Genomic DNA, 57,671 nt, shown 5'->3' with positions numbered 1-57,671 from the left:
TTATGTTGGTAGGCGCGGGTGTGTCTTCGGTTGTGCCTCTTGTATACAGCAGCGCGGGAAAATCGAAGGTACTATCTCCCGGAATGGCGCTGGCAGCGGTTTCCACGATCGGTTACCTGGGGTTCGTGTTTGGACCTCCTTTGATCGGGTTTGTAGCGCAGGCTTCCAGCCTGGCGGTGTCGTTTTCCATCATTGCGGTGATGGGGGCGGCGATTGCGGTGATGTCGCTGAAGATTAAATTGTGATCAGCCGTGATACCAGTTTGTGAGTGTGCCCGAGCAGTTGCTCAATTTGGTCTACTTGATCCATTTTTTGTTCTAACCTTATCTGAAGATAAAAGTGATTGGCGACAGCATCTTCATAATCACTATTGAGAAAAATGGTTGACTCAAAAAGTGGTAGCAACAGGAAATCCAGCTCTGGCAATATTTTCGGAAGGATATCTTTTGGCCGCGCCACGAAAATAAACGCATTATCCAGTGCAGTATCGCCAGCCAGTGCCCGATGCGGATGCAAGGCGAAGATGGCGGATGTAAGTAATGTCTTTCTTTGTATTTTTAGATAATGTTGTTGATTCGGTAGTCCTATCCGGAGGATGGTGTGATGATTTATCTCTTTGCCAATTGAAAAGTCATTTGCCGCGCGGCGGTTCCAGTTACGTGTGTTGTTCCAGCCAAACTCCACCTGAGCGGGTATTCCATCAAAGATAAGTCCGAATGAAAAGAGATAGTTGGGCTGGTCCTGATCTCCTTCAAGGTAAGTGCCTCTGCCATGGCCATATCTTTCCAATATAATATCCCATGCATGTGGATATGGTTCCATGTCGATAAAAAGATATTTTCTACAAATGAAATGAAAAAATTATATAAAACAGTAGTGATAAGAGGCTTAACAAAAATTCTTTCCAAAAAAATCAAATTTAATTCGCTTAATAAAATTCTATTCACGTAACTTTGCACGATTTTTTTGTTCCCTTCGTTGGCAGAGAAATCAATTTGGTTTTTCATTTTCAATAGATTACACAAATGCCAAAAGACTCATCTATCAAATCTGTTCTCATCATTGGTTCTGGTCCCATTATTATTGGTCAGGCTTGCGAATTTGATTATTCCGGCTCCCAGGCAGCACGTTCGCTGCGGGAAGAAGGTATCAAAGTGATATTGATTAATTCCAACCCGGCCACCATCATGACAGACCCCATGATGGCCGATAAGGTTTACCTGCTGCCACTGACCGTGGAAAGCATTGAGCAGATTCTGGAAGAAAACCAGATAGATGCCGTATTACCCACCATGGGCGGACAAACTGCGCTCAACCTTTGTAAAGAAGTGGACGAACTGGGAATATGGGAAAAGTATAATGTGCGCCTGATCGGTGTAGACATCAAAGCGATCGACAAAGCAGAAGACCGTGAACAGTTCCGTCAGTGGATGATCCAGCTGGGCGTACCTGTAGCGCCGGCCAGAACAGCCAACTCTTTCCTCGAAGGTAAAGAGTTTGCACAGGAGATCGGATTTCCATTGGTGATCCGCCCTTCCTTCACGCTGGGTGGTACCGGCGGTGGTTTCGTTCACAGCAAAGAGGAGCTGGACGAGGCCCTGGACCGCGGTTTGAAGGCATCTCCCATCCACGAAGTACTGGTAGAAAAAGCAGTACTCGGATGGAAAGAATATGAGCTGGAACTGCTGCGCGACCAAAACAATAACGTAGTGATCATCTGTACCGTGGAAAACCTTGATCCGATGGGTATCCACACTGGCGACTCCATCACCGTGGCGCCTGCGATGACCCTGAGCGATACCGCTTTCCAGGATATGCGCAACAAAGCCATGATGATGATGCGCGACCTCGGCAACTTCGCCGGAGGCTGTAACGTACAGTTCTCACTCAATCCTGAAACAGAAGAACTGATCGCCATCGAGATCAACCCGCGCGTGAGCCGCTCTTCTGCACTGGCATCCAAAGCAACGGGTTATCCCATCGCGAAGATCGCCGCTAAACTGGCCATCGGCTACACACTGGATGAACTGGAAAACCAGATCACCAAAACCACTTCCGCATTCTTTGAACCAGCACTGGATTACGTGATCGTGAAAATGCCGCGCTGGAACTTCGATAAATTTAAAGGCGCCGATGATACGCTCGGTCTGCAAATGAAATCAGTAGGCGAGGTAATGGCTATCGGCCGCACCTTCCCTGAAGCCCTGCAGAAGGCCTGCCAGAGCCTTGAGAACGATGCCCTCGGTCTTGGCTACTATGGCAAATCCATGCTGAAAAGCGAACAGCTGCTGGAAAAACTGAAACGCCCCACCTGGGATCGTATCTTCCGCATCAAAGACGCACTGATGGAAGGCGTGTCTGTAAAGCACCTGCATCAGCTGACCTATATCGACCGCTGGTTCCTGCACCAGATCAACGATATCGTGACCCTCGAAAAACAACTGATGGAGCACGACCTGGAAAGCGTTCCGGCAGATATGCTGAAAGATGCCAAACATATGGGCTTCTCCGATAAACAACTGGCGATCCTGTTTGGCAACTGCGAAGAAGAAGAAGTATACGAAAAACGTAAAGCTAACGGCATCGTTCGTACTTACAAGATGGTAGATACGTGCAGCGCCGAGTTTGAAGCGAAAACGCCATACTTCTATTCTACTTTCGATACCGAGAACGAAAGCAAAGTAACCGACAAGAAAAAAATTATCGTACTCGGTTCCGGTCCTAACAGGATTGGCCAGGGTATTGAGTTTGACTACTGCTGCACACATGGTTTGCAAGCGATCCAGGATTGTGGTTATGAAGCGATCATGGTGAACTGTAACCCTGAAACAGTATCTACCGACTTCGACATGGCAGATAAACTGTACTTCGAACCGGTATTCTGGGAACACCTCTGGGAGATCATCGAACTGGAAAAACCAGAAGGCGTGATCGTTCAGCTGGGAGGCCAAACAGCACTGAAACTGGCGAAGCGACTGGAAGAGAAAGGTGTCAGGATCATCGGTACTTCTTTCGATAACATGGACATTGCGGAAGACCGTGGCCGTTTCTCCGATATGCTGAAAGATCTCGGCATCCCTTATCCGAAATATGGCACCGCTTATAATACAGACGAAGCGATCGATGTAGCGAAAGAAGTGGGATATCCTGTACTGGTGCGTCCTTCCTACGTGTTGGGCGGTCAGCGCATGCGTATCGTGATCAACGAAGAAGAGCTGGAGCAATCAGTACTCAGCTTGCTGAAACACTTGCCAGGCAACAAGATATTGATCGACCATTTCCTCGACCGTTGCCAGGAAGCAGAGATCGATGGTATCTTCGACGGTACCGACTTCCATGTGATGGGCGTGATGGAACACATCGAGCCAGCAGGTATCCACAGTGGCGACAGCCATGCACTGCTGCCGGCTTTCAACCTTACGCCGATTGAGGTGACCACGATGGAATACTATGCGGAAAAGATCGCACGCGCACTGAACATCCGCGGCTTGATCAACATTCAGTTCGCGATCAAAGATGGCAATGTTTATGTGATCGAAGCCAACCCACGAGCTTCCCGTACTACGCCATTCATCGCAAAAGCTTACCAGGTGCCGTATCTGAACATCGCTACCAAAGTGATGATCGGTGCAAACAAACTGAAAGATTTCAAGATCGAGAAAAAACTCACCGGCTTCGCGATCAAAGAACCTGTGTTCTCGTTCAATAAATTCCCGGGTGTAAATAAAGAACTCGGACCTGAAATGAAATCTACCGGTGAGGCGATCCGCTTCATCAAAGACCTGCGCGATCCTTACTTCAGACAGCTCTACAAAGAAAAGAGCATGTACCTGAGCAAGTAATAAACTTAAAAGTAAAAAAGGGTGTGCTGCTGATGCAGCACACCCTTTTCTTTTTATCTATAAGAGAAAATAAATCGTTTAAAAAAACAGAGCCTGATGAAAATCAGGCTCCTTCTTTTCCCTCAAAATAACCATTAAAGACACGACTATTGAATCTTGATACGACACAAATAGCGTGACCGGTAATGCATTTTACAAATAATATTATATTTAAAGAAGATGTTAACTAATCAATAACAGATGTGTTAATTATTAATATTTAACAAGATTGATTTACACGTATTTGTATAAATGATAATACTTGTTGTCACGCCTTGTTTTCAGGCTTTCTCGAAAAGTTTTCAAGTCCTCATATATTCATATTAGCGCTATTAAATATAACAATCATTAACATGTTATAAACAATTACCTTCTTTCGAACTGCTAATTTTAGCCTGTAAAAGTTACACCCAAATGTATTTTGAAACATCCTTGTTTGTGAACACAGGCTGGCAGCGCATGCCTTTTCTTCGCCTGATAATCCCGCTGTTGGCGGGCATTGCCACCCAATACCAATTTTCTTTTTCTGCATGGAGTATAGGGATATTCCTGTTGGTATTAATACTCTTCTATGCGATATACAACCGATTGCCGCCGTCTGTCAGGTATGCCTGGAACTGGCTACAGACCTCGTTTTTACTGCTGATAGTATTTTTCGTAGGGGCGTTACTGTTATATCATGCAGACGGGCGTCATCAGTTCCACTACTATCAGCAGCACTATCACACAGGCAGTAAATTATTGCTGCGGATCACCGCAGCGCCGGAGGAAAAACCGCGCTCCTGGCGGTTTACAGCTACTGTGATGGCAGTGGCAGACAGCGCGCAGCTAACGCCTGCCAGCGGCGATCTGCTGTTGTATCTCCGTAAGGATTCATTACCGCCTTTGCAATACGGCGATATGATTATGGTGCAGCAGCCGCCCGAAGAGATCAGGAACAGCGGCAACCCCGGCGCCTTCGATTACCGCCTGTATTGCGCCTTGCAGGGCATTTACGGGCAATTGCAATTGCGCAGAACAGATTATCAATTGCTGTCACAGCGGCGCAGCCAATCGCTCGAGGCCTGCTTGATCCGCATGCGCAGCTGGTGCCTGCAACAGCTGCGGCACTATATTGGCAGCGGCCCGGAAGCCGGTATGGCAGCCGCTTTGCTTATCGGCTACCGGCAGGACCTCGACCGGGATATCGTGCAAGACTATACGAATACGGGCATTGTACATATCATCGCCATCTCGGGCATGCACCTGGCGCTATTATACGGCAGCTTGCTGTGGCTCCTGAAATGGTGGCCAGCAAAGCGTTTCGTCAATATAATCAAAGCCGTGCTGGTATTACTGGCGCTGTGGGGCTTTGCCCTGCTTACCGGCGCATCGGCATCTGTACTGCGTTCGGCGGTGATGTTTACCGGCATTACCATCGGCAGCCTGGTGCTGGAAAGGTATAGCAGCGCCTATAACACTTTGGCGGCTTCGGCCTTCCTCTTGCTTTGTTATAATCCCTGCTTCGCGATGGACGTGGGTTTCCAGCTTTCGTACCTGGCGGTGCTGAGCATCATGTTGTTCTATCAACCTATTCGTTTGTTAGTGAAGATGAAGAACAGATGGGCAGATCTTTTATGGGAGATGTTGTCGCTGTCGATCGCTGCGCAGATATTGACCACCCCGGTCAGCCTTTTTTATTTTCATCAGTTCCCGAATTACTTTCTGGTGGCGAATCTCGTGGCAGTGCCATTATCTACCGTGATTATCTATGGAGAGATATTATTACTGGCCGTCGCGTTTCTTTCGCCGTTGGCCACCTGGGTGGGAGTAGGGCTGCGGTGGCTGATCTGGTTCATGAATGCCTGTGTAAAATGGCTGGGGGCCTTGCCTGGTGCGTTAACCCCCAATATCCATTGTAGTGCTTTGCAGATGACGGGCCTCTACCTGCTGATCGCTGGTATGGCTTTATGGCTGCTGGCGAAATGGAAGCCAGGCGCTTGGCTGGCGGGGATCGGTCTTCTGCTTTGTTGCGGGCTGCACGCGCAATGGCAGCTGGATGCGGCTTCCCAGCGCCGCCTGGTCATTTATAACGTGGCCGGCTATACGTTAATAGATGGGGTACAAGGGAGAAGTGTACAGTTAATTGGAGATGATTCCATCAGCACAGGAGCAGCGCAAACATTGCAGGCGGCGCGTTCATCATGGGGAGCTAGTCCCGGCAAAGTGGCGCTGCTGGCGCAACATGGCCACTATCTCAGTTTCTGCGGGAAACGGTTGGTGATCATCGATACGGCCCTGCCTTCATCTCCCCCACAAAAAAAATTCTGCACGGATTATATTTTATTGACACATAATCCACACGTGGATATCAGCCGCCTTGGCGATTTCTTTACCTTTCACACCATTATTTTAGGCGCTGCGAACACGACTGGAAGGATTAAGAAGTGGAAAAATGATTGTTACGCGTTAACTTTGCGCTGCTTTTCGGTTCCAGACCAGGGAGCCTATGTTATTAATTTCTAATGTTTTCCATTCATGCAAAAGCAAATTAAATCAGCTCTGATCTCCGTTTTCTATAAAGATAACCTGGAGAACATCGTTAAAAAATTAGGTGAACAAGGAGTGACCATCTACTCTACAGGTGGTACTCAGAAATTTATTGAAGAGCAGGGCGTAAAATGTGTGGCAGTTGAAGACCTGACCGCTTATCCTTCCATTCTGGGCGGACGCGTTAAAACCCTCCACCCTAAAGTGTTTGGAGGTATCCTGGCACGCCGCGAAAATCCGCAGGACCTGGAGCAGCTGAAACAATATGAGATACCCGAGATCGACCTGGTGATCGTAGACCTCTACCCGTTTGAAGAAACGGTGAAGAGCACAACAGACCAACAGGCGATCATCGAAAAGATAGATATCGGCGGCGTATCCCTGATCCGCGCTGCTGGCAAGAACTTCAAGGATGTAGTGATCGTAGCATCCAAAGACCAGTATGCCGACCTGGAGCAGGTATTGATCAATAACAATGGCGCCACTTCCCTGGAAGAACGCAGAAACTTTGCTGCAAAAGCATTTGAAGTATGTGCCCATTATGATGTGGCCATCTCCCAATATTTCCTGAACAACGAGCCTGGTGCTTATTTCCAGGTGTCTGTTCCACAGGGCCAGGTAAACCGCTATGGCGAAAACCCGCACCAGCGTGGCGTTTTTTATGGTAAGCTCGATGAGGTGTTCAACAAGCTCCATGGAAAAGAGCTGTCGTTCAATAACCTTGTGGATGTAGACGCTGCCTGCCAGCTGATCCAGGAGTTTACTGATACTACCTTTGCTGTGATCAAGCATACAAATGTTTGTGGTATTGCTACCCGCCCCACGCTGAAAGAAGCCTGGGATGCAGCATTGGCAGGAGATAAAGAAAGCGCTTTCGGCGGCGTGCTCGTTTGCAACAAAACAATCGACAAAACCACTGCAGAGGCCATCAACGAAATTTTCTTTGAAATCCTCATTGCGCCCGGCTTTGACGCGGAAGCGCTCACCGTGCTTCAGGCGAAAAAGAACCGTATCCTGCTTGAACAGAAACAACCGGTGAAGAGCAAATACATGTTCAAAAATGTACTCAACGGCGTGTTACTGCAAGACAGCGATAACGGCAACTATAAAGAATGGACCGATGCAGGCGCCCGCCCGGCCAATGCTGCGGAGAGAGCCGACCTGGAATTTGCCAACATCGTTTGCAAGCACCTGAAATCAAACGCTATCGCCCTCGTGAAAGACAAGCAGCTGGTGGGTAAAGGCTGTGGCCAGACTTCCCGTATCGATGCACTGCGTCATGCGATTGAGAAAGCCGGTCAGTTCAACTTTGACCTGAAAGGCGCTGTAATGGCATCTGATGCGTTCTTCCCCTTCAATGATTGCGTGAGCATTGCCCATGAAGCCGGCATTACTGCGGTGATCCAGCCCGGCGGCTCTGTACGTGACAATGACTCCATCGAGTTCTGCAAGCAGCATGATATGGTGATGGTGATGACCGGTATGAGGCATTTCAGACACTAAGCGTACTTTTTTTGAATGATACAGGAGGCATCGGTTTGGGCCGGTGCCTTCTTTTTGTTTGCGCTCTGCCCAAAAAATAATACTTTGCCAACAAATAAGTTTTTTATTTAAGACATAAAGCAGCCCGTTGTTTATCCGTCAAAATATTATGCAGGACGCCACAGATGCCGATTTGATCGGGGAGTACAAATCCTCGGGCAGACTGGAATTGCTGGCTGCCCTATACCAGCGTTATATGAGCCTGGTATATGGTGTGTGCCTCAAGTATTTTGATGAGGATGCCAGCAAAGACGCGGTGATGCAGATATTCGAAGAGCTGATCGTAAAAGTGAAGCAGCACGAAGTACAGCATTTCAAAAGCTGGCTGCACGTTTTAGCCCGCAACCATTGCCTGATGAAGCTGCGGGCCATGAAGAACAAGGAATCCAGGCAGGTATCTATCGACGATCATCCTGTTATGGAAAACGGCGAAACAGGGCATCATGAGAACGGAGTAACGCTGGAAGAGAACCTGCAAGCCATGGAAAAATGCCTGGAAACCTTGCCAGAAGAGCAAAAGCGGAGTGTAGACCTTTTCTATTTAAAAGAGAAAAGCTATCGCGAGGTCAGCGTTATTACCGGCTATGATATGAACAAGGTGAAAAGCTATATCCAGAACGGAAAGCGGAACCTTAAAATTTGTATGGAGCAACAGCAACAACATGCCTGACAAGCAACCACATAAGCAAACGGAGGTAAGCGCCGAGCTGATACGCCAGTACCTGGCGGGAGAGCTCGACGATAAAGCCATGCACGCCCTGGAACGCCAGGCGCTGGATGATCCGTTCCTGGCGGAAGCGCTTGAAGGTTATGAAATGCATGCGCCTGATCAATCCGCGCACCTCGACGATCTGCAAGCGCGGCTCGCTGCGCGTGTAGCGCCAGAGAAGGGTAAGGTGCGCTCCATCTATTACCGCGTGGCTGCGGCGGCAGCCATTCTTTTGCTGCTGTTCACCGGTGGCTGGTTCCTGGTACATCAAAAGGCTACACCGCCCGAAGTGGCGCAAGCGCCGGCAACACCTGCACCTACGCCCGCTCCTGCAGCAGCAGATACCCAGGCAACTTTTAAAGAAAACACAACTCCTCAAGCTGATATAAACAGCGAGCATGCAGCGCCTGCGCTGGCATTATCGCAGAAGAAACCGAGCATGAAGCCCAAGCCTGCGCCAGGCAAGCCTGTTGCCGATTTGCCCGCTCCTGCTCCGTTGCCCGATGCCGCACCGGCCTTGGCGGCCGCACCTGTATCAGCAAAGAAAGCAGGGAATGATAATAAACAATTTACTTACGAGGCCGAAAAGGCGAGGGCCGGTAATGCATTGGATACTTATTCCCCGGGAATAGCTATCAACAACGACTCACCAAAAATATTCATCCGTGGCGCCCGCGCTTTTAATAACGATGACCTGAAATCCAAGATTATTCTCCGCGGCCGCGTTGTCGACGGGCAATCCGGCGAGCCTTTGTCAGGCGTAGCAGTGACAGGGCTGCACAGCAATAGAGGCACAATTACAGATGCAAAGGGGTATTTTTCATTACCGAAAGATAGTACACGATTTAAAGAGCTGATGCTGAGCTATATTGGCTACGATAGCCGGAAACTGCGCCTGGACAGCGTTCAGCAAGGAATGGATATTGCGATGGCGCCTAATAACAAGGGCTTATCGGAAGTTGTGGTGACAGCGTTTTCGGGTAAAGTGGCGGGTGTGGAGGCTGAGCCAATGCCTTACAGCGCTCCGGAGCCGAAAGATGGTTACGTGGCATTTTACCAATACCTGAATGCGCATACCCTTACTGATAGTATTTCCGGTATCGTTCGTATATCCTTTACCGTTACCCGCTCTGGTGCGCTTACCGATTTCAAGGTGTTGCGCGGGTTGAGCGAGACAGCCGATGCTTTGGCTATCCGCCTGCTCAACGAAGGGCCTGCGTGGAAACCAGCATCAGATGGGAAGCCCGCCACAGTGAAAGTGAGAATGAAATTCAGGATACAGAAAAAGTAGGACTTACTTGTTCCGCTCTTTCCACTGCTGATTAAAGGATTTAGCAGCAAATACCGGCAGGTCGCGGTTATCGCCCCAGCCCTTGGCGAAGAACTTGCGCAACAGGAAGTTCTTCATCTTTCCACTGGCCATATTCATCATCTTCCTGCTCATGCATCCCTGTTTCCATACAAACCAGGCGAACTTCTCTCCACCAGATGTATAATTCTCTTCTACTGCTTTCTGTCTGTTATGCAGCAATAGTTCATGCAGGTTGATGCGCACGGGGCACACCTCTGTGCAGTTACCGCAGAGAGAGGACGCGAAACTGAGATGCATATACGAATCCATGCCTTTGAGGTGAGGCGTGATCACAGCGCCGATAGGGCCGCTATAGGTGGTGGCATAAGTATGGCCGCCGATGTTCTTGTAAACGGGGCATGCGTTGAGGCAGGAGCCACAGCGGATGCAGTAAAGGCTTTCGCGGGCGGTGGTATCCTGGAGGATATTGGTTCGGCCGTTGTCCATCAGGATCACATACATTTCATCGGGGCCGTCTGCTTCGCCTTCCTGGCGCGGGCCGCTGAAGATGGAGTTGTAGGAAGTCACCTGCTGGCCTGTGCCGTAAGTGGCCAGCAGCGGCCAGAACAGCGCGAGGTCTGTAATAGAAGGCAGTACTTTTTCGATACCAACCAGTACGATATGCGTTTTGGGAAATGCAGTGCTGAGGCGGGCATTACCTTCGTTTTCGCTTACGGCAATGGAGCCGGTATCTGCGATGATGAAGTTGGCGCCGGTGATGCCGATTTCTGCATCGAGATATTTCTGGCGTAATTTCTCACGTGCCACCAGCGTAAGCTGTTCAGGCGTGAGCCCGGGATCGGTGCCGAGTTTCTCGGCAAAGAGGCGGGCTACATCTTCCTTGCTCTTGTGCATGGCGGGTGTAACGATGTGGTAAGGCGGCTCTCCATCGAGCTGCTGGATGTATTCGCCGAGGTCCGTTTCCACGCATTCGATGCCATTTTCACCGAGAAAGTCGTTGAGGTGCACCTCTTCTGTGGCCATGGACTTGCTTTTTACAATACTCTTGCATTGTTTGGCCTTGCAGATGGCCAGTATCTCCTGTTGCACCTGTTCCGCAGTTTCGGCCCATATCACTTTAGCGCCACGTTTGGTGATGTTCAACTCAAACTCTTCCAGGTGTTTGTCGAGATGCTCAATGGCTCTCCATTTGATATTCTTGGCCCTTTCGCGCGCGCCCGGCAGGTCTGTAAACTGTTGTTTACCGTTCTTTACAGCGGTATTGTATTTACCGATATTGAAATTGATAGTTTGCCGGTGACCGAGATCGGCTGCTTTTTTTTCACTTTCTTCCAGAAAGGTGGATGCTGTTTGATGCATAAGCAAGTCCAATAAGATGCTTAATAAAGATAGTTATATAGAAAGGAATAACAGCGTCGAGATTCCTTATTTGTATTGTTTTCTTGCGATCTTATCCAGCACATCATAAAATTCCGTGCCGTATTTTCTGATGAGCGCCTCTCTCAGGAAGCGGTACACGGGCACTTGCAGGGCCTTACCGTTCTTGCAGGCGGGTTTGCAGATATCCCAGCGATCATAGTTCACCGCCTCAAATGATTCATATTTTTTGATCCGGATGGGGTAGAGATGACAGGAGATGGGCTTCTTGAAGTCTACCACGCCATCGTTGTAAGCCTTTTCAATGCCGCAGCTCACCGTGCCATGCTCATCGATGGTGGCGTAAGCGCAGATGCCTTTGTTCACGATGGGAGTAACATAGCCGTATTCAGGATCGGTAGTATTGGTGCCGGTTTGCTCAATCTCCTGAATGCCTTCTTCCCGCAGATAAGATTTTATTTTGGGATAGATTTTTTTCAGCAGCTTCACTTCCGCTTTATCGAGCGGGGCGCCACAGTCGCCAGCTACACAGCAGGCGCCTTTGCAGGCCGACAGATTGCATACGAACTGCTCTTCAATTACTTCGTCACTGATGTATTTGTCGTCGATGATGATCATTGGGTAAGTGTGATCTGAATTCAGACCACAAAGTTACGGGAAATCCTGAGGATTTTATCGCCAGTGCAGGGTTTCCACCATATGCCACATGTCCTGTTCGAGGAATTGGTGCACGGGAGCGAGGGAATCGGCATTGGGCCTTACATCGAAGTAGAGCGCGCCGCGGAGGAAATGATGTACGGAGTCGGTGGCGAAGAATTGTTTGGCAGAAGCTGCGTTGCCGCCCACTTCGTAGAAAGTGCCATTCACATTATTAGGTGTGTGGATCACGTTTTCATCGATATATTCCGCCTTGTAGGTGTGTTTGTAAGTCATCTTGAAAGCGTCGTTCACCAGCTTCTGAAAGGTGTTCTCTCCGCCGATGATCTTGTAGCTCATATATATTTTACCATTGAGAGAGGGGAAGTCGATGTTGATCCAGTAAGGATTTTCGGGCTTTTCGCCGAAGAAGGAGGTATCTTTTACTACCGTGGCGTACTCTGGATATTCGAAAGTATAAGGGTAACCGGGCATATCAAAGGTGCGGTACTTTCTTTCCGGGAACTTTATTTTAAAGTATCCGCGGGGTTTCGGCGTATATCCGTTATCACAGGCGGTGAGCGATAGTATCAGCAGGGAAAAAAAGGCGAGGGCCTTTCCTTTTAAATTTGGCATTGTACGTTTTGCATTTAGCATCGTGGCTCAGGCTTGTTCAGCAGCGTCGGGCCGGATGGTTACCTGTACTTTCTGGATGCGCATTTTATTCACTTCCAGTACAGTAAAATCATAGTTACTGTAATTAATAACGCTGTTTTCTTCAGGAAATTTTCCTGCCAGTTCAAGTATGAGGCCGCCGAGGGAGTCGCTTTCACCTTTTACCTGATCGAAGGTTTCCGGAGGGATGTTCATGATCCTGCAAACGTCGTTCAGCATGGTTTTGCCTTCGAATACGTAGGTGAAGTTGTCGACCTTGGAGTAGTTGAATTCTTCTTCATCAAATTCATCTTTGATATCACCGATCACTTCTTCCATGATATCTTCCAGGGTCACGATGCCGGAGGTACCGCCAAATTCATCTACCACTACAGCAAAGTGCATTCTCCGGCTCTGAAATTCGGAGAGCAGGTCTTCGATGAGTTTATGCCCGTGTACAAAGAAAGGCTGGCGCATGATCTCGTGCCAGTCGAAGGTATCACCTTTATCGAGATGCGGCACGAGGTCTTTGGTATGGATTACGCCTACGATATTATCGAGGTTGCCTTTGTATACGGGGAGGCGTGAGTAGTGCAGGTCGGCTACACGTTTGATCACGTCAGAGAAGGTATTTTCATATTCGATACCGTTCACGTCGAGGCGGCCGCGCATGATCTGTTTTACGGTGATGTTACCGAATTTGAGAATGCCTTTGAGGATATTTTTTTCTTCCTGTGAGGCGGTGGGATCTACGCTCATTTCGATCGCTTCATCGATCTCCTGGTAGTTGACCGGGCCGCTGCCGCGGTGGAATAATTTGGCTTCGATGCTGGAGCTCATGCCTACAAAGAAATCGCTGACAGGTTCCAGGGTGGCGTGCACGAGGCTTACGAACCATGCGAAGTAGGTAGCGAAACGGATATTGTTTTGTGCGGCCCAAACGCGGGGGAGTATTTGCCCGAAGAAGAGCAGCACCAGGCTGATAACGGCGATACGTACTACCAAAGATATCACGGGAAGTTTTTGGAGGTCTTCCATCTGGGTGATGAGGTAGTTGGTGATCATAATGAATGCGATCATCAGCAGGATACCGGCGATCTGGAGGGATGCGAGCAGCGACCTGGGTTTTTCCAGGAGTTTGGTGATGAGTTTACCGGAAGCGTTTTGCCGGGTTTTCAACACATTCAGGTCCTTGTAGTTCAGTGAAAAGAAGGCCACTTCAGCGCCTGACACAATGAATGTCAGTAGCAGCAGCACAAAAATGACCAGCAGGAACACCACTACGTTAGGTGTTGCGATCGGTGCGCCGGTTTGTAAAAGGAAGGATATGTTGCTTGCCGAAAAGATATCCAAGATGTTCAACTTTATGTAATAGATCAAAAATACGGGAAAGAAATTCATTCAACATGAAAATGACCCTTATTTTCTTGCACGCAAATATAAGTAATGTCCCATTATGGGATTACGTACATGGAAAACTTAATATTTTTATTAAAACTTAAAAGGGCAGATCATCTGCCGGCTCATTCAATGAAGGGGGGATTTCCAGATTGTTGGGGAAATTTTCTCCAGAGGTAGAACCAGCGCTGCTGTGATGAGGTATGGGGTGATCAGCGGTATTGAGGTCCATGCGTTTGTCGAGCATCACCAGGTTGTCGCCTACAACTTCGGTCGCAAATTTCTTGTTACCTTCTTTGTCTTCCCAACTGCGGGTGCGCAGGCGTCCTTCGATGTAAACAAGGCTGCCTTTGTGCAGGTACTTTTGCGCCAGTTCTGCCAATCCTCTCCAGAGTACAACGGTGTGCCATTCTGTTTGCGAGATCAATTTCCCGGCCCGGTCCTTGAACGTTTCGGTGGTTGCCAGCGAGAATTTAGCAACGGCAATATTTCCTTCCAAAAACTGTACATCCGGATCTCTGCCTAAATTGCCTATCAGGATTACTTTATTAACACCTCTCATAGTTGTAGGTTTTTTTAGTCTATTGATAAAAAGTTCTTCTTTTAATAAATAAACAACCTTCTTAAAGTTAATATTTTTTTCCAATCGAAAGGAAAAATTTCTTGCTGGCAAAATGAACCCCGGGGTTGGCTATAAAAGCAGTCCTGCCTTGCTTTCGAGGTAGGTGGTAATGGTTTTCGGGAAGGCATAGTTGTTAAGGTCGCTGAATGGAACGGCCGTGTAGGCGGGCGATTCCAGCGGTTTTTGCAAGGCTATCGTAATGAATTGGCTGTGAATGGTTTGATGGGTAAGCTGTTGTTTGAAGAGGGGAGATACCCTTTCGATGGCCGGTTTATTTTTTCCGAAGAGCTGAAGAAACCCGGGATCTGTTTGCAGGGCTGTGATATCAGTAGCGGCGGGCGTTTCCAGCAGGATGAATTCATGCAGGTTTTGCCAGATATCATTGCCGGTTCTTTTACGGATGTACACCTGGTCTTTGAAAGTGGCCAGTATATAAGTGAAGTAGCGTTTTTTGATTTGTAGTTTCTTGGTTTTAACCGGCAGCAGGGAAATGAGCTGCTGGTGATAGGCGGCACATTTTTTCTGTAGCGGACATTCTTCGCAAAGCGGCTGTTGTGGCTTGCATACAACGGCGCCAAAGTCCATGATGCTTTGGTTATAAGCTGTGGAATGTGCTGGTGGCAACAGGTCCTGGGCGAGTGTGGCAAATTGTTTTTTGCCTTCGGTACTGTCGATCGGTGTGTCGATGCCGAAGAAGCGCGACAGCACACGGAAAACGTTGCCATCCAATACGGCGTGGGGGAGATCGAAAGCGAAGGAGGCGATGGCGGCGGCGGTGTAGGGGCCAATACCTTTAAGGCTTTTGATCTGTTCGTACTGATCCGGGAATTTCCCTTTATAAGTGGTAGCTATTTCGCGGGCGGCTGCCAGCATGTTTTTGCAGCGGGCGTAGTAGCCGAGGCCCTGCCAGAGGCGGAATACTTCTTCATCGGGTGCGGCGGCGAGCTGGCTCACGGTAGGGTAGTGTTGAATAAATCGTTCATAATACGGCCAGCCTTGTTCCACGCGGGTTTGCTGGAGAATGATCTCCGACAGCCAGATGCGGTAGGGATCTTTTTCACCTTTCCATGGCATGGACCGGGTATTAAGGTCTTTGTTCCATTCCAGTAATTTTTCGGTAAAAAAAAGTCGGGAAGCACGCATTTATATATTATTTTAATAAAATTATTTAGTAAATTGATATGGCAAAAGCTGTCCTTTAAAACCCTGCAAGGTACGCCAGATACCCATTTCCGGGGATGCAAATAAATATAATAATCTGCAATACAGGTATAAGGAAAATTAATAAAATTTATTTGCTTAAAATTCAGCAATTAGAAATTTTTAAATTAACTTTGAGAGTAAAGTAATCCTCTCGCTTTCATATGAGAAAAGCTGATTTAATTAACAACATTGCTGAAAAAACCGGCATCCCCAAAGTAGATGTGTTAGTAACACTGGAGGCTATGTTTAAAGAGGTGAAAGAAGCCTTGGCCAATGGTGAGCACATTTACATTCGTGGGTTTGGCAGTTTTATCACCAAGAAGAGAGCCGCCAAAATAGGGCGTAACATCAAGAAGAACGTGGCCGTGGAGATTCCCGAGCACTTTATTCCTGCTTTCAAGCCATCTAAAGAATTTGTTGCTGAGGTAAAGAAGCTCAAAAGTTCTTAATTTTGCAGCCTAATATTTTAGGCCGTGCAAAAATCACAAGTTCTCCTAGTTGGTGCTGCTGTAGCGTTATTGGTGGTATTATATGCCTTTGGCCGCACAGTGCCCCGGTCAGATAAGAAAGCTATGTCAACTGCCGCTCCCATGCAGGGAGGTCGGGAAGTGGCGCCTATTGCCTTTTCTGAACTACTGGAATCGGCTAAGAAAAAAATCTCCGCAGAACAGCTTTTACAGATCAATGCCATTGAAACCAATACAGTACGTGGCGACGTGAAAACCCAACAAATAGCCGCTTACAAAAAATTGTATACTACCTGGGACAGCCTCAACCAGCTGCCGGTAGCTGCTCATTATCTTGGTGAAGCAGCTAAGTTGGAAAATTCCGAAAAAAGCCTCACCTTTGCAGCCAATTTATTTTTGACCCACCTGCAACACGCGGAAGATCCGGGGATTGCGAAGTGGGAAGCACAACAGGCCATCGCCCTGTACGACCAGGCCATTGCCCTGAATCCGGAAAACGATACGATCAAAATATCGCAAGCCATGGTATATATGAACAGTGGCGAACCGATGACCGGCGTTGGAAAACTCAGGGAAGTGGTAGCCAAACACCCGGACAATATCGATGCCCAGGTAACATTGGCTAACCTGGCAATTACTTCCGGCCAGTACGACAAAGCCATTGAACGACTGGAAGAAGTAAGCAAGAAACATCCTGATAATGCCAAAGTCATTTTCGTACTGGCAGAAGCTTACAGGAGCAAGGGCGATAAAAAGAAAGCAGTGGAACTGTTCGAAAAAAGCAAACAGTTCATGGACGATCCGGAACTGAAGAAAGAGGTAGACAGTTATATTAAAAGTATTCAATAATATTTATTTTTTCAATCATCTAAAAACGTTTCAGCGTATGCCTTGCGGTAAGAAAAGAAAAAGACATAAAATTGCCACTCACAAGCGTAAAAAAAGACTGAGAAAGAACCGGCATAAAAAAGGTAAGAAATAATTTTACTCCAGTTTCCCGCCATTTATACTAACCAGGTACTAACCCGGTGCGGCGATCGGATAAAAATTTTCATATATCCTGCATGATTTTAGCATTAATTCTTAAATTGCTAGAGTCATGCAGGTTGTTTCCATAGATCCCGCTTAGAATTTTCGGATACTGCCTGCAGTGATCGCTGAACCCTTAAGCAACCCATCATCACGTACGTGAAGAATATGCTAACTTTATAGTGAGCTATAGTCTGGTATGCAGTAAGCTGTAATCAACAGCCGTGTGCATAGCATAAAGGTGAAGTTTTAAAGGTTAAAATTTTGGACGCTTGAATAAGGAACTTATTATAAATGCGGCTCCCACAGGGGTTGAAATTGCGTTACTGGAAGATAAAAAGTTAGTTGAACTACATCACGAAAGTGGCAATCCTAACTTTGCAGTAGGCGATCTATACCTGGGAAAAGTGAAAAAGCTGATCCCCGGCTTGAATGCTGCCTTTGTGGACGTAGGCTTCGAGAAAGATGCCTTTTTACATTACACGGATCTAAGCCCTTATATCCGCTCCATTCTTAAATTTACACAAACCGCCATCAGCGATAAAACCCCTGAAGGATTCGATTTTACTAAATTTAAAAATGAGCCGGAAATAGTAAAGACCGGTAAGATAACAGATGTATTGGGCGGCAAACCCAATATCCTCGTACAGATCCTGAAAGAACCCATTTCTTCGAAAGGCCCGCGCCTGAGCTGCGAAATCTCTCTTCCCGGAAGATTCATCGTGTTAACACCCTTTAATGATATTGTTGCTGTATCCAAAAAGATACACTCTTCCGAAGAAAGAAAACGCCTGCAAAAAATAGTAGAAGCGATCAAGCCGCCTAACTTCGGCGTGATCGTACGTACTGCTGCCGAAGGAAAGAAAACAGCCGAACTGCACGAAGACCTTACCACCCTCGTTGAAACCTGGAAGAATATCCAGGGTAATCTCCGCAGCGCGCAAGCCCCGCAGAAAATACTCAGCGAACAGGCTAAAACCACCAGCATCCTCCGCGACCTGCTGAACGAGAGCTTCAACCGCATCGTGATCAACGACAAAAACATCTTCACAGATACCAAAACCTATATTCAAAAGATCGCGCCTGAAAAACAAGGCATCGTTGATTACTACAATAACGGCTCACCGATCTTTGATAACTTTGGCATCACCCGCCAGGTAAAGGCTTCCTTCGGAAAGACCGTTAACCTCGATAGTGGCGTATACCTCATCATCGAGGCTACTGAAGCGCTTCACGTGATCGATGTGAACAGCGGCTACAAAAGCTCCAGCAATAACCAGGAACAGAACGCATTAGCCTCCAACCTGGAAGCCGCTGCTGAAATAGCCCGCCAACTACGCCTTCGCGACCTTGGTGGCATCATTATCATCGACTTCATCGATATGAAACTGCCTGAAAATAAAAAGACAGTTTTTGAAGCGATGGAGAAATTCATGGCCCAGGACCGCGCCAAGCACACCATCCTGCCGATCTCCAAATTCGGCCTGATGCAGATCACCCGCCAGCGCGTGAAACCTGAAGTGACCATTTCGGTAGCGGAAGACTGCCCCACCTGTAAAGGCACCGGCAAGATCGGCGCTTCCATGCTGATACTCGATGACATCGAAAAAAATCTTCAATATCTCATCAATCATCAACATAAAGGATTAACCATCCGCGTTCATCCAATCCTGTTTGCCTACCTCACAAAAGGATTTCTTACCTCCAAACAATGGAGATGGTACTTCCAATATAAGAAATGGATCAAGCTCCGCGCTGACTCCAACTACCACCTCACGGAATACCGCTTCTTTGACGCCAATGACGAAGAAATTAAATTATAAAACTGAAGGTTTGCGACGATCCGCAAACCTTCAGCTTTTATAGTCGTCGCGTGCCGGGGAAAAGGTGTCGATGATCTTGCAATCCGTCAGCGCACGGCCACCATGGCGCACATTGGAAGGTATCACCAGGGCATCGTGCTGGTGCATGACCACTTTTTCATCTCCTATCGTCATCTCGAAAGCACCCTCGGCAATGTAAGTGATCTGTTCATGCGGGTGCTCATGCAAAGGTGACTCCGCGCCGGCATTGATCTCCCAGAAAGCCATCGTGCTTTTGTCGCCATGTACAAAACGGCCATAAAATCCGGGCAGGGTATTTTTTACAGGAATATCTTTTAATGCAGCTTTGTTTAACATGATCATGGTTTGAATGTTATTAAATATACATCAATAGGAGAGGAAATTGTTAAGTTCATATATTTCATACATTTACACTGTTATTTTGTAATCCCGAAGCTGTCTTTGTCATGTTAATTTAATAATACATCCATAACGCGTATGACTACACGTTTTTACACCTCACTGTTATTTTTATCCTTATTGGTATTTGCTGCCTGCCAGCAACAGGGCGGCACCCGGAAAAGATTGAAAGTGCGGGATACCACCCACTACACCAAGCAGGAATATATCGAGAAACAGCTGGACAGCAACCTGGTGAACAGCTTCCTGCAATCGCATCCCGTATACGCACCCTATGCGGAATATGTGAAGAATTTTTATCGCGGCCGTGATTATCACTATGCCTGGGTAAATAAAGACAGCATCACCGAGCAGGCAGGCAACTTCATCAATATGATGAAAAATGATGCGGCCTATGGTATCAAAGACAGCGCCATGACCCCGGAGCTGAAAAAACTTACCGATACGCTTGTGCTGCGCGATTCCAGCTACCAGGGCAATCCCCGTGATCTTTCCACCATCGAAGTGATGCTTACCGCGCAATTCTTTGCCTATGGCAACAAAGTATGGGGCGGCCTTACCTCTGATTCAGCGAAAGACCTGGAATGGTTCATCCCTCGGAAGAAGCTGGATATGGGCAGCCTGCTGGATTCTATCGTGAAGAAAGGAAATAATATTGAAGGCGACGAGCCGGTAAATGCGCAATACAAAATGCTGCGGCAACAGCTGAAAACCCTTGCCAAGCTGGAATCTGCCCCATGGGACTCCATTACGATGACGCAGAAGAGTTTCAAAAGAGGCGATTCGTCTGACGTGATCCTGCGGGTGAAACAGCGTCTCATCGCGCTGGGTGACCTCGCAGCCAGCGACAGCGGTCATCGTTTTACAGTGCTAACGGATACGGCTGTACGTAATTTTGAAGCCCGCATGGGCCTCAAAGAAGACGGCCTGATCACACCGGCGGTATTAAAAGCGTTGAATGTGCCGATTCAGCAGCGGGTGCGTCAGGTGCTTGTGAATATGGAGCGTTTACGCTGGGTGCCGGTAGAACCGCCAGCAGACTATATCCTGGTGAACATACCCGCTTTTATGATGTATGTATATGAAAACAGTAAACTGGCCTGGAGTTGTAATGTGGTGGTAGGCAAGCCGGGCGCCAATACCGTCGTGTTCAGCAATGAACTGAAATATATTGTGTTCAGCCCTTACTGGAATGTGCCGCCGGGCATCCTCGCCAAAGAAGTGTTGCCAGGCCTCAAACGCAGTGGCGGCGGGTATCTGGCCAGGCAAAATATGGAGATAGTAGGCGCCAGCGGCAAGGTGATATCACCGGGCTCCATTGCCTGGGGCAAATATTCCGGCAGCAATTTCCCGTATATCGTGCGTCAGAAGCCGGGAGGCCGCAACTCGCTCGGGAAAGTGAAGTTCCTCTTCCCTAATGAGTATAATATCTATTTACATGATACCCCTGCACGTTATCTCTTTGGAGAAAACAAACGCTCTTTCAGTCATGGATGTATCCGCGTAGCGGAACCCAAGCATCTCGCACAATGGTTGCTGCGCAAGGATTCCAGCTGGACAGACCAGAAGATCGACGAGGCGATGAACGCCGGGAAAGAAAAATTTGTAACCCTGAAAACGAAGGTGCCGGTATTTATCGGTTATTTCACCGCTTTTGTGGATAGCAAAGGAAGGCTGAATTTCAGGGATGATGTATACGGCCACGATGCACGCCTGGCAGCGACCCTGTTCGGCAAGTAATTATTTTGCTATTTAGCTATTTGAATATTTGGTTATTTGATGTGAGAATGTAAGAATTTATGAATGTGAGGATGTGAGAATTTGAGGATTTGAGGGATACTTAAATCCGCCATAAATTCTCACATTCTCACATTCATAAATTCTCACATCTTAACTGCAATAACCGATATTTCCACGTTCACACCTTTAGGCAGTGCGGCCACCTGTACGGTTTCGCGGGCCGGATAGTTACCGGTGAAATAGCTGCCATACACTTCATTTACCTGCGGGAAAGTTTTCATATCTGTAATGAAGATAGTTGTTTTTACAACATCGCTGAAACCCATGCCGGCAGCGGTGAGCACGGCCTGAAGGTTTTTCATCACGAGCTGTGTTTCATCAACGATGCCGGTGGTTACCAGTTCGCCGGTAGCGGGATCCAAAGGTATCTGACCGGACACGAACAGGGTATTGCCAGCTTTTACAGCCTGGTTGTAAGGCCCGATAGGAGCGGGCGCATTATTGGTATTGATAATTTGCTTTTCCATGAGGGCGAAAGTAAACAAAATATATTTTTTTCGGGAAGACGTAAAGCAGCAAGAGATCGAAGCGGATTTTTGCAACAACGTCATTCTTTATTAGGTTTGCCGAAATTTAGCGCATGAATATCCTGGTTATAGCAGATGCACAGCGGTATGAAGAGCTGCAGCAGAAAGGACTCAACAAGCATGAGGTACAGTGGAAGACAAGCCTGGAAGAGGTATTGTCGGTGAAGGCTGCCGACCTGGTGATAGATATGTTATTCGATGACCGGCCGCATCATGCAGCGGTATATGCTAAGAATCCGGGAGTGCCGGTGATGGCCTGCATTGTGAAAACATCCTTGTCCGAAGTGATGAGCCAGTATGCCTTTGAGCAGGGCTTCAATATCATGGGCTGCAACTGGCTGCCGGGATTTATCCAGGCGCCTGTTACGGAAGTATCGGTGATGGATGAAGGGCAGCGGCAAACGCTGGACGACCTGATGTATGCCCTTGGCTGGGAATATGAGCTGGTGGCCGATGCTACGGGAATGGTAACGCCGCGGGTGATCTGTATGATCATCAATGAAGCGTACCTGACAGCGCAAGAGGGCACTGCCAGTCGTGCGGATATTGATATTTCCATGAAGCTGGGCACCAACTATCCTTACGGGCCTTTTGAATGGTGTGAACGGATAGGCGTGAAGAATGTGTACGAGGTACTGAAAGCCGTACACGACGCCACTGGCGACGACCGCTACGAGGTGGCGGCATTGTTACAAACAGAATACGAGGCAATCTGATATGGCACTTATACTCAATATTGATACCGCTACAGTTACAGGCTCTGTGAGCCTCGCGCGCGATGGAAAAGCATTGCAGACATTGGTGAGCGCAGAACAGAAAGACCATGCGGCCACTATTACTTTGTTTGTGCAGCAGTTGCTGCGGGAACAGGGCCTTAGTGCCGGTGAGCTGGATGCGGTGGCGGTGAGTGCCGGTCCGGGTTCTTATACCGGACTTCGTGTAGGCGTGGCCACGGCCAAAGGTCTGTGCTATGCCTGGAACAAGCCCCTGATAGCAGTGTCTACACTGAAGATGATGGCGCAGGGCTTACGGTGGCGCCTGAACGAAAAAGACGTATGGTACTGCCCTATGCTGGATGCACGGCGGCAAGAGGTGTTTACGGCGATGTACGACGACAGCCTGCATGAGGTGCTGGCGCCGCAGGCGATGGTCCTGGATGCGGCTTCTTTTGCCGGACAATTAGAGAAAAGAAAGATATATTTTTTTGGCGACGGCAGCGGGAAATGGGCGCAGCTATTGGGTTTGCACCCTCATGCCATGTTTGCCGACTATACGATGAGCGCGGCTGATATGGCCCCGCTTTCCGAACAATATTTTCATACAAATTCCTTCGCAGATCTGGCATATTTCAGCCCTTTTTACCTGAAACCCTTCTATTTTCCGAAAAAATCCTAACACGTCCGTTTGATCTGTCATAAAACTGTCAAATTATATCTTATTTACAAGCGTCCCCCGGTTATATATGAAAAAATAAGGTATAGAAATTTTTTTTATTGTGACAGATATTATATTTTTGTATAAATCGATAACCGCAATTGTTGTCTAACTGTTTGCGAGTACTGTCCGTTGATCCCTTTCATTTCATCATTTTTTAAAAACTATTATGCGATGGAAAAAACATTATTAACTACCTCTTCTAATACTCTTATTATTTCTAGAGGTAACAATGAAAAAGACCAGATCAAATTGGATTACATTGCCGTTAAAAAAGCAGCTATGGTATTGCGTGCGATTAACCACAAGCTGCGCCAGCAGATGATCAAGCTGCTGGAGGACCACAAGAAAATGACTGTGACGGAGATTTACGTGAAACTGCGTCTGGAACAATCGGTAGCGTCACAGCATCTTGCTATTCTGAGACGTGCCGGCATTGTAATTACAGAGAGAGATGGCAAGTTCATTCACTATACTATCAACAAACAGCGTATTGCTGAAGTAGCGAAGTTCGTGGAAGAACTGGTAGGTTAATTTTATTCACCATCCGTTTGTGTGACGGAAGAAAATTATATAAGAAAGTAGCCATACGGCTACTTTTTTATTTCCATATAGATTTTATCCATAGCGTTGAGCGGTGTATAATTAGTAAATTTGTAAAAATCAAAAACCATGTTCGTAAAGCAATTATACACCAACTGCTTGTCGGAAGCTGCCTACTTCATCGAGTCTGATGGTGTGGCCGCCGTAATAGATCCGCTGCGCGATATAGATGTATATCTTGAGCTGGCGAAAGAAAGGAACGCCACTATCCAATACATTTTCGAGACCCATTTTCATGCTGACTTTGTTTCCGGCCACCTCGACCTCGCCAAGGCCACCGGCGCTAAAATCGTATTTGGCCCGGATGCAGTCACTAACTTCGATGCATATGTAGCCCGGGATAATGAAGCATTCAAGATAGGCGCCCTTACCCTGAAAGTATTGCATACGCCCGGTCATACGCTGGAATCAGCCTGTTATCTGCTGGAAGATGAAAAGCAGGCGCCTTATGCCCTCTTCACCGGCGATACTTTATTTGTGGGAGATGTAGGCCGTCCGGACCTCTTCAGCGGTAATCTCACCAAAGAAGAACTGGCAGGAATGCTCTTCGATTCGCTCAATAACAAGATCAAAACATTACCGGACAGTGTGATCGTGTATCCGGCGCATGGCCCGGGATCCGCCTGTGGCAAGAATCTTGGCCCGAACACTTATAGTACCATTGGTGATGAGAAACGTAGTAACTATGCGTTGCTCGCTGATGATAAAGACCGCTTCATTGCTGAAGTAACGGATGGCCTGGCCACGCCGCCATCTTATTTCCCGATCAATGCGAAGATCAACAAAGAAGGTTATGATGCCCTGCAAGCCGTAATGGACAAAGCGATGCAGCCACTTGCCCCTGCGGAGTTCAAAGCGAAGGCGAAAGCTGGCGCGCTGATCCTGGATACCCGTCCGGCTACAGAATTTGGCGATGGCTTTGTGCCGGGTTCTATCAGCATCGGGCTGGAAGGCCGTTTCGCGGAATGGGCGGGCAGTCTGCTGCCTTTTGACCAGGATATCATACTGGTAACAACGCCGGGCAAAGAGGAAGAGACAGTAGTGAGAATGGCCCGCGTAGGTTTTCAGAATGTTACCGGCTACCTGCAAGGCGGCTATCCTGCATGGGAAGCGGCTGGCGAAGCCAAAGACATGATCATCACCATTGAGCCGGATGAGCTGGCGATGGATATCCCGCATGATGAAAACCTCGTCATCGTGGATGTGCGCAAGCCCGCCGAATACGCCAGCGGTCACATCAAAGACGCCATGAGCCTGCCTCTCGGCGATATGACAGATCCCGGCAAGATAGCTGATTTTGATGATCATCATAATCTCTATGTACACTGCCAGGGTGGTTATCGCAGTATCATCGCCTGCTCTATCATGAAACGTGAAGGCATCCATAACCTCCGCAACGTGGATGGTGGCTTTGCCCGTATGAAAGATGAAAAGGGCCTGGAAGTAGTACAGGAAAAAACAATACTGAACTAAAGGCTTCAAACCTAATACAGACAAGCCTTCCCGGGTAGGGAAGGCTTTTTTTATGCTCATATATTAATTGGATTAACAATAAGTTAAAGGAGAAAAAATTGTCTGTTCAAATGTTATTGCCTAACTTCTTGCACTAAAACCGTTCAAACCATGAAGATAAAATCCTTCGTAGCGGCCCTTTTAATGCTGATGGGCGTATTTCTATTTGCCTGCAAACCTTCGGACAGCAAGATCCAGCAGGCCGTAAATGAAAAACTGAGTGCCATTCCCGGCGTTACTGCTGAAGTGAAAAATGGCGTAGTGACCCTCTCCGGCGAAGTATCTGACGATGCTGCCAAAACTGCTGCAGAAGAAGCGCTGAAAACCGTATCCGGCGTGAAATCTGTTGACAACAAAGTAACAGTAAAAGCACCGGCGCCTGCAGCTGCACCTGTTGTCATCAACCCCGATGATGTACTGAAGAAAACACTGGACTCTGCCTACGGCAAAGCAGGATTCTCTACTGTAAAAGTATCCGTTGCCAATGGCGAAGTAACTCTGGAAGGAGAAGCTAAAAAGAGCGATCTGCGCAAGATCATTCAAACTGCACAGGAATCAAAACCCAAGAAAGTAAACAACAAACTTACATTGAAATAACCCTTTAAAATATTACTGTCATGAGCGTAACAGAAAAATACAAGGAACTGATTGACCAGGCAAATAGCGCTGGCGTGACCAATTTACAAGTGAGAGAGCAGGATAACGTGTTGTATATCGATGGCGAGACCACTGCTGATGTAAAAGACCAACTGTGGGCTACCTACGAAAAACTGGATCCCGAAATGCGCTCTGCTGATGTGGTGATGAATATCACTGCTTCCGATGCCAGCGGCGGCGAACAGGAGTATGAAGTTAAATCCGGTGATAGCCTGAGCAAGATTGCGAAAAACTATCCTGGCGTTTCCTGGAAAGATATCTTCGAAGCAAACAAAGACCAGATCAAAGATCCGAACCTGATCTATCCTGGCCAGAAGCTGAAGATTCCTTCCTGATCTGCGTCTAATGAATGTTCTGATCTTCTTTTTAAGAGCGCTGTTATTACGGCGCTCTTAATTTTTTACCCAATCTTCATATTTGTGTTTCCAGCGGCGGTGGCTCCATACCCATACTTCGGGTTGTTCGCGGATATTTTTCTCCAGGTATTTTACGAATGTTTCGGTGATCTCGCCGGCAGGCGCCTGTTGCGGATCTTCGAACATCAGCTTTAACTCCGCGTGATAATAGCCGCGTTTCACTTTCCTGATGTCTACAAATACAACGGGTATATTATTTCTTTTAGCAGCCATTTCAGGGCCTTTATAGAAGGGAGTCATTTTGTTGAGGAAAGGATACCACAGACAGCTGCGCGGGTTGCCGGGATTCTGGTCGGCTACCAGCGCAATGAGGTATTGCTTGTCTATCCAGGGTTTCATGCTGTTGGCCATATCGTTTGCGGCGATTAGGGTAGAGCCGAATTTCTCCCGGAAGTGGCGAAACAGCCGGTCGGCGGGCTTGCTGGAGAGCGGCATATACACTACCAGGAAAGGGTAGTTCACCCTTTGCATGCAATACAGGTTAGCCCATTCCCAGTTGAAGTTATGGCCCAGGTGCATCTGGCAGCTTTTGCCTTTTGCGTAGAGCTCGTGCAGTACGGTGATGTCCGCGTGGAAACGCTTGCCCAGCTGCTTTTCGCTGATGGTGAGCAGTTTGATGGTTTCCACCATCATATCGGTGAGGTTGCGGTAATATTTTTTTGCGATAGCCTTGATCTCTTCCGGCGATTTATCCGGGAATGCCTGTACCAGGTTGGCAAACACCACTTTTTTGCGATAGCCGAAAACATGGTACACCAGCACATAGCAGCAGTCGCTGAGAAAGTACAATAGCGGAAACGGCAGGAGAGAGATCCCGTAACATAAAGCAAGCAACAGATAATACATAATCTTCCGTTCGTTGAATTAGCAACACGCAAAGGTACTGCAAAGCCGCTATAATACGATGTTCTGTACCAGGGGGCTCTTTTCGGGGTAATCGGTATTGTAGTGGAGGCCACGGCTTTCTTTACGGAAGGTAGCGCCTTTTACGATGAGATACCCTACTGTGATAAGATTGCGCAGTTCGCAGAGTTGTGGCGACACCTCTGTGGTTTCGTAGAGGGCTTCGGTTTCCTCGTGGAGGATATCGAGGCGGCGCATGGCGCGTTCGAGGCGCACATTGGTTCTTACGATACCTACGTAGTCGCTCATGATCTGTTTCAGTTCTTTGAGGCTCTGCGTGATGAGGATCATTTCACGGGGGGCGGTGGTGCCGCGTGCATCCCAGTCGGGCACGTTCTCTTTGAAACTGATGGCATCGATCCGGCTGGTGGCATCCATGAAGCAGCGGTGTGCAAATACCATGGCTTCCAGCAATGAGTTGGAGGCGAGGCGGTTGGCGCCGTGCAGCCCGGTGCTGGCGCATTCGCCGCAGGCGTAGAGGTTACGGATAGAGGTGTGCCCCCATTCATCGGTTTTGATACCGCCGCAGCTGTAGTGAGCTGCCGGCGTAACGGGGATCATCTGTTCCTGTACATCTATCCCCGCTTTCTTACAGGTTTCGTAGATGTTCGGAAAATGGTGGATGAATTTCTCGATATCCATATGGCGGCAATCGAGGTATACGTACTCGGTACCGGTGATCTTCATTTCATTATCGATGGCGCGGGCAACAATATCGCGCGGCGCGAGCGACAGGCGCGGATCGTATTTGTGCATGAAGTCTTCGCCGTGGATGTTGCGGAGGATGCCGCCATCGCCACGTACGGCTTCGGTGATCAGGAAAGAAGGGTTTCTGCCCGGCTCGTAGAGCGCGGTGGGATGGAATTGTATGAACTCCATGTTCTCGATCTTGCCTTTGGCGCGGTACACCATGGCCACGCCATCGCCGGTGGCGATCACGGGATTGGTGGTACTGCGGTATACCTGTCCGTTGCCGCCGGTGGCCAGCAGCGTGACTTTGGAGAGTATCTTCTCTATCTTTTTAGTGGTGAGGTTCAGCACGTAGATGCCATAGCATTCGATATCCGGTGTAGACTTGGTAACCAGGTAGCCAAGGTGGTGCTGTGTGATGAGGTCTACCACAAAGCAATGGGTAACCAGCTCGATGTTAGGCCTTCTGTGGATGGCTTCCAGCAGCGCGCGTTCTATCTCTTTACCGGTAACATCTTTGTGATGGATCACGCGGAACACGGAGTGACCGCCTTCGCGGCCGAGGGAGAAATCGCCGCTGTCGGTTTTATCGAAATTAGCGCCCCATTCAATGATCTCGTTCACGCGCTCGGGGCCTTCTGTTACTACAATCTTCACTACTTCTTCATTGCAGAGGCCATCGCCTGCGATGAGCGTATCTTCTATATGTTTCTCGAAACTATCGTTCTCCAGGTCATTTACTACGGCCACACCACCTTGCGCGTATTTGGTATTGGTTTCATCCTCGCGGCTCTTGGTGATGATCGTGATCTTTTTATCAGGGCATTGTTGTGATACTTTCAGTGCGTACGTCAACCCGGCGATACCCGAACCGATGACAAGAAAATCTGTTTGTTGCATAGAGAACAAAAGTACGAATTAGCTGCGTAGCATTTTATTTTTCTACCGGTGTAAAAAACTTTACGGCGCCGTATACCAGTCCCAGCTGGGCCAGGCCATAGGTGAGCATTACCAGCAGTCCGTTTGCGGGCAGCGGGTGATAGAATTTACCGGTAGCGATCAGCGTATCGGAGAGCATGAACAACACCGCCCCGATGATGCAGTACCAGCCTTCGGGCTCCTGCCTGAAGTGGAAGGCATGCAATACGCTTTGTACCATCACGAAAATGGTAATGGCATATATTATCACCGGAATTTTCAGGCTGCCCAGCATGGGGAACATGAACACCAGGAAGGCCAGCAGATAGATGACGTTAAGGAATATCAGGGGATACCTGCAGAGCGGTGGATGGCTGCCACTGTAGCGTATCTTCAGGAAAAAGAAGATATACATCACATGCGCCAGCAGGAAGCTGCCCAATCCATAGAGAAAGCATGCAGGCGCTTCAAACATCAGCAATACATCTCCCCCTAAAGAAAACAGCAATGCCAGCAACAGGAATCTGCGAAAGACGATGGGCATGCTGCCTGCGCTGCTGATCACGTAGGCGGCCAGGATGATGGTTAAAAGTGGTTTGGTAGCGTAGCGGTAGCTATCCATGCGGAGCCCTACCAGCACGAGGTCTGCCAGGAGGGTAAAGGCGTAGATGGTCAGCCATCTGGATTTCAGCATAGCGGCGTATTGTATTTACAAGATACTAGATATTTAGCAGGATATAAAACGTAGTGCCGTTCCCGTTAGTGCCGGGGCTGACTACTTTCAGCTGGCCTCCGTGCATTTGTATGATCTGCTGGGAGAGGCTGAGGCCAATGCCGGAGCCTTTCTTTTTGGTAGTGAAGAAGGGGATGAAGATCTTGTTCATGGCGTCGGTGTCAATACCAGGGCCATTGTCGGTCACTTCGATGCATACCTGTTGGGTATTGTTGGGATACACCCTCAGCTCGATAGTTGGATCGGGCGTATGTTCCAGGGCATCCATTGCATTTTTGACGAGATTGATGAGTACCATTTGCAGTTGCGAAACATCTGCATGGATCTCCATTTGTTCGCCATCGATCTCGAGTTGGAAATGAATGCCCGCCTGTTTCATATCGGTCTGGAACAGGCTGCTGACGGAGCTTACCAGCGTTTTGATATTAACGGTGGTGAATTGCGGTTGTGGCAGCGTGGTGTAATCGCGGTAGGCGTTAACGAAGTTCATGATGCCCTTGCTGCGGCTTTCCACGGTTTGCAGCGCTTCGCGGAGGTCGGCGATGCCCTCGGGATGCGGCGAGCCGGGCGCGATGTCCAGTTCCACGATCTCCTGCATCGTACCAATCAATGATACGATGGGCGTTACCGAGTTCATGATCTCGTGGCGCAGTATCTTGGTGAGATTTTGCCAGGCTTCCAATTCCTTTTTCTGCAATTCGGAATGGATGTTCTGGATAGAGATGAGTTTGATGAGCCGTCCCTGCAAACGCACTGTGGTGGCGTGTATAGACAGCTGTTGCTCCTGCCGGGTGGCGTATAAGGATTTATTGCCGGAAGGCAGTTCGGTGAGCACTTCTGCCAGTCCGGGATGCACTGTTTTCAGTTCGGAAATATTGCGGAGGCGGTAGATGCCCATCAGGCGGAAGGCCGCGGGATTGATGAGCTCTATCTTTCCTTCTGTATCAAACGACAGCACGCCGATGCTGATATGCTGGATCAGCGTATCGATGTATTTAAGGTTAGCTTCTTTTTCAGCGCGTGTTTGCCGAAAGGCTTCGAGCACTTCATTGAACTGATGGTTCAACATGCTGAAACTCTTTCCCAGCTTATTATCTGCGCTGAACCTCACAGAGAAATCCTCATAGCGGATGGATTCGAGAAAGAGGGTGAGTTTACGATTGATGCGGTTGAGATAATAATAGATACCATACATCTGCAGGAGCACCAGCGGCAGGAGAAGGAAGGCGAGTGGGGGCCATCCGTTCAGATACAGCCAGGTGGTGATGCCGATCGTAAGTGTGAGCACGATCACCCGCAGGGTAATATTGATGCTGAACCTGTTCAATGTCAGATATTGTATTTTTCCAGGCGGCGGTAGAGGGCAGCCCTGCTCAATCCCAGTTCCTTGGCGGCTTCTGTGATGTTGCCATTACATTTTTTCATCGCCTGTGTGATGATGTTGCGTTCCATTTCTTCCAGGTTGTAGCCGGTGTCCATCTGTTGATCGGCGACGTTATTGCTTTTCACGAACACATCTTTGGGTTGCAGTGTTTTTCCTTGCGAGAGGATGACAGCGCGTTCCATGGCGTGTTGCAGCTCGCGCACGTTACCGGGCCATTCGTATTGTTGCAGTTGTTGTACGAGGGCGTCGCTCAGGCTGTTGACCGGGCGTTTATATTTTTCGCGATAGAGGTGGAGGAAATGTTCGGCCAGTGGTATGATATCTTCGGTGCGTTCGCGCAGTGGCGGCAGGTGTATTTCGATGGTGTTGATGCGATACAGCAGGTCCTGGCGGAACAGGTGTTGGGCGGCCATGTGCTGGATATTGCGGTTGGTGGCGCAAACGAGGCGTACATCGATCGGGATGTTTTTGTTGGAGCCTACTTTGGTTACGAACCTGTTTTGCAATACGGTGAGCAGTTTGGCCTGGAAGGGGATGGAGATATTGCCTATTTCGTCGAGGAAGATGGTGCCGCCATTGGCTTCTTCAAAGCGTCCGGTGCGGTCTTCGCGGGCATCGGTGAAGGCGCCTTTCACGTGGCCGAACAGTTCACTTTCAAAGAGGGTTTCGGCGATGGCGCCGAGGTCTACGCTCACGAAATTTTTGCCGGTGCGTTGCGACAGCCGGTGGATATGCCTTGCCAGCAAATCCTTGCCGGTACCGTTTTCGCCGAGGATGAGGATATTGGCGTCGGTGCCGGCCACTCTTTCGGCGGTATCGAATACGGCCTGCATGGCGGCGCTTTTGCCGATGATCATATTGTTATTGGCTACGGCAGTAGGCGAGAGGCCGGGCTTCTCCTGGCGTGCCACGTGTTTATTGAAAGCTCCCTGGATAGTGGCCAGCAGCTTGTCGTTTTCCCAGGGCTTCAGCACGAAGTCGGTGGCGCCGGCCTTGATGGCGCGTACAGCCATCTCCACATCGCCATAGGCGGTGAACAGCACTACGGAGGAATTGGGTTTGATATCGAGGATGCGGTCCAGCCATTCGAAACCTTCCTTGCCGCTGCTAAGGTCGCGGGTGAAGTTCATATCCAGCAATATCACATCATAATCGAAATTGGATACGAGGTAGGGGATCTTCTGCGGATTCTTTTCAAAGTCTACCTGTTCGAAATGACGTTTTAACAAGAGTCTTGCAGCGCGCAAAACATCTACATCATCATCAACAATTAAAATCTTTCCTGATTGGATTGTGGTCATAGTAGCATGAAATTAAAGCAAATTACGAATTACGAATTAAGAATTACGGATTTGTGCCGAGATAAAAGCGTGCCAGCCCTTGAAACGCTCAAAACGCTTCAATGGCCTGAACCCACGATTGTCCGATTATGGACACCGGTTGTCCGGCATAGGACGTTTTTTATGGCTTTAATCCTTGGAAATCATTGACAGTAAAGGATTTTGGGCTTTGGCATATGGATTGACTTTTCCCGGTCAGCAAACTTTCCGTAAAACACATGGACAGAAAAATAGAAAAGAAGTTTTGGTCTAAGAAACGCATCCTGATGATCAGTGGCGGCGGCCTTGTAGTGCTGCTGTTGTTGTATAACCTCATCTTCGCGGACCACCGCGCCACTTTGAATGTGGAGAAAGACAAGATCACGATCTCGCCCGTTACCAAAGGTACCTTTGATGTATATATCGCGGTCACCGCTGTGGTGATGCCACTGAAGACCATCCGCCTGGATGCGATCGAAGGCGGCTATGTAAGCCAGAAATACCTCGAAGGCGGCAGCATGGTAAAAGCCGGCGACTCTATCCTGAAGCTGGATAACCAGCGTATGATGATGGACTTCGTAAACCACGAAACCGAAATATACCGCTTGCAGAACGAGTTACAAAACACCCGCCTCAATATCCGTCAACAGGAATTCACGATGCAGCAAACCATCTACGACTATGATGCGAAGATCGCTACTGCACAAGACCTGTACGACCGTAACAAACAACTGGTGGATGAAAAGATCATCGCCCGCCAGGAATTTGTGAAGAACAAGAATGAGCTGGAAGGGTTGATCAAACAACGTGATATCCAGCTGCAATCACAGCGTTACCAGAAAGAGAACGCCATCCGCCAGATATCGCAGCTGGAGGGCACTTTGACGCGTACCCAGCGTAACCTCGCCCTGATGAAAGAAAATCTCAACAGCCTGATCGTGCGTGCCCCGGTATCCGGCCAGCTGTCGTCGATCGATGTAGAGGTAGGCTCCAGCATCACCGCCGGCCAGAACATTGGCCAGATCGATGACCTCAACGGATTTAAATTACGCGCAGATATCGATGAGCACTATGTTTCACAGGTATTCGCCGGCCTGAAGGCCAGCTTTGAGTTTGACGGCAAAACATATGATATGATCGTCACCAAAGTATATCCTGAAGTGAAGAACGGCCGTTTCCAGGCTGATCTCAACTTCGAAAAAGATACCCCCGAGGGTATCAGACGTGGACAATCTTCTCCTATCCGCCTTGTATTGGGTAAGTCGGCCCAAGCTATCCTTTTACCGCTCGGTGGCTTCTTTTCTGACACCGGCGGTAACTGGGTATACGTGGTGGACAAGAGCGGCAAACGCGCCGTGAAGCGGAATATATCACTGGGCCGGAAAAATCCGTTGTATTTTGAAGTGCTGGATGGCTTGCAACCCGGCGACCAGGTAATTACGTCTTCTTATGAAACATTCGGAAACAAAGATGTGTTAGCCTTTTAGTAATATTAATTTTTCAAAAACGCTTTAAACAATACTTATGATACGCACCGTTAACTTACAAAAGTTATTTACAACAGAAGAGGTGGAAACCACCGCCCTCAATGGTATCAATATGGAAGTGCAGGATGGGGAATTTGTAGCGATCATGGGCCCTTCCGGTTGTGGTAAATCGACCTTGCTGAACATCCTCGGCCTGCTGGACAATCCCAGCGATGGTGAGTATCATTTCTGGGGCAAAGAGGTAGCGCGTATGAGCGAACGCCAACGCGCCCAGCTCCGCAAAGGCTCCATAGGCTTTGTTTTCCAGAGCTTCAACCTGATCGACGAGCTCACCGTTTTTGAAAATGTGGAGCTGCCGCTCCTGTACCTGAAAGTGCCTTCCGCCGAGCGTAAGCAGAAAGTGGAAGAAGTACTGGAACGTATGAATATCATGCACCGCCGCAACCACTTTCCGCAGCAATTGTCTGGTGGTCAGCAACAAAGGGTGGCCATTGCCCGCGCAGTGGTAGCCAAACCTAACCTGATCCTCGCGGATGAGCCCACCGGTAACCTCGATTCCTCCAATGGTGAAGAAGTGATGAAACTGTTGCAGGAACTGAACAATGCTGGTACTACGCTCATCATGGTAACGCACTCGCCCTATGATGCAGGCTTTGCACACCGCATCATCAACCTGTTCGACGGTCGCGTGGTGACCGAGAACATCAAGGAGCAGTTTCACGTGTGAGATGAAAGAACGCCATTCTAAAATCACTCATTCCGTATATGCTATACCGTTATATACTCATTGCATTCAGGAACCTGCGCAGGCAGAAATTGTTTTCTTTTATCAACATTGCGGGCCTTGCGATGAGCCTGATGTTGTGCCTGATCGCGCTGATGTCGGTGAGGGAAACCTGGCAATACGATCAATTTCTGCCGGCTTCCGGCCGCAGCTGGCGCGTTACTTCGCGGGTGCAGCTGGCCGATGGCCGCAAATTTCATATGGCCAGCAGCCCCTTGCCACTGGCCGATAACCTGCGCACGGACTATCCGTTTGTAGAAAATGCGGTAGCTGTTTATAATGCTTTGTCGGGGAATGTGACCGTGAATAAAAAACGTTTGCATCTCAGCGGGGCCTTTACCGAACCTGCTTTCTTTACCATCTTCGGGTGGAAGCTCGCCGCCGGCGACCCGGCCACCGCCCTGAAAGCGCCCAACAGCATTGTGCTTACACAGGAAACGGCACAACGTTTCTTCGGTACTAATGATGCCCTGGGCCAGGTGATCCACTTTGAAAAGGAGGGCGACTTTACCGTTACGGGTGTACTCACGCCGCCGCCAGGGCCTACCCATCTTGACTTTGAGTCCTATGCCTCTCTGTCTTCCGTAAACGGTCTGGAACAATCGAAATTGTTGCCGGAGCGCTTACAAAACTGGGATGTTTTACAAGACGCCTATACGTATGTGGTGATGAAACCCGGTGAAACAGCCGCCGACCTGCAAGCCGCGCTGGATCGCACTGGCGAGCGTTATAAGGTAGCGGAAAAAATATCCCATACCAAAGTGGCTTTTGAGCCGCAACGCGCCAGCAGGATTGCCGGATCATCCGAAATGTATAATGATATCAGCAGGGCCGCACCGCTGGGCAAAGTGCTCACCGTGGTGTTTGTAGCGCTGGGTATCCTGCTCTGCGCCTGCTTTAACTATACTAACCTCTCTATTGTACGCTCCCTGCAAAGGGCCAAAGAAGTAGGCGTACACAAAGTGAATGGCGCCCGCCGCTGGCAGGTGTTCCTGCAATTCATCATTGAATCTGTCATCACTTGTTTGTTATCTCTTGCGCTCGCGATCATTATGTTATTGTTGCTGCGCGATCATGTTTCTTTCGGAAATGAATTTGTGCCTGATGTGCCGCTGGACTGGATCATGATCGGATGCTTCACGGCATTCAGCGTGCTCACGGGCATTGTGGCCGGAGCTATCCCGGCCTGGGCGCTGTCGTCATTCCAGCCGGTGAAAGTGCTGAAGAATATGGTGGATGTGAAACTGTATGGCGGCCTGGGTTTGCGCAAGGTGCTCATCGTGATACAATTCACCTTGTCCCTCACGGCGATCATCTTCTGGGTCACCGTTTACCGTCAGTTCACCTTCAAGGCTACGATGGATATGGGTTTCAATCGTAGCAGTATTTTGAATGTACCGTTGGATGGAGAAGATTTTCAGCGGGTGAAAGACCAGCTGTTGCAGGTACGGGGCGTAGAGATGATCGCTGCGAGCTCCGGCACGCTGGGCATGCCGCGCGATACCCGCTTTTGTGCTGTTAAAGCAGACGGGATACCTGAAAAGGTGCAGCTGGGCTATTTCGCCGGCGATGCAGATTTTATCAAATTGATGCACCTTACACTGGTGGCAGGTAGCGGCTTTCCGCCGGGTACCACCAACCATGAACAATATATCGTGATCAATGAAAAGGCTTTGCCCGCACTCGGCATCAAATCGCCGGAAGAGGCCATCGGAAAGCCGCTGTGGCTCTCTGATTCCGTACAGGTAAGCATTACCGGCGTCGTAAAAGATTTCAATTACCAACCAATAGAAGTAAGCATACAGCCGATGGCCATACGTTATGCGCCACAGGAATTTTCACAATTGCAGATCAGCGTGCAGCCGAAAGATATTGAGGCAACGCTGGCCAGCATCAAAAGCGCCTGGATGGCGATACATCCCGGTGAAACCTTCCACAGTGGCTGGATGGCAGAGCAGCTCGACAGCCGCGCGCGTGCCGCTTCCACTGTGGGCATGCTGGGGTTCCTGGCTTTCTTAACGGCCGCTATTGCAGGACTGGGGCTGCTGGGCATCGTATCCTATACCATGTTCACACGAAAAAAAGAGATCGGCATCAGGAAAGTGATGGGCGCCGATGTATCCAACCTCATTGTGCTGCTATCAAAAAATTATTTCTGGCTGATCGTGATTGCCAGCTGTATCGCGCTGCCGCTGGGCTATCTGGGCAGCGCCCTGTTCCTGCAGATGTTCGCCTACCGCGTAGGTTTTGGCGCCTTCACCCTCATGGGCTGCTTCGCTGTGCTCATGGGAATAGCTTTACTGATCATTATTTCACAGACCTGGAAGGCTGCTATCACCAATCCGGTGGACAGTCTGCGCAATGAATAAACATTATGCTGCTAAAAAACTATATCAAACTCGCATGGCGTAACCTGCTCAAGCGGAAACTGTACAGCGCCATCAATATTGGCGGACTGGCCGCAGGTCTTTGTATTTGCATGCTTATCATGCTGTATGTGCTGCATGAGCGGAGCTACGACCAATTCCATGCCGACAGCCGCCGCATCTATTCCCTTTTACAAAAGGTGAAAGTGAATAAGGACAGCATACAGATGAACAGTTTTAAATTCGGCGCAGGAGAGGAGATGAAGCAACAGAACGCTGCTGTAGCCGATTATCTCCGCATGGGGAATAGTATGGGGGGAGACAGATTAATACAATCTGTAGAGCATCCGGATGTGAAAGACCAGGAGAAGAATGTAGACCTGGTAGACGCCAATTTTTTCCGCTTCTTCTCTTTCCCTTTAGTGGCGGGAGATCCGGGCACTGCGTTGCAAAGACCCTATACGGCGGTAGTATCTGCCAGCATAGCAAAAAAATATTTTGGTACCACCGATGCGGTGGGCAAGCACCTGCGCTACAATGGCCAGTATCTTTTCGAGGTGACAGGAGTGATGGCCGATGCGCCTTCCAATTCCTCCCTGAAACCGGATGTATTGTTTTCTATCGCCAGCGCCGGCACCATGGAAGGTTTGGAGATGTTCGTCAAGAACCCTGATGTAGTAGCGGGTTTCCGCCTCTTCCTGAAACTCGATGATGCCGCACATTATACCATGGTGTCCAATAACATCAACCGCAAGAGCTCTGCCCGCATGGACGACGGCCGCGTGATACTGGTGCCTATGGCTGATCTGCATCGCAGCGCCGATTTTACGCCAGGCTTCAATCTGCGTTATCTCCATATATTCCCTGTCGTAGCGGCATTGATCCTGTTGATGGCGCTCATCAACTATATGAGCCTTTCCACGGCCAGAGCGGGTATCCGGGCAAGAGAGATCGGTGTGCGCAAAGTAATGGGCGCCGACCGTCGTCGTATTGCGCAACAGTTTTATGTGGAGTCGGCCCTGTATGCCGTACTGGCGTTCTCGCTGGCATTGCTGCTGTTCTTTGTGCTGCGCCCCTGGTTCCTGCATATGCTGGACCTGCGTGTGGATCAGCATTTTGTTTTCAGTCCGTTGATGCTCACCGCCTTTGGCCTGCTGTTCCTCGGCACCGTGATCATTGCGGGCAGCTATCCTTCGTTTATACTTTCCCGTTATTCGCCGGTGACCGTGCTGGCTGGTAAGATGAGCAATACCACCGGTGGCGCTACGGTGCGCAGGGTATTGACGGTGGTGCAGTTTGGCGCCGCGGCCGTATTGATCATCTGTAGTGTGGTGATCTCCCGGCAGCTGTATTTCTTCCGTCATACAGATACAGGTATCAATAATAACAATGTGGTGGCAATACCTTTCCAACAGTCGATGAATAACCGCTACCAGGCCTTCCGGCAGGAGGTGGCATCGCTGCCCGGTGTAATGCAGACCGGCACCATGCGGCATCCGCTCTATCAATCTTTCGATATGTTCTTCGTTAGCGGCAACGACCCCAAAGCGCCTGCCGTTACGCTGGCCACCCTGCGGATGGACAAGGACATGCTGGCGCTCACCGGCCTCAAATGGAAGATGGCGCCCGCTGATATGAACGACCTGGATCATGACGATAAAATTGTGATCAATGAAACGGCGGCCAGGCAGCTTAACCTGCTGCCCAATCCGATCGGAAAGCCGGTAGCATTGGGCGAAAAGAACCCCGAAGTAGCAGGCGTGTTAAAAGATTTTCATTTTCAATCCTTGCATTCTGCCGTGAGGCCGGCAGCTATCACCATCGCAAAAGATAATGCCGATGCATGGAACGGCCAATCCGGCGGATGTATGTACGTAAAGATCGCGGCGCATCATAATATCCCGGAGATATTGGGAAAGATCAACCGTATCTACTCAAAATATGATGCGCTGGCGCCTTTCAAATACCAGTTCCTCGATGAGGTAGCGGATAAGCTGTATACCTCGGAAGACAGGCTGGCAAGCATTTTCAGCGCTACTACCGGTATTACCATCGCGATAGCGGCACTAGGGCTGCTGGGCCTGGCCGCTTTCTCTGCCGAACAACGTACCCGCGAGATTGGCGTACGGAAAGTACTCGGCGCCAGCGTAGTGCAAATCACCACATTGCTATCAAAAGATTTTATAAAACTGGTGTTGATCGCCCTGCTATTGGCCACGCCTGTTGCGTGGTACCTGATGCGGCACTGGCTTGAACAGTTTGCCTACCGCATCACCCTGCAACCCTGGATGTTTATAGTGGCGGCCATTGTGGCGCTGGCAGCGGCTTTGCTGTCGGTAGGCCTGCAAACCATGCGGGCGGCGATGAAGAACCCGGTGATAACCTTACGAGTAGAATAACAAGTGAACAGCAAATCAGAGTGTGTATCTACACACCCTGCTTTTTTTTAGATCATTCTTAAATTCATTATATGCTGAGAAGCTATTTAAAGATCGCGTGGAGAAACTTGCTCAAGCAAAAAGTATTTGCCGTAGTGAATATCGGCGGTATGACGGTGGCCTTCTGCGCAGCCCTGCTACTGGCGCTTACAGCCTATCGTGAATGGAGTTATGACAATTTTCATGTGCATGCAGATAAAGTATTCCAGCTTTACCGCGAAGAGCAAACGACGACTGGTTCGCGCACGGCCAACAGTGGCTCGGAACCCATGGCCGATGTGATCAAAAAAGATATTGCGGGTGTAGACCGCGTGGCACGCATGGATGAAGGAAATTACATCCTGCGTTACCAGCAGCATACCTTTACTATGCAAACCCATTTTGTTGATCCGGAATTTTTGCAGATGTTCACCTTTCCGCTCGTAAAGGGCAATATACGTACCGCGCTGCAACAGCGGAGCCAATTGGTACTAACCGAGAAGGTAGCCAGGTCTGTATTCGCCAATGAGGAGCCGGTCGGTAAAAATGTTGAATTGAATATTGATGGAAAGTGGTTGCCTTTTACCGTCAGCGGGGTGCTGGCAGATATCCCGGATAATTCGGGCTTCCATCTACAGGTACTGACCCGTTTTGAAAATGCATCTGGCTATGAAGATTATAAAGGCCAGTGGACACGCAACAACTTTACCTATTTTGTACAACTGTCGGATAAAGCCACCGCGGCCAGTTTTGAGCAGCAGATGAAAACAGTGGCAAACCGTTATAATGCCGAATTGATAAAATCGCTGAAAGAAAGTGGTATTAAACCCGCTGCCAATGGCGAATACCTGCAATATAAAACCATTCCGCTCAGTGCTTTCCATTTTCATCCTGAAAGTGCGGTGTTCAGTGGCTTGAGCAGTTTCTATCCCTGGCTGATGCTGATCCTGGCCACCGTGGTGATTGCAATCGCCTGTATCAACTTTGTTAATCTCTCCATTGCACGGTCATTCATTCGTGCCAATGAAATCGGGCTGCGCAAAGCGCTTGGCGCGATGGACAAGCAGCTGATGCTGCAATTCTGGTGCGAGGCATTTCTCATTTGCCTGGCTGCGATGGTGCTGAGCGTATTTTTATCCTGCCTGTTCATGCCTTATTACAATACCATTTCAGGGCGCGATATCAGTCTGCGCATCTTTGGTAATGGCTGGATCATACCGGCTGTTGCGGTGGTGTTCCTGCTGGTAACATTACTGGCGGGCGGTTATCCGGCCTGGCTGGTGACGCGCTTCAATATCGTACAGGTGCTGAAAGGCAAGCTGGCCATGGGCCGCAATGGTAATCTCCGTAATGGTTTGATCATCGTTCAGTTTGTGGTGGCAATCCTGTTGATCAGTTGTACCGCCATTATCTGGCAGCAGCTGAAATTCGTACGTTCGGCGCCGTTAGGGTTTAATACTACGCAGGTGGTGAGCATTCCGCTGGGCAATACCAACACCGCTTCGCTGCTGGCTGCTTTACGTAACCGGCTGGCCCAGGAACCGGAAGTGGAGAGCGTAACCGGCAGCATGAGTAACCTGGGTATTGGCAGCGATCATATCGTTGGCACCTGGCATGTGGGCTTTACTTTTAAAGGCAGGCAGATCACTTCCGTAGCCCAGCAGGTAGACTACGATTATACGAAGACGTTAGGTCTGAAACTGAGCCAGGGCCGAGACTTTTCAAGGGAATACGGTACTGATACCGCCGCCGTCCTGATCAATGAAGCATTGGCCAAACAACTGGGGGAAAAAGATCCGCTGAGCATCCGTGCCGATTTTGGCGAAGACAGGATGGTACAGGTGATCGGTGTGCTGAAAGATTTTCATTATAAATCGCTCCGCAGGAGCATAGAGCCGCTTCTGATTATGTTGTCGCCGAAACCGCAGCTGAGCTATGCTTTCATACGGGTAAACACCCAGAACCCGCCCGCCACACTGGCTAAATTGCAAGGTATCTGGAAAGCCCTGAATCCCGTCTCCACAGATGTGCCCACTTTCCTCGATGAAAATGTGAACCGTCAATACCGCAACGAACAACAGTTTTCGAAGATATTCATCACCGGCGCCGTACTGGCCATGGTGATATCCAGCATGGGATTGTTTGCCATTGCCGTGATGGCCATGACGCAACGCCGGCGCGAAATAGGCATCCGCAAAGTATTGGGCGCCTCGGTGAGTGGTATTGTGCTGTTACTCTCCCGCGATTTCCTCAAATTGGTGCTGGCCGCTATTCTGATCGCTACGCCGGTAGCCTGGTTCTTCATGCACCGGTGGTTACAGGATTTCGCTTTCCATGTAAGCATCCACTGGTGGGTGTTTGCGCTGGCCGGCGGCATCGCCGTACTGATCGCTTTTGTCACCGTGAGCACGCAGTCGATCCGCGCAGCATTAATCAATCCAGTTAAAAGTCTTAATGAAGCATAAATAATCAGGTATCATGATCGGAAGTTATCTCAAAGTAGCAGCAAGGAATCTCTGGAAACGCAAGTTATATACCGCCATCAATGTGACAGGACTGGCCACTGGCGTGGCTTGTTTTATCTTGTTATCTCTCTATCTTCAAAATGAATGGACCTATGACCGCTTCTTTCAACATGCGGATCAGCTTTATCGTATCCGTGTAGATTATGGAGAGAAAGATCAGCCCCTGGTACATACCGCCATGACCCCTTCCGCGCTGGCGCCGGTATTGAAAGACTATCCCGAAGTAAAATACGTAGCCCGGGCTTATGTGCGGAGTAGCGCTGTCAGATATGGCAATACTGCGATCAAGGAAGAAAGGTTCCTTTATGCCGATCCTGCTTTTTTCCAGTTATTCTCTTTTCATTTGAGAGAAGGCAATGCGGCCACCGTACTGAGTGGCCCCAATATGTTGGTGATGACAGCTTCTGCTGCGAAAAAGTATTTCGGAGCGGAAAACCCTGTCGGTAAAACGGTACGTGTTAATAGCCAGGATATGCTGGTGACGGGCATTACAGACGATGCGCCTTCCAATACGCATCTGAAATATGAGTTTGTGGCCAGCTGGGCGTCGCTTGGAAAGAAAGACAACTGGGATGCGCCTAACTATTACACTTATGTGCAGCTGAATGATAACACTACGCCGTCCGCATTGCATGCAAGGATTGGCGACTATGTAAAAAATGTGCTGATGCCGCAGATGGGCGGCAGTAAGGGCGCTACGCTGGATATGACGCCAGAGCCGGTTACCGGTATTCACCTGCATTCCATCGCGGGCAACTCTACGGAAGCGGGGGGCGATATCCGCTATAATTACATCCTGATGATCATTGCAGTGATGCTGTTGTTGATTGCCTGTATCAATTTTATGAACCTGGCCACTGCGCGCTCTACAGAGCGAAGCCGCGAGATCGGCGTGCGCAAGGCCGTGGGCGCGCATCGCGGGCAGATATTCTGGCAATTCATGGCGGAATCTACGATGATCACCTTTGCAGCGATCCTGCTGGGATGGGTGTTGTCCTTATACTTGTTGCCGTTGTTCAATCATCTTGCGGATACACGGCTCCATTTTGGCGGTACTAAGGGGTACCGTATATACGCTTTGCTGGGCATTGTGTTTGTCGGCACCGCTTTCCTTACCGGCACTTATCCCGCGATGTTCCTGTCGGCCTTTAAGCCGGTGCAGGTGCTGAAAGGGAAGCTGTCGGCCGCCAGTGGTGGCGCTGTGCGTAAAACGCTGGTGGTATTTCAGTTTGCCGCATCTGTATTTTTTATCATCTGCACCATTGTTGTTGGAAAGCAACTGTATTATATCCAGCACAAGAACATTGGTATGGACCGCTCGCAGGTGCTGGTGCTGGATGGCAGCAAGATGAACAGCGATAGACTACGGACATTTAAAGAACGATTACTACAGACGCCGGGCGTGCAGCATGTGAGCGCCTCTTACGATTCGCCGGTGAAAACGGAAGGCGGTTATACCCTTGGCAAGATCGAAACCAAACCCGCCGACTATGCAATGAACGTAGCAGCCGTGCCGGTGGAGAAGGATTATCTGAAAACGATGGATATCAGGCTGGTGGCGGGAGAGGACCTCACGGAGGCAGATATCCGGGATGTTTTACAGGAAGATGATAAGAAGGTATATCATTTCTTTCTCAACGAAACCGCTGTAAAAAAATTAGGTTGGACACCCAACGATGCGATCGGAAAAAGGGTATCTCTGAATGGGCGCAATGGCATGATCAAAGGCGTGATGAAGGATTTTCATTTCGCCAGTATGAAAAGAGGGATCGATCCGATTGTGGTATTCCCTGAATATTACTGGTTCGGCAAAGTGTTGGTGAAAACCGCCAGCAGCAACTGGCAGCGCACCATCGCAGATGTAGAGCAGGTGTGGAACGGCGCATTGCCGGCGGAGCCTTTCGCTTATCATTTTCTGGACCAGGAGTTTGATGATATCTACAAGAGAGAATACAGGACCAGTCATATCCTCACTACTTTCTCGCTGGTGATCATTGTAATCTCCTGTCTTGGTTTGCTGGGCCTGGCTGCCTTTACAGCACAGCAGCGTACCAAAGAGATCGGTATCAGGAAGGTGATGGGCGCTTCAGTAGGCAGCGTGGTGATGTTGCTGTCGAAAGATTTCCTGCGTTTGGTGCTCATAGCATTGTGTGTGGCTTCGCCGCTGGCATGGCTGGCGATGAACCGCTGGCTGGGTGATTTTGCTTATCACACTTCGCTAAGTGCCTGGATATTCCTGGCAGGAGGTATGATCGCTATCGTGATCGCCTTCCTCACGGTGAGTGTGCAATCGCTGAAAGCCGCGAGGATCAATCCTGTTATCAGTTTGAGATCTGAATAAAAACATTTATACCATGATCAGAAATTATTTATTGGTAGCCATTCGTAATATCTGGCGTAACAAGGCCTTTTCAGTGTTGAACATACTGGGGTTGGTAGTAGGCATCAGCGCTGCGCTGGTGATGGCCTTGGTGGTATATTACGAAAGCAGCTTCAATAAAGGAGTGCCGGACAGCGATCGGGTATGCCGTCTGGCATCCAATATTCACTTTTCAGGAGATAGCGTGCACAATGCGGGCGTAGCTGTGCCTATGGCGGCTACCATCCGGCAGGACCTCCCGCAGGCGGAGACGGTGGCCCAGTTTTTTGTAGACGATTTTACCTCGCATATCGTGGTAACAGGAGATCATAATGTGCCGCGTGAATTAAGGCCGGAAGAGAATGATATCGCTTATGTAGATAGCAGTTATTTCAGGATATTTCCTTATCAATGGGTAGCAGGCAAGCCGGAAACTGCGCTGCAACAGCCCTTTTCGGCGGTGCTCACCGAAAACCGCGCCGCTACCTATTTCCCGGGCATGGCGCCCTATGCGATAGTAGGCAGGGAGATGGTGATCGACGACTCTATTCGTGTAACCGTTACCGGTATTGTAAAAGATATGCCCGGTCAAACAGACTTCAGGTTTGGCATGTTCCAGTCGATCGCCACCATTTACAGCACGGGCCTAAAAAATCTTTACAATGTTACCGAATGGAACAATGTTAATTCAGCCTCGCAAACATTGCTGAAAATGAAGACAGGTACAAGTATCGCCGAAATGGATGCCCGCCTGAACTTCCTCTTCGACCAGCATGTTAAAAAAGATGCCAACACTTTCACCAGGTTAAAATTGCAGCCATTAACAGCGCTGCATTTCGACGATGATTATGGTACCTTCAACCGTACGGCCAACAAAAAATCACTGTTCATACAAAGTATGGTGGCGTTAGCCTTGTTGTTGCTGGCAGTGATCAATTTTATCAATCTCAATACTGCGCAGGCCGGGCAGCGCGCCCGCGAAACCGGCGTGCGTAAAACGATGGGCAGTACCGTACCTCAGCTGGTAGCTATGTTCATGGGAGAAACGCTGGTGGTGACGTTGATAGCTTCGCTGTGTTCTTTGGTGATAGCGCCTTTGCTGATCATTAACTTCCGCTCATTCCTGCCGGCAAATTTGCCTGTAATGCAATTGTTTACCTGGCCGGTGTTACTGTTTCTGTTGGTATTATCTGTGTTAACGGCCGTATTGTGCGGCATCTATCCGGCCCTGGTGTTATCAAGGTTCCAGCCGGTGGCCGTATTGAAAACGCAGGTAGACAGTACCGGCGGCAAAGCATGGTTGCGTAAAACGCTGACCGTATCGCAGTTTGCCGTGGCGCAGTTCTTCATCATCGCTACTATTGTTGTGAGCAAGCAGATAGATTTCGCCATTCATAAGGATATGGGTTTCCGCAAAGACGCCATCGTGATGGTACGCACTCCCTTTATGGATGGAGATCTCGTGAAACGCAAAGCGCTGCAACAGCAGATCAGCGCTATCCCTGAAGTGGCCATGGTAAGCCTTGCCAGCCAGCTGCCGGCATTTTCCGGATCTGTCAGCACTGTGTTCATGTACAAAGACGGGAAGAAGGAGATCAGCAAAAATATACAGATGCGCTATGGCGACAGCGCCTTTATCCCTTTGTTCAAATTGCAGCTGGTAGCGGGCCGCAACCTGGTCAGCAGCGATACCGCCCGGGAATGGGTACTGAATGAAATGGCAGTGAAGGGATTCGGTTTCCATGATCCTAAAGACATTATCGGCGTGACGATCAACAATCACCCTGTGGTGGGCGTAGTAAAGGATTTCAATACAGGCTCCATGCGTGGCGCCATTCCTGAACTGGCCATCGCCAGCGATGGACTGAACCAGCACCGCAGGTTGATGATACAATTGCAGGCGCCGGGAACCAACGGTGTGGTATGGAAAACTGCGCTCGAAAAAATAGAAAAGGCCTGGAAGAACGTATATCCGAAAGAAACATTTTCCAGTGTTTTTCTCGATAAGTCCATTGAGGCCATGTATTATGAAGAGCAGCATACCGGCACCTTGTTACGCTGGTGCGCGGGTCTTGCTTTCTTCATCAGTGCATTGGGTTTGCTGGGGCTGGTGATCTTCACCACCAATCAGCGCCGGCGTGAGATCGGTATCCGGAAAGTGCTTGGCGCTACCGTTTGGCAAATGATAACGCTGCTCACAAAAGATTTTATGCGTCTTGTCATTATTGCCTTTATATTAGCAATCCCGGTAGCCTGGTATGTGATGTATCACTGGCTGATGGGATACGCCTACCGTACAACCCTGAGCTGGTGGGTATTTGCCGTTGGCGGCCTCGGTATGGCCGCATTGGCCCTGGTGGTCATGAGCCTGAAAACCATCCGTGCTGCACTCAGTAACCCGGTACAATCATTAAGAACAGAATAACCCAATATCTAAATATCCAAATAATCAAATATCATGATAGAACTGCAGAACATTTCCAAATACTACCCGGTGGGATTCGGTAAGAATGAAATACTGAAAGATGTGAACCTGAGGATCAATGAAGGCGAGTTTGTGTCGATTATGGGTCCGTCCGGGTCCGGTAAATCAACATTGCTGCATATCATGGGGCTGTTGGAAGAACCTTCCGACGGGCAATATCTTTTCCAGGGAGAAAGGGTAGACCGGATGAACGAGAAAAAACGTACGCAGCTGCATCGGGGCGCGATCGGTTTCGTATTCCAGGCGTATCATCTCATCGATGAACTTACCGTGTATGAAAATATTGAAACGCCACTCTTATATAAGAATATCCCTGCCGGCGAGCGCAAAAGCCGTGTGGCCGATGTGCTGGACCGTTTCAATATCGTTGCCAAGAAAGACTTGTTCCCCAACCAGCTTTCCGGCGGCCAGCAACAGCTGGTGGGCATCGCGCGCGCCATCGTGGCCGAACCCCGCGTGATCCTTGCCGACGAACCCACCGGTAACCTGCATTCCGACCAGGCAAAAGTGATCATGGAATTATTTAAACAACTCAACACACAAGACGGGATCACCATTGTTCAGGTAACACACTCCGATGTGAATGCCACCTACGGCAACAGGATTATACAGATCAGTGATGGTCGCATACAATCTCGATAAAAGTGTAAAAAAAAGATTATGTTGTATTTTAAATTAGTCAGGTATGATGCCATACCTACTAAAATTTTACCATCTATCAATAAGGAAAGAAAAGTATCATCACAATTATTATATTTTTGTCATGTTATGAGATTATCCCAACTCGCAGGCTTTGGCCTGCTTTTATTCATGTTTGCTAACATGTCCCAGGCTGTAGCACAGGATACGTGGAGTTTGCAACGTTGTGTGGATTATGCTTTGCAACATAACATTCAGGTAAAACAACAGGACGTACAGAAACGTTTGTCGGAGCTGACTTTAAAACAAAGCCAGTTATCACAGATCCCCAACCTCAATGGTAACGCCAGCGCAGGCTGGAGTACAGGACGTGTTCCCAGCCCTCAAACCAACACCTACATCAACTCGTCTATTTTTCAGGCCAGTGGTGGATTAACTGCCCAGTCAGATATCTTCAACTGGTTCTCTAAAACATACCTGATACAGGCTAACAAGTACGATGCGAGATCAAACAGCTTCCTGATGGATAAAGCGCGCAATGATCTTGCCTTTAACGTGGCCACTGCGTTCCTGCAAATACTGTTGAACAACGAGCAGCTGAAAGTGAACCAGGTGCAGGTGAAACAAACCATCTCCAACCTGGAGAATACCAAAAAGCTCGTGATCGCAGGCTCTGTGCCGGAAAGCAACCAGGCCGACCTGGAAGCGCAGCTGGCAACCGACAGCACCAACCTGGTAACCGCACAAAACCAGGTGATCCTGTCTATCCTGCAGGTGAAAGCCTTGCTGAACCTGGGTTTCGACATTCCTTTCCAGCCGGAGATACCAGAGAATATTGCTACCCTGCCGCTGGCCCGCCTCGATGAGATGGCGCCGGAAATGGTGTACAGCGCTGCCCTCACCAGCTATCCTCTGCTCATGTCGGATGAAATGAGGATCGCCTCTGCAAGGAAGAATTTCAAATCGGTAAGAGCGCAGCTGTATCCTTCCTTTTCATTGGCCGCAGGCGTAACCACCAACTATTCCAACGCCAGTACACTGCCTATATATGGTACGCCCTATTTCAGGGTAGATACTATCGGGCGGGTAGTGAACAATAACTATAAGGTAGTAGACACCTCTTATCATGTTGATAGAATTGGTGATAAGCTGATCCCCTTCGGTGATCAGTTGAGTAATACTACACAACAATACATACAGCTTACCATGCGCGTGCCCCTCTTCAATGGCTGGCAGGCCCGTACCAATGCGGCCAAAGCCAAACTGAATGTGCAGAACATGGAGCTTACCCGCGAGGCCGACCGCCAGAAGCTGCGCCAGGACATCTACACCGCGCACGCCAATGCAGTAGCCGCCATGCAAAAATTCATCGCCTCGTCCAAAGGCGTGGATGCCGCCCAGAAAGCGTATGACTTTGCCACCAAACGCTTCAACATCGGATTAATGAACACCATCGATTATATCACTACTCAAAGTAAATTGTTCACCGCGCAGATTAACAAAGTATCCGCACAGTACGATTATATTTTTAAAATGAAATTGCTGGAGTTCTACAGGGACCAGAAAATATCCCTGTAGGGTCCGGGTAATAAACTGCTTTATGAAGAAAAAGACACTCTATTGGCTCATAGGCATTCTTGGTTCACTCGTTATTTTACTCCTGGTACTGAAAGCATCCGGAGTGATTGGAAAAGAAGAGGCAATCTCTGTAGCTACCGACAAAGCATCCCGCAAAAATATCACAGAAATTGTGACTGCCAGCGGAAAGATCTATCCTGAAGTAGAAGTAAAGGTGAGCTCCGACGTTTCCGGCGAAATCACCGACCTGCTTGTATTGGAAGGCGACTCTGTACAGAAAGGACAGGTACTGGCACGCATATACGCAGATATCTATGGTTCTATGGTGGACAAGGCCGCCGCTTCTGTGAGCCAGTCGCAAGCCCAGCTGGCCAATACCGCCGCTGCCCTCAACTCTTACAAAGCCCGTCTGGACCAGAATAAAGCAGCTTACGAACGTAACAAAACCTTGTACACTCAGAAAGTGATCTCCAAGGCAGAATTTGAAACTTCTGAAGGCACCTACCTCGCTTCCCTGGCTGATTACAACGCTGCCATACAACAGATCAACAGTAACAAATACGCCGTAGCCAGCGCCCAGGCCAACCTCACCGAGGCCAATAAAAACCTGGGACGAACTACCATCACCGCTCCTATGAGTGGTATCATCTCCCTGCTCTCCGTTAAAAAAGGAGAACGTGTAGTAGGTACCGCGCAGATGACCGGTACAGAAATGCTGCGTATCGCTAATATGAACGCCATGGAAGTGCAGGTGGATGTTGGAGAGAACGATATCCCGAAAGTAAAATACGGTGATACCGCTTCTATCGAAGTGGATGCCTATAACAGCCGCCGCTTCAAAGGTATTGTTACGCAGATCGCCAGTTCCAGTAAGGGCGCGGCTTCCGCAACAGTATCGTCCGGCGCTTCTTCCGCGGAACAGGTAACCAGCTATATCGTACATATCCGCATCCTGCCTGAAAGCTATGCGGACCTGATCCAACCAGGTGTGAAGAAAAGTTTTCCTTTCCGCCCTGGAATGAGCGCCAGCGTTGACATCCAGACACGACACGTATATAACGTACTGTCGATTCCCATCAATGCTGTTACCACCCGCGATACAGATACCACCAAAGGCGGTAAAAAAGCGCCCGCAGTGCAAGATAATACCACGCCAGGCGCTGCCAGCAACACTAAACCCGATGTGAATGAAGTGGTGTTCCTCCTCAATAAAAAGGATAATACCGTGAAGATGGTAACGGTGAAAACAGGTCTTCAGGATGATACCAATATCGAAATACTCTCAGGCCTCAGCGACAACGACGAGGTGATCAGCGCGCCTTACAGCGCTGTATCACGCACGCTGGCCAATGGCAAGAAAGTAAAGGTGGTGCCTAAAACACAGCTTTTCGAAGGCGCTCAAAAATAATAAGAGGATCACTCCTTGTGATAAAGCCGGCGCCACTGCGCCGGCTTTATCATTTTTATTTGCTTACATTGCGTAAAATTTTGCGCTGTGAGCAAGGAAAACAGTATAGGTATAATCGGCAGTGGCAGTTGGGCCACTGCGCTGGCAAAGATTCTGACGGACAATGGCCACCATATCCATTGGTGGATCCGCAACGAAGATACGATCCGCCATATGCAGCTGCGGCATCACAACAAGCATTATCTCACTTCTGTATATTTTGATACCAGCCTGCTGGAACTAAGCAGCCATCTCGAAGAAGTAGTGGCCGCCTGCGACCTGCTGCTGCTGGCCGTTCCCTCGGCATTCCTTGAAGATGTGCTCGGCGTATTGCCTGAAGACGCCTTGAAAAATAAACGCATTGTTTCTGCTATCAAAGGCCTCGTGCCCAGCACCAATGTGCTGATCAACGAGTATCTGCAAGAGGCCTTCGATCTCCCGCTGGATCAGTATTTCACGATCACGGGCCCTTGCCATGCGGAAGAGGTGGCGAATGAAAAGCTTTCCTACCTTACGTTTTCAGGCTTGCAGCAGGAGCGCACACAGGCTGTTGCGGATCTTTTCACGGGCAGCTACCTGCAAACGATCGTGAATACAGACGTGATTGGCGTACAGCTGGCCGCCGTGATGAAAAACGTATATGCGTTGGGGGCAGGTATCGCGCATGGCCTGGAATATGGCGATAACTTCCTCAGCGTGTTTATCGCCAACTGTTTTCGTGAGATGCAAGCCTTCCTGGAAAAATACGAAGAAAACAAAGCGGCAGAAAAAGGAACGGAGATGATGGTGCATAACTATACTGCCAGCGCATACCTTGGCGATCTACTGGTTACCTGCTATTCACTACATAGCCGTAACCGTACGTTTGGTAATATGATAGGGAAGGGCTACAGTGTAAAGGCCGCCCAGCTGGAGTTGAATATGATTGCGGAAGGTTATTACGCGAGCAAATGTTTGCATGAAATGAACCGGCATATCGGCGCTTATATGCCGGTAGCGCAGGCTGTTTTCGCAGTGCTGTGGCAGCAACTGCATCCTGTCGAGGCATTCCTCGCATTGGAGAAAGGGTTTATTTAACCTGAGAGAGCACTGGTATTATACTGGCACTATACAGGCTTGAAACAGGCTTGAAACAGGCAGTATCCCCATAGTAAAGCCGGGGGGAAGAGTCCCCCCGGACACATCTTCTTCTTTAGAGTATCAGATATTAATAATCGTCATAGTCTTCGTAATCGTCTTCCCCGATCTTCACAATCGCTTTCACATTCGGAAAATATTGTTTGATCAGCCAGCGCACTCTCTCAAAGAAAAAATCATTGAGCGGAGGGCCATCATAATATTCTATTTCATTGGTGTGATCAGAGATAATGTACTCGGTGGCTACGCCATCCACAAAGGCCATAAACCGTCTTTCTTTCGCCACTTTTCTTAACATCAGTTTGGTCGGTATACCGTCCACATTGAACGTACAGGAAATGTTACGCATAAGCCGCGGTGATTTTGTTGTTAATAAACTTTTATTCCCTCGTTTGTTTTCGAATCTGTGTCACTCTTTAATGGTTAAGCCCGGGGCTATTCGTAAAGCTAAAATAGACAAGATTGCGGCAAAATGCAGAAATGTAAATTATCATCTTTATAAAAGATGATAAATGTGCTATCCATCCATGATCTTCCGCTACAGACAAAAAATACAGCGCCGGCTGGAAAACCGGCGCATTGATTGGTTCTGATTAATTACCTGCAGCACACTCCAGGTGTGCCTGCTTGCTGTTTTGCCCATTAGTCAAGAAGCGCATTGCGGTGGATTTTTAAGTGTTTTGTCGCTGTACAAATATAATCATAAATGATTACGTCAAATCTTTACCAGATGTTAACAAAACCATCTTTTTTTAAAAAAAGCTAAAATTTTTTTCCCTCCACACATTCCTCATTACACCAGAAAAGCTGTGGAAAGGATTCTACACTTTTTCAGTCCGCTACCAGCAGGCCCGCTATACAGCAGCCATTGGATTGATATTTGAAAATCTTTTCCAACAGCACTAAATTTTCTTTGACCGGCTAAATTGATGTCCAATGAATAGAACCTTGCTCTTTGTTACCTCTTATCCGCCCCGTGAGTGCGGTATTGCTACATTTGCACAGGATCTTGTGAATGCCATGCAGAAAAATTTTTCCGGCAAAATCAATATTGAAATATGCGCACTACAGGAAGCCGGCGCAGCAGCGCCCCCGATAGCATGGCCGGTTACCCGCAGCATCGATCCATTTGATCCCGACAGCTGCCTCGCATTTGCCCAACAACTGAATGCCGATAACACCATCGACCTGATTTGCTTTGAACACGAATTTGGCCTCTATGGTGGTGAATATGGTCATAACCTCCTGGGCATGCTCTCGCTGCTTGATAAACCTTTTATCATCCGCTTCCACACCGTATTGCCGTATCCTGATCATAAATGTATCAAAGTAGTAAGCCTCCTTAGCACGCTGGCCGCCAAAGTATTGGTGATGACGCAGGCCTCCGCCAGGCTATTGCAGGAAGTGTATCATGTGCCGGCAGACAAGATCGCGCATATCCCGCATGGCACCCACGCACATATCGTGGATGATGCCGAGGCACTCAAACGCCAATATCAGCTGCAAGGCAGGACAGTGCTCAGTACCTTCGGTCTCCTTAGTGAGAACAAGGGTATCGAAACCGCCATCAGCGCCATGCGCGAAATCGTACGGCAATATCCCGATGTATTGTACCTCATTCTCGGCAAAACGCATCCGGTGGTGGCCGCACGTGAGGGCGAACAATACCGCAACTCGCTCGAACGGCTGGTAAAGGAATATGGCCTCGAAGCCCACGTGCGCTTTGTAAATAATTACCTCTCCCTGGAAACATTACTCGATTATCTCTCCCTCACCGATATTTATCTCTTCACCTCCAAAGATCCTCACCAGGCGGTGAGCGGTACTTTTGTATACGCGATGAGCGCGGGTTGCCCTGTTATTTCAACGTCCTTTGTACAGGCGCGCGAAATGCTGGATGAAAATTGCGGTTGCCTGATCGATTTCAACCAGCCTTCACAGCTCGCCGCCGCCGCCATGCGTCTGCTCGGCAATCCGGAACTACGGCGCCGCATGAGCGTTTGCGCCACCGAAAAAACACGCAGCTCCATCTGGGAAAATGTCGCTATTGCGCACATGGCATTGATCAGTGATATCTTGTCGGAAGAAAAAATATGGCTGCCCAATCTGCCAGCGCCCTATCTCGATCATATCGACCGCCTCACCGACGAATTTGGCATGATCCAGTTTGCACAGCATGATGTGCCGGACCCCGCATCGGGCTATACGCTGGACGACAACGCCCGCGCGCTCATCACCATGTGCATGTACAGCCGCGTGATGCAGCCCAGCAGCTTCGTGAGCACACTATGCCGCAAATACATCAGCTTCATCGGCTATTGCCAGAAACCATCCGGAAAATTTCTCAACTACGTAGATGCCGGCGGGAGTTTCAACAGCATGAACGATGAGGTAAACCTGGAAGACGCCAATGGCCGTGCAGTATGGGCTTTGGGCTATGCCTTGTATGCGCATCGCCATCTCCCTTTTGATGCAGTACAGGAAGTGTATTCACTTTTCCGGCCCTGCCTGCGCTGGATAGAATCGCTGCGGTCGCCCCGTGCTATTGCCTTTGCGATCAAAGGACTGTACTATTTCCTGCAATACCGCCCCGGCGGCATCGCGGCAGATATCATCCGTACACTCGCCACCCGTCTGCAAACCTGCTGGACAAACGAAGCCGACGATAACTGGAAATGGTTCGAACCATATCTCACCTACGGCAACGCCGTACTGCCGGAAGCCATGATGATGGCCCATCTCGTGACCGGCGAAGCCGCCTTCCGCAACATCGCGGAGGAAAGCCTTGCATTCCTTTGTAATAAAACATTCAACGACAACCACATAAAAGTGATCAGCAATAAAACATGGCTCCATCGCAACAATACAACGATACCGGAAGGCGGTGAACAATCTATCGAAGTAGCTTACACGATGCTGTCGCTCTATACTTTTTATCACGCCACAAAAAATCATTCTTACCTGGAAAAGATGCGCCTGGCTTTCAGCTGGTACCTGGGTAACAATCACCTGAAACAGCTGATATACAATCCGCTGACCTACGGCTGCTATGATGGCCTGGAAAAGAATAATGTGAACCAGAACCAGGGCGCCGAATCAACCGTTTGTTATCTGATGGCACGACTTTTAATGGAAGAATGGAACAAGCACAGATATGTTACGAACAAACAAAACAGCCTGGAACCGGCACGAATCGGTTTCAACAGATCCAATGACGAAAGGACCGTGCATCCTCATTATCGACGATGAACCGGATATCTGCAGATTATTGCAACTCAGCCTCGTAAGGCATGGATATGCGGTGAAATACGTACACGCGCTGAGCGAAGGCCTGCAATACCTGCAACGTCATCAGCCCGATCTCTTATTCCTGGATATACACCTGCCGGATGGCTCAGGCCTGGATGCTTTGCCGCTGATCAAACAACAATGCCCCACTTTGCCTGTGATCACCATCAGCGCTTATGACAATGGCATGGAAAAACAACGCGCGCTCAAAGCGGGTGCCATGTTTTTTCTCGCGAAACCCTTTAGCGTAAAGCATGTCGATGAACTCATCGATCATATAAAAAGTTAGTATCCCCGGGTATTTATTAGTAATTTTAATTGAGCTGTTGAAATCACCACATCTTTATAGTATGAAAAATATTTTAATCATTGACGATGAAATTAATATCTGTACACTGTTGAGCAAGTTCCTCAGCAAACACGGTTTTGCAGTGGATACCACTATGACAGGAACTGCCGCGCTCAAGTTGATGAAGGAAAAATCATTTGACCTGGTACTCTGTGATTACAGGCTAAAAGACACTGATGGCGCACAATTGCTGCAAGATATCCATCAGATCAACCCGCAAATTATTGTGATCATCATTACCGGATATACAGATGTACGCATCGCTGTTGAAATGGTAAAGAATGGCGCCTATGATTATCTCTCCAAACCACTCTATCCGGATGAGATACTGACCCTCGTGCACAAAGCATTTTCCCATAAGGAATCCGAACAGGAAAGGATGGCCTCTCAACCCGTAGATGCCGGCGATGAAGTGGAAGCCCGCGAAACACTGCTCTCCCGCAACCTGCAAGACAAAAACGAAAAATACGTTTATGGCGAAAGCGACAACTCGCAGGAACTGATCCGCCAGATCAAACTCGTGGCGCCCACTGATTACAGTGTGATCATTTTCGGCGAAACCGGCACCGGTAAAGAATCTGTGGCGCATCTCATCCATCATCATAGCAAACGCGATAGCCAGCCCTTCGTGGCGCTCGACTGTGGCAGCCTCTCAAAAGAGCTGGCCGCCAGCGAATTGTTCGGACATGAAAAAGGCGCTTTCACCGGCGCTATCAATACCAAGATAGGCGCCTTCGAACAAGCACAGGGCGGCACCCTCTTTCTGGATGAAGTATCCAATCTTTCCTACGATATCCAAGTGGCTATGCTGCGCGTATTGCAGGAAAAAGTGATCCGCCGTGTAGGCAGTCTCAAAGAGATTCCTGTAGATGTACGCATCATCGTGGCCTCTAATGAGAAGCTGTCGGAATCCGTACAGCGGGGCAAATTCAGGGAAGACCTGTTCCACCGCTTCAACGAATTTACTATCTACATACCACCGTTGCGCGAACGCGGAGAAGATCTCCCGCTGTTTGTAAATGCCTTCGTGAAACAGGTGGAAAAAGAACTGGACAAAACCTGCGGCAAGATATCTGCCGAAGTATGGGAATGCTTTCAGCGCTACAACTGGCCAGGCAATATCCGTGAACTGAAAAACGTGATCCGCCGCGCATGCCTGCTCACGCCGGAGTTACAGGATATCACCATGGCCGCATTGCCATTGGAAATGAAAGAATCATTTGCCCAGAGCTTCGATGAAGCGCCCGCCGCCGGCGAACTGGCCATCCTCGCCAACGAAAATGATCTCAAAACAGTAGCCCTGCAAGCGGAGTACAACAAAATTATTAATGTGCTCAAAGAGGTAAAGTATAACAAAACAAAAGCCGCGCAACTACTGAATATCGACCGGAAAACCCTCTACAATAAATTACGCTTGCTCAATATCAATTATTGATTTGTTTATTTTATTATTTTGATATTTTGATATTTAGGTTCCAGGAAGTTCTTCCTGGAACCTAAATATCAAAATATCAAAATAAACAAATGATAAAATCTATAACGCTGGCAGGGTGAGCGTAAATAGCGTGCCTTTGCCTGGCTCGCTGTCTACATGTATATTTCCTTTATGGGTTAGCAATATGTTCTGGGTGCTGGTAAGCCCCAGGCCGGTGCCTTTGGGCTTGCTGGTATAGAAAGGGTCAAACAGCCGTGGCAGCAGTTCTGCGGAGATACCCGCGCCATTGTCGCCGATCTGAATCCGGGCCTTATCGTTAATGCGTGTAGTCGTTACAGTTAGTATGCCTTTGCCGGGTACCATGGCTTCTATAGCGTTGATCACAATATTCAGCAGCGCGATCACCAGTTTCTCCTCGTCTACATTTACATCGATATCGGGCGTGGCAAGCTGTAGATGTAATTGCATTTCATACAGCTGCAGCCGGTCTTCCGCCAGCGCCAAAGCCTGTTTCACCAGCTGGTTCACGCCCACGGGCTGCATGTGCAGTTCTATCATGCGGGTGCTGTGCAGCAATTCAGTGATCAGTTGATTAATGCGGGAACAGTTTCGTTCGATGATATCGGTGTAAAGCGCGCTTTCCTCTTCTGCGGCGGGTTTCAGCTCTTCCTTGAACTGGCTCACCGCCAGCAGGATGTTGGTGAGCGGGTTACGGACTTCATGCGCGATCACGCGGGCAATACGGCCGGTGATCACAAACTTCTCCTGGTGCTGCTTTTCCTGCTCTTCTCTTTTCTTTTCAGTAATATCCTGTATCACACAGAGGAATATCTGCGCCGCTTCATCCAGCATCACGGCGTTGATGAGCACCACCATT

46 protein-coding genes (2 of these 46 only partly in view) are annotated in these 57,671 nt (G+C 48.9%); 30 read left to right on the top strand and 16 right to left on the bottom strand.

Annotation, left to right across the window (positions count from 1 at the left end):
* On the top strand, positions 1 to 245 hold the 3' portion of the coding sequence (locus FPG75_RS17480) for an MFS transporter (protein ID WP_143308303.1). 907 nt of this gene lie to the left of the window's left edge; 245 of the gene's 1,152 nt are visible here — the last part of the coding sequence; its start codon lies off the left edge, out of view; its stop codon occupies positions 243 to 245.
* Here FPG75_RS17480 and FPG75_RS17475 read toward each other — a convergent pair.
* Positions 235 to 822 carry a hypothetical protein gene (locus FPG75_RS17475; protein ID WP_143308301.1) on the bottom strand — a complete coding sequence of 196 codons (588 nt, stop codon included), beginning with the start codon at positions 820 to 822 and terminating at the stop codon, positions 235 to 237. The genes FPG75_RS17480 and FPG75_RS17475 overlap by 11 nt on opposite strands.
* Positions 823 to 1,025: 203 nt before the next feature.
* Here FPG75_RS17475 and carB point away from each other — a divergent pair, with 203 nt between their 5' ends.
* The 5 genes from carB (at position 1,026) to FPG75_RS17450 (ending at position 9,952) form a co-directional block, all read left to right on the top strand.
* A complete protein-coding gene (carB, locus tag FPG75_RS17470; RefSeq protein ID WP_143308299.1) occupies positions 1,026 to 3,842 on the top strand; it encodes a carbamoyl-phosphate synthase large subunit in 2,817 nt (938 codons plus the stop codon).
* Positions 3,843 to 4,295: 453 nt separating this feature from the next.
* Positions 4,296 to 6,386, top strand: coding sequence for a ComEC/Rec2 family competence protein (locus FPG75_RS17465; RefSeq protein WP_143308297.1), 2,091 nt, complete (start codon positions 4,296 to 4,298; stop codon positions 6,384 to 6,386).
* Positions 6,387 to 6,398: 12 nt separating this feature from the next.
* Positions 6,399 to 7,913: a bifunctional phosphoribosylaminoimidazolecarboxamide formyltransferase/IMP cyclohydrolase gene (gene purH, locus FPG75_RS17460; protein ID WP_143308295.1), complete on the top strand. Its 1,515-nt coding sequence runs from the start codon at positions 6,399 to 6,401 to the stop codon at positions 7,911 to 7,913.
* Between the two features lie 148 nt (positions 7,914 to 8,061).
* A complete protein-coding gene (locus tag FPG75_RS17455; protein WP_143308293.1) occupies positions 8,062 to 8,622 on the top strand; it encodes an RNA polymerase sigma factor in 561 nt (186 codons plus the stop codon).
* Positions 8,615 to 9,952 (top strand): carboxypeptidase-like regulatory domain-containing protein, encoded by a 1,338-nt coding sequence (locus FPG75_RS17450; RefSeq protein WP_143308291.1) that lies wholly within the window; start codon positions 8,615 to 8,617, stop codon positions 9,950 to 9,952. The genes FPG75_RS17455 and FPG75_RS17450 overlap by 8 nt, the downstream gene beginning before the upstream one ends.
* A 3-nt stretch (positions 9,953 to 9,955) precedes the next feature.
* Here FPG75_RS17450 and FPG75_RS17445 read toward each other — a convergent pair whose 3' ends face one another.
* From FPG75_RS17445 to mutY, 6 genes are all read right to left on the bottom strand, one after another.
* The gene (locus FPG75_RS17445) at positions 9,956 to 11,332 is read right to left on the bottom strand and encodes a LutB/LldF family L-lactate oxidation iron-sulfur protein (protein ID WP_143308289.1); all 1,377 of its coding nucleotides are present in this window, start codon (positions 11,330 to 11,332) and stop codon (positions 9,956 to 9,958) included.
* A gap of 66 nt (positions 11,333 to 11,398) precedes the next feature.
* The gene (locus FPG75_RS17440) at positions 11,399 to 11,968 is read right to left on the bottom strand and encodes a DUF3109 family protein (RefSeq protein WP_143308287.1); all 570 of its coding nucleotides are present in this window, start codon (positions 11,966 to 11,968) and stop codon (positions 11,399 to 11,401) included.
* 54 nt (positions 11,969 to 12,022) lie between these two features.
* Entirely contained in the window at positions 12,023 to 12,622 is a 600-nt protein-coding gene (gene gldD / locus FPG75_RS17435) for a gliding motility lipoprotein GldD (protein ID WP_143308285.1), read from the bottom strand.
* A 27-nt stretch (positions 12,623 to 12,649) separates the two neighbouring features.
* Positions 12,650 to 13,993, bottom strand: a complete 1,344-nt coding sequence (gldE, locus tag FPG75_RS17430) for a gliding motility-associated protein GldE (RefSeq protein ID WP_236652822.1) — start codon at positions 13,991 to 13,993, stop codon at positions 12,650 to 12,652.
* 145 nt (positions 13,994 to 14,138) lie between these two features.
* Entirely contained in the window at positions 14,139 to 14,600 is a 462-nt protein-coding gene (locus FPG75_RS17425) for a single-stranded DNA-binding protein (protein WP_143308281.1), read from the bottom strand.
* A gap of 129 nt (positions 14,601 to 14,729) precedes the next feature.
* Positions 14,730 to 15,803 carry an A/G-specific adenine glycosylase gene (gene mutY, locus FPG75_RS17420; protein WP_143308280.1) on the bottom strand — a complete coding sequence of 358 codons (1,074 nt, stop codon included), beginning with the start codon at positions 15,801 to 15,803 and terminating at the stop codon, positions 14,730 to 14,732.
* A gap of 221 nt (positions 15,804 to 16,024) precedes the next feature.
* Here mutY and FPG75_RS17415 point away from each other — a divergent pair, with 221 nt between their 5' ends.
* From FPG75_RS17415 to FPG75_RS17405, 3 genes are all read left to right on the top strand, one after another.
* The gene (locus FPG75_RS17415; protein ID WP_073084475.1) at positions 16,025 to 16,312 is read left to right on the top strand and encodes an HU family DNA-binding protein; all 288 of its coding nucleotides are present in this window, start codon (positions 16,025 to 16,027) and stop codon (positions 16,310 to 16,312) included.
* Positions 16,313 to 16,336: 24 nt separating this feature from the next.
* On the top strand, positions 16,337 to 17,179 hold the full coding sequence (locus FPG75_RS17410; protein WP_143308278.1) for a tetratricopeptide repeat protein: 843 nt from the start codon (positions 16,337 to 16,339) through the stop codon (positions 17,177 to 17,179).
* Between the two features lie 452 nt (positions 17,180 to 17,631).
* On the top strand, positions 17,632 to 19,182 hold the full coding sequence (locus tag FPG75_RS17405) for an Rne/Rng family ribonuclease (RefSeq protein WP_143308276.1): 1,551 nt from the start codon (positions 17,632 to 17,634) through the stop codon (positions 19,180 to 19,182).
* Positions 19,183 to 19,212: 30 nt separating this feature from the next.
* Here the strand turns inward: FPG75_RS17405 and FPG75_RS17400 are convergent, their stop codons facing one another.
* On the bottom strand, positions 19,213 to 19,539 hold the full coding sequence (locus FPG75_RS17400) for a cupin domain-containing protein (protein ID WP_143308274.1): 327 nt from the start codon (positions 19,537 to 19,539) through the stop codon (positions 19,213 to 19,215).
* 141 nt (positions 19,540 to 19,680) lie between these two features.
* On the opposite strand from FPG75_RS17400, the gene FPG75_RS17395 reads away from it, so the two are divergent.
* Positions 19,681 to 21,342, top strand: coding sequence for a L,D-transpeptidase family protein (locus FPG75_RS17395; protein ID WP_143308272.1), 1,662 nt, complete (start codon positions 19,681 to 19,683; stop codon positions 21,340 to 21,342).
* 143 nt (positions 21,343 to 21,485) lie between these two features.
* On the opposite strand, the gene FPG75_RS17390 is transcribed toward FPG75_RS17395, so the two are convergent.
* Positions 21,486 to 21,869 (bottom strand): RidA family protein, encoded by a 384-nt coding sequence (locus tag FPG75_RS17390; protein ID WP_143308270.1) that lies wholly within the window; start codon positions 21,867 to 21,869, stop codon positions 21,486 to 21,488.
* Between the two features lie 113 nt (positions 21,870 to 21,982).
* Between FPG75_RS17390 and FPG75_RS17385 the strand changes: the two genes are divergently transcribed.
* The 6 genes from FPG75_RS17385 to FPG75_RS17360 all read left to right on the top strand — a co-directional run bounded on the left by FPG75_RS17385 (position 21,983) and on the right by FPG75_RS17360 (position 26,470).
* A complete protein-coding gene (locus FPG75_RS17385) occupies positions 21,983 to 22,645 on the top strand; it encodes a 3-hydroxyacyl-CoA dehydrogenase family protein (protein WP_201747977.1) in 663 nt (220 codons plus the stop codon).
* Between the two features lies 1 nt (position 22,646).
* On the top strand, positions 22,647 to 23,324 hold the full coding sequence (tsaB, locus tag FPG75_RS17380) for a tRNA (adenosine(37)-N6)-threonylcarbamoyltransferase complex dimerization subunit type 1 TsaB (RefSeq protein ID WP_143308267.1): 678 nt from the start codon (positions 22,647 to 22,649) through the stop codon (positions 23,322 to 23,324).
* Between the two features lie 321 nt (positions 23,325 to 23,645).
* A complete protein-coding gene (locus FPG75_RS17375; RefSeq protein ID WP_198315147.1) occupies positions 23,646 to 23,897 on the top strand; it encodes an ArsR/SmtB family transcription factor in 252 nt (83 codons plus the stop codon).
* A gap of 138 nt (positions 23,898 to 24,035) precedes the next feature.
* Complete coding sequence (locus FPG75_RS17370; protein ID WP_143308265.1) at positions 24,036 to 25,439, top strand: MBL fold metallo-hydrolase; 1,404 nt, start codon at positions 24,036 to 24,038, stop codon at positions 25,437 to 25,439.
* Between the two features lie 150 nt (positions 25,440 to 25,589).
* Positions 25,590 to 26,075, top strand: a complete 486-nt coding sequence (locus FPG75_RS17365; protein ID WP_236652821.1) for a BON domain-containing protein — start codon at positions 25,590 to 25,592, stop codon at positions 26,073 to 26,075.
* 20 nt (positions 26,076 to 26,095) lie between these two features.
* A complete protein-coding gene (locus FPG75_RS17360; RefSeq protein ID WP_143308263.1) occupies positions 26,096 to 26,470 on the top strand; it encodes a LysM peptidoglycan-binding domain-containing protein in 375 nt (124 codons plus the stop codon).
* Positions 26,471 to 26,527: 57 nt separating this feature from the next.
* On the opposite strand, the gene FPG75_RS17355 is transcribed toward FPG75_RS17360, so the two are convergent.
* The 5 genes from FPG75_RS17355 to FPG75_RS17335 are packed head-to-tail and all read right to left on the bottom strand — an operon-like array spanning position 26,528 to position 32,480.
* Complete coding sequence (locus FPG75_RS17355; protein WP_143308261.1) at positions 26,528 to 27,397, bottom strand: lysophospholipid acyltransferase family protein; 870 nt, start codon at positions 27,395 to 27,397, stop codon at positions 26,528 to 26,530.
* A gap of 48 nt (positions 27,398 to 27,445) precedes the next feature.
* Positions 27,446 to 29,044, bottom strand: a complete 1,599-nt coding sequence (nadB, locus tag FPG75_RS17350; RefSeq protein WP_143308260.1) for an L-aspartate oxidase — start codon at positions 29,042 to 29,044, stop codon at positions 27,446 to 27,448.
* Between the two features lie 34 nt (positions 29,045 to 29,078).
* The gene (locus FPG75_RS17345; protein ID WP_143308258.1) at positions 29,079 to 29,756 is read right to left on the bottom strand and encodes a lysoplasmalogenase; all 678 of its coding nucleotides are present in this window, start codon (positions 29,754 to 29,756) and stop codon (positions 29,079 to 29,081) included.
* A 25-nt stretch (positions 29,757 to 29,781) separates the two neighbouring features.
* Positions 29,782 to 31,122: a sensor histidine kinase gene (locus tag FPG75_RS17340; RefSeq protein ID WP_143308256.1), complete on the bottom strand. Its 1,341-nt coding sequence runs from the start codon at positions 31,120 to 31,122 to the stop codon at positions 29,782 to 29,784.
* A 2-nt stretch (positions 31,123 to 31,124) separates the two neighbouring features.
* Entirely contained in the window at positions 31,125 to 32,480 is a 1,356-nt protein-coding gene (locus FPG75_RS17335) for a sigma-54-dependent transcriptional regulator (protein ID WP_143308254.1), read from the bottom strand.
* Positions 32,481 to 32,737: 257 nt separating this feature from the next.
* Here FPG75_RS17335 and FPG75_RS17330 point away from each other — a divergent pair, with 257 nt between their 5' ends.
* The 11 genes from FPG75_RS17330 to FPG75_RS17280 all read left to right on the top strand — a co-directional run bounded on the left by FPG75_RS17330 (position 32,738) and on the right by FPG75_RS17280 (position 51,662).
* Positions 32,738 to 33,985, top strand: a complete 1,248-nt coding sequence (locus tag FPG75_RS17330) for an efflux RND transporter periplasmic adaptor subunit (protein ID WP_143308252.1) — start codon at positions 32,738 to 32,740, stop codon at positions 33,983 to 33,985.
* Positions 33,986 to 34,022: 37 nt separating this feature from the next.
* The gene (locus tag FPG75_RS17325) at positions 34,023 to 34,712 is read left to right on the top strand and encodes an ABC transporter ATP-binding protein (RefSeq protein WP_143308250.1); all 690 of its coding nucleotides are present in this window, start codon (positions 34,023 to 34,025) and stop codon (positions 34,710 to 34,712) included.
* Positions 34,713 to 34,750: 38 nt separating this feature from the next.
* Positions 34,751 to 37,138, top strand: coding sequence for an ABC transporter permease (locus FPG75_RS17320; protein ID WP_143308248.1), 2,388 nt, complete (start codon positions 34,751 to 34,753; stop codon positions 37,136 to 37,138).
* Between the two features lie 5 nt (positions 37,139 to 37,143).
* On the top strand, positions 37,144 to 39,534 hold the full coding sequence (locus tag FPG75_RS17315) for an ABC transporter permease (RefSeq protein WP_143308246.1): 2,391 nt from the start codon (positions 37,144 to 37,146) through the stop codon (positions 39,532 to 39,534).
* 71 nt (positions 39,535 to 39,605) lie between these two features.
* Complete coding sequence (locus tag FPG75_RS17310; protein WP_143308243.1) at positions 39,606 to 42,017, top strand: ABC transporter permease; 2,412 nt, start codon at positions 39,606 to 39,608, stop codon at positions 42,015 to 42,017.
* Between the two features lie 13 nt (positions 42,018 to 42,030).
* Positions 42,031 to 44,418 (top strand): ABC transporter permease, encoded by a 2,388-nt coding sequence (locus FPG75_RS17305; RefSeq protein WP_143308241.1) that lies wholly within the window; start codon positions 42,031 to 42,033, stop codon positions 44,416 to 44,418.
* A 13-nt stretch (positions 44,419 to 44,431) separates the two neighbouring features.
* Positions 44,432 to 46,861 carry an ABC transporter permease gene (locus FPG75_RS17300; protein WP_143308239.1) on the top strand — a complete coding sequence of 810 codons (2,430 nt, stop codon included), beginning with the start codon at positions 44,432 to 44,434 and terminating at the stop codon, positions 46,859 to 46,861.
* A gap of 33 nt (positions 46,862 to 46,894) precedes the next feature.
* Complete coding sequence (locus FPG75_RS17295) at positions 46,895 to 47,563, top strand: ABC transporter ATP-binding protein (RefSeq protein ID WP_143308237.1); 669 nt, start codon at positions 46,895 to 46,897, stop codon at positions 47,561 to 47,563.
* Positions 47,564 to 47,689: 126 nt separating this feature from the next.
* The gene (locus FPG75_RS17290; RefSeq protein WP_161596837.1) at positions 47,690 to 49,138 is read left to right on the top strand and encodes a TolC family protein; all 1,449 of its coding nucleotides are present in this window, start codon (positions 47,690 to 47,692) and stop codon (positions 49,136 to 49,138) included.
* Positions 49,139 to 49,160: 22 nt separating this feature from the next.
* Positions 49,161 to 50,546 (top strand): efflux RND transporter periplasmic adaptor subunit, encoded by a 1,386-nt coding sequence (locus FPG75_RS17285; protein ID WP_143308233.1) that lies wholly within the window; start codon positions 49,161 to 49,163, stop codon positions 50,544 to 50,546.
* 87 nt (positions 50,547 to 50,633) lie between these two features.
* Positions 50,634 to 51,662, top strand: coding sequence for an NAD(P)H-dependent glycerol-3-phosphate dehydrogenase (locus FPG75_RS17280; protein WP_143308231.1), 1,029 nt, complete (start codon positions 50,634 to 50,636; stop codon positions 51,660 to 51,662).
* Positions 51,663 to 51,792: 130 nt separating this feature from the next.
* Here FPG75_RS17280 and FPG75_RS17275 read toward each other — a convergent pair whose 3' ends face one another.
* Entirely contained in the window at positions 51,793 to 52,071 is a 279-nt protein-coding gene (locus tag FPG75_RS17275) for a hypothetical protein (protein WP_143308229.1), read from the bottom strand.
* Between the two features lie 587 nt (positions 52,072 to 52,658).
* On the opposite strand from FPG75_RS17275, the gene FPG75_RS17270 reads away from it, so the two are divergent.
* The 3 genes from FPG75_RS17270 (at position 52,659) to FPG75_RS17260 (ending at position 56,794) form a co-directional block, all read left to right on the top strand.
* Positions 52,659 to 54,971 (top strand): glycosyltransferase, encoded by a 2,313-nt coding sequence (locus FPG75_RS17270; RefSeq protein WP_143308227.1) that lies wholly within the window; start codon positions 52,659 to 52,661, stop codon positions 54,969 to 54,971.
* A complete protein-coding gene (locus FPG75_RS17265; RefSeq protein ID WP_236652820.1) occupies positions 54,934 to 55,299 on the top strand; it encodes a response regulator in 366 nt (121 codons plus the stop codon). The genes FPG75_RS17270 and FPG75_RS17265 overlap by 38 nt, the downstream gene beginning before the upstream one ends.
* A gap of 61 nt (positions 55,300 to 55,360) precedes the next feature.
* A complete protein-coding gene (locus FPG75_RS17260) occupies positions 55,361 to 56,794 on the top strand; it encodes a sigma-54-dependent transcriptional regulator (RefSeq protein ID WP_143308223.1) in 1,434 nt (477 codons plus the stop codon).
* Between the two features lie 99 nt (positions 56,795 to 56,893).
* On the opposite strand, the gene FPG75_RS17255 is transcribed toward FPG75_RS17260, so the two are convergent.
* Positions 56,894 to 57,671, bottom strand: partial view of a hybrid sensor histidine kinase/response regulator gene (locus FPG75_RS17255; protein ID WP_143308221.1) — the 3' portion only. Its footprint extends 662 nt past the window's final position; 778 of the gene's 1,440 nt are visible here — the last part of the coding sequence; its start codon lies beyond the right edge, outside the window — the gene reads right to left on this strand; it ends in the stop codon at positions 56,894 to 56,896.

The sequence above is a fragment of the Chitinophaga vietnamensis genome, from assembly GCF_902167635.1.
Classification (GTDB): Bacteria; Bacteroidota; Bacteroidia; order Chitinophagales; family Chitinophagaceae; genus Chitinophaga; species Chitinophaga vietnamensis.
Note: the sequence above shows the minus strand (reverse complement) of the source record. Positions and strands in the feature narration are given on the sequence as shown.

What these genes read in the sequence shown, in the direction of transcription:
- FPG75_RS17445 (WP_143308289.1), bottom strand. Translation starts at nt 11,332, where the DNA reads ATGCATCAAACAGCATCCACCTTTCTGGAAGAAAGTGAAAAAAAAGCA.
- gldD (WP_143308285.1), bottom strand. Translation starts at nt 12,622, where the DNA reads ATGCCAAATTTAAAAGGAAAGGCCCTCGCCTTTTTTTCCCTGCTGATA.
- tsaB (WP_143308267.1), top strand. Translation starts at nt 22,647, where the DNA reads ATGGCACTTATACTCAATATTGATACCGCTACAGTTACAGGCTCTGTG.
- FPG75_RS17360 (WP_143308263.1), top strand. Translation starts at nt 26,096, where the DNA reads ATGAGCGTAACAGAAAAATACAAGGAACTGATTGACCAGGCAAATAGC.
- FPG75_RS17275 (WP_143308229.1), bottom strand. Translation starts at nt 52,071, where the DNA reads ATGCGTAACATTTCCTGTACGTTCAATGTGGACGGTATACCGACCAAA.
- FPG75_RS17320 (WP_143308248.1), top strand. Translation starts at nt 34,751, where the DNA reads ATGCTATACCGTTATATACTCATTGCATTCAGGAACCTGCGCAGGCAG.
- FPG75_RS17345 (WP_143308258.1), bottom strand. Translation starts at nt 29,756, where the DNA reads ATGCTGAAATCCAGATGGCTGACCATCTACGCCTTTACCCTCCTGGCA.
- FPG75_RS17305 (WP_143308241.1), top strand. Translation starts at nt 42,031, where the DNA reads ATGATCGGAAGTTATCTCAAAGTAGCAGCAAGGAATCTCTGGAAACGC.
- FPG75_RS17270 (WP_143308227.1), top strand. Translation starts at nt 52,659, where the DNA reads ATGAATAGAACCTTGCTCTTTGTTACCTCTTATCCGCCCCGTGAGTGC.
- FPG75_RS17390 (WP_143308270.1), bottom strand. Translation starts at nt 21,869, where the DNA reads ATGGAAAAGCAAATTATCAATACCAATAATGCGCCCGCTCCTATCGGG.
- FPG75_RS17475 (WP_143308301.1), bottom strand. Translation starts at nt 822, where the DNA reads ATGGAACCATATCCACATGCATGGGATATTATATTGGAAAGATATGGC.
- FPG75_RS17330 (WP_143308252.1), top strand. Translation starts at nt 32,738, where the DNA reads ATGGACAGAAAAATAGAAAAGAAGTTTTGGTCTAAGAAACGCATCCTG.
- FPG75_RS17300 (WP_143308239.1), top strand. Translation starts at nt 44,432, where the DNA reads ATGATCAGAAATTATTTATTGGTAGCCATTCGTAATATCTGGCGTAAC.
- FPG75_RS17440 (WP_143308287.1), bottom strand. Translation starts at nt 11,968, where the DNA reads ATGATCATCATCGACGACAAATACATCAGTGACGAAGTAATTGAAGAG.
- FPG75_RS17290 (WP_161596837.1), top strand. Translation starts at nt 47,690, where the DNA reads ATGAGATTATCCCAACTCGCAGGCTTTGGCCTGCTTTTATTCATGTTT.
- FPG75_RS17375 (WP_198315147.1), top strand. Translation starts at nt 23,646, where the DNA reads ATGGTATTGCGTGCGATTAACCACAAGCTGCGCCAGCAGATGATCAAG.
- FPG75_RS17415 (WP_073084475.1), top strand. Translation starts at nt 16,025, where the DNA reads ATGAGAAAAGCTGATTTAATTAACAACATTGCTGAAAAAACCGGCATC.
- FPG75_RS17365 (WP_236652821.1), top strand. Translation starts at nt 25,590, where the DNA reads ATGAAGATAAAATCCTTCGTAGCGGCCCTTTTAATGCTGATGGGCGTA.
- FPG75_RS17385 (WP_201747977.1), top strand. Translation starts at nt 21,983, where the DNA reads ATGAATATCCTGGTTATAGCAGATGCACAGCGGTATGAAGAGCTGCAG.
- FPG75_RS17395 (WP_143308272.1), top strand. Translation starts at nt 19,681, where the DNA reads ATGACTACACGTTTTTACACCTCACTGTTATTTTTATCCTTATTGGTA.
- FPG75_RS17425 (WP_143308281.1), bottom strand. Translation starts at nt 14,600, where the DNA reads ATGAGAGGTGTTAATAAAGTAATCCTGATAGGCAATTTAGGCAGAGAT.
- FPG75_RS17260 (WP_143308223.1), top strand. Translation starts at nt 55,361, where the DNA reads ATGAAAAATATTTTAATCATTGACGATGAAATTAATATCTGTACACTG.
- FPG75_RS17355 (WP_143308261.1), bottom strand. Translation starts at nt 27,397, where the DNA reads ATGTATTATCTGTTGCTTGCTTTATGTTACGGGATCTCTCTCCTGCCG.
- purH (WP_143308295.1), top strand. Translation starts at nt 6,399, where the DNA reads ATGCAAAAGCAAATTAAATCAGCTCTGATCTCCGTTTTCTATAAAGAT.
- FPG75_RS17310 (WP_143308243.1), top strand. Translation starts at nt 39,606, where the DNA reads ATGCTGAGAAGCTATTTAAAGATCGCGTGGAGAAACTTGCTCAAGCAA.
- FPG75_RS17295 (WP_143308237.1), top strand. Translation starts at nt 46,895, where the DNA reads ATGATAGAACTGCAGAACATTTCCAAATACTACCCGGTGGGATTCGGT.
- FPG75_RS17455 (WP_143308293.1), top strand. Translation starts at nt 8,062, where the DNA reads ATGCAGGACGCCACAGATGCCGATTTGATCGGGGAGTACAAATCCTCG.
- FPG75_RS17325 (WP_143308250.1), top strand. Translation starts at nt 34,023, where the DNA reads ATGATACGCACCGTTAACTTACAAAAGTTATTTACAACAGAAGAGGTG.
- FPG75_RS17450 (WP_143308291.1), top strand. Translation starts at nt 8,615, where the DNA reads ATGCCTGACAAGCAACCACATAAGCAAACGGAGGTAAGCGCCGAGCTG.
- FPG75_RS17370 (WP_143308265.1), top strand. Translation starts at nt 24,036, where the DNA reads ATGTTCGTAAAGCAATTATACACCAACTGCTTGTCGGAAGCTGCCTAC.
- mutY (WP_143308280.1), bottom strand. Translation starts at nt 15,803, where the DNA reads ATGCGTGCTTCCCGACTTTTTTTTACCGAAAAATTACTGGAATGGAAC.
- FPG75_RS17400 (WP_143308274.1), bottom strand. Translation starts at nt 19,539, where the DNA reads ATGTTAAACAAAGCTGCATTAAAAGATATTCCTGTAAAAAATACCCTG.
- nadB (WP_143308260.1), bottom strand. Translation starts at nt 29,044, where the DNA reads ATGCAACAAACAGATTTTCTTGTCATCGGTTCGGGTATCGCCGGGTTG.
- FPG75_RS17315 (WP_143308246.1), top strand. Translation starts at nt 37,144, where the DNA reads ATGCTGCTAAAAAACTATATCAAACTCGCATGGCGTAACCTGCTCAAG.
- carB (WP_143308299.1), top strand. Translation starts at nt 1,026, where the DNA reads ATGCCAAAAGACTCATCTATCAAATCTGTTCTCATCATTGGTTCTGGT.
- FPG75_RS17265 (WP_236652820.1), top strand. Translation starts at nt 54,934, where the DNA reads ATGACGAAAGGACCGTGCATCCTCATTATCGACGATGAACCGGATATC.
- FPG75_RS17465 (WP_143308297.1), top strand. Translation starts at nt 4,296, where the DNA reads ATGTATTTTGAAACATCCTTGTTTGTGAACACAGGCTGGCAGCGCATG.
- FPG75_RS17285 (WP_143308233.1), top strand. Translation starts at nt 49,161, where the DNA reads ATGAAGAAAAAGACACTCTATTGGCTCATAGGCATTCTTGGTTCACTC.
- FPG75_RS17335 (WP_143308254.1), bottom strand. Translation starts at nt 32,480, where the DNA reads ATGACCACAATCCAATCAGGAAAGATTTTAATTGTTGATGATGATGTA.